At 73.6% G+C, this 46,911-nt stretch carries 37 protein-coding genes (1 of these 37 only partly in view); 16 read left to right on the top strand and 21 right to left on the bottom strand.

Features of this window, described 5'->3' with window-relative positions; genetic code table 11:
- Nucleotides 1-348 precede the first annotated feature (348 nt).
- From O2W53_RS19565 to O2W53_RS19530, 8 genes are all read right to left on the bottom strand, one after another.
- The gene (locus tag O2W53_RS19565; protein ID WP_269164734.1) at nt 349-1,395 is read right to left on the bottom strand and encodes a methionine synthase; all 1,047 of its coding nucleotides are present in this window, start codon (nt 1,393-1,395) and stop codon (nt 349-351) included.
- 41 nt (nt 1,396-1,436) lie between these two features.
- Nucleotides 1,437-2,534 carry a tRNA 2-thiouridine(34) synthase MnmA gene (mnmA, locus tag O2W53_RS19560; protein ID WP_269164733.1) on the bottom strand — a complete coding sequence of 366 codons (1,098 nt, stop codon included), beginning with the start codon at nt 2,532-2,534 and terminating at the stop codon, nt 1,437-1,439.
- Nucleotide 2,535: 1 nt separating this feature from the next.
- Complete coding sequence (locus O2W53_RS19555; RefSeq protein WP_269164732.1) at nt 2,536-3,726, bottom strand: cysteine desulfurase family protein; 1,191 nt, start codon at nt 3,724-3,726, stop codon at nt 2,536-2,538.
- Between the two features lie 198 nt (nt 3,727-3,924).
- The gene (locus tag O2W53_RS19550; protein ID WP_269164731.1) at nt 3,925-4,887 is read right to left on the bottom strand and encodes an electron transfer flavoprotein subunit alpha/FixB family protein; all 963 of its coding nucleotides are present in this window, start codon (nt 4,885-4,887) and stop codon (nt 3,925-3,927) included.
- Nucleotides 4,888-4,920: 33 nt separating this feature from the next.
- Nucleotides 4,921-5,700: an electron transfer flavoprotein subunit beta/FixA family protein gene (locus O2W53_RS19545; protein WP_269158845.1), complete on the bottom strand. Its 780-nt coding sequence runs from the start codon at nt 5,698-5,700 to the stop codon at nt 4,921-4,923.
- Between the two features lie 68 nt (nt 5,701-5,768).
- A complete protein-coding gene (locus tag O2W53_RS19540) occupies nt 5,769-6,926 on the bottom strand; it encodes a PLP-dependent cysteine synthase family protein (protein WP_269164730.1) in 1,158 nt (385 codons plus the stop codon).
- A 43-nt stretch (nt 6,927-6,969) separates the two neighbouring features.
- Nucleotides 6,970-7,755 carry an enoyl-CoA hydratase/isomerase family protein gene (locus O2W53_RS19535; RefSeq protein ID WP_269164729.1) on the bottom strand — a complete coding sequence of 262 codons (786 nt, stop codon included), beginning with the start codon at nt 7,753-7,755 and terminating at the stop codon, nt 6,970-6,972.
- A 56-nt stretch (nt 7,756-7,811) separates the two neighbouring features.
- On the bottom strand, nt 7,812-8,612 hold the full coding sequence (locus tag O2W53_RS19530) for an ABC transporter ATP-binding protein (RefSeq protein WP_269164728.1): 801 nt from the start codon (nt 8,610-8,612) through the stop codon (nt 7,812-7,814).
- 63 nt (nt 8,613-8,675) lie between these two features.
- Between O2W53_RS19530 and glgX the strand changes: the two genes are divergently transcribed.
- On the top strand, nt 8,676-10,823 hold the full coding sequence (glgX, locus tag O2W53_RS19525; RefSeq protein ID WP_269164727.1) for a glycogen debranching protein GlgX: 2,148 nt from the start codon (nt 8,676-8,678) through the stop codon (nt 10,821-10,823).
- Nucleotides 10,824-11,047: 224 nt separating this feature from the next.
- On the opposite strand, the gene O2W53_RS19520 is transcribed toward glgX, so the two are convergent.
- Complete coding sequence (locus O2W53_RS19520) at nt 11,048-12,016, bottom strand: FHA domain-containing protein (RefSeq protein WP_269164726.1); 969 nt, start codon at nt 12,014-12,016, stop codon at nt 11,048-11,050.
- A gap of 155 nt (nt 12,017-12,171) precedes the next feature.
- The gene (gene glgP, locus O2W53_RS19515; protein ID WP_269164725.1) at nt 12,172-14,721 is read right to left on the bottom strand and encodes an alpha-glucan family phosphorylase; all 2,550 of its coding nucleotides are present in this window, start codon (nt 14,719-14,721) and stop codon (nt 12,172-12,174) included.
- Between the two features lie 160 nt (nt 14,722-14,881).
- On the opposite strand from glgP, the gene O2W53_RS19510 reads away from it, so the two are divergent.
- From O2W53_RS19510 to O2W53_RS19490, 5 genes are all read left to right on the top strand, one after another.
- Complete coding sequence (locus O2W53_RS19510) at nt 14,882-16,888, top strand: alpha-1,4-glucan--maltose-1-phosphate maltosyltransferase (protein WP_269164724.1); 2,007 nt, start codon at nt 14,882-14,884, stop codon at nt 16,886-16,888.
- Between the two features lie 97 nt (nt 16,889-16,985).
- The gene (gene treS, locus O2W53_RS19505) at nt 16,986-18,857 is read left to right on the top strand and encodes a maltose alpha-D-glucosyltransferase (RefSeq protein WP_269164723.1); all 1,872 of its coding nucleotides are present in this window, start codon (nt 16,986-16,988) and stop codon (nt 18,855-18,857) included.
- Nucleotides 18,854-20,221, top strand: a complete 1,368-nt coding sequence (locus O2W53_RS19500; protein ID WP_269164722.1) for a maltokinase N-terminal cap-like domain-containing protein — start codon at nt 18,854-18,856, stop codon at nt 20,219-20,221. The genes treS and O2W53_RS19500 overlap by 4 nt, the downstream gene beginning before the upstream one ends.
- A 107-nt stretch (nt 20,222-20,328) precedes the next feature.
- The gene (gene glgB, locus O2W53_RS19495; RefSeq protein ID WP_269164721.1) at nt 20,329-23,463 is read left to right on the top strand and encodes a 1,4-alpha-glucan branching protein GlgB; all 3,135 of its coding nucleotides are present in this window, start codon (nt 20,329-20,331) and stop codon (nt 23,461-23,463) included.
- 164 nt (nt 23,464-23,627) lie between these two features.
- Nucleotides 23,628-25,064 carry a neutral zinc metallopeptidase gene (locus O2W53_RS19490; RefSeq protein WP_269164720.1) on the top strand — a complete coding sequence of 479 codons (1,437 nt, stop codon included), beginning with the start codon at nt 23,628-23,630 and terminating at the stop codon, nt 25,062-25,064.
- Nucleotides 25,065-25,110: 46 nt separating this feature from the next.
- On the opposite strand, the gene O2W53_RS19485 is transcribed toward O2W53_RS19490, so the two are convergent.
- Genes O2W53_RS19485 through O2W53_RS19470 form a run of 4 tightly spaced genes read right to left on the bottom strand, consistent with a single transcriptional unit; the run spans nt 25,111 to nt 28,790 of the window.
- Nucleotides 25,111-26,091, bottom strand: coding sequence for a tetratricopeptide repeat protein (locus tag O2W53_RS19485; protein ID WP_269164719.1), 981 nt, complete (start codon nt 26,089-26,091; stop codon nt 25,111-25,113).
- Nucleotides 26,092-26,138: 47 nt separating this feature from the next.
- Nucleotides 26,139-26,513 (bottom strand): VOC family protein, encoded by a 375-nt coding sequence (locus tag O2W53_RS19480; RefSeq protein WP_269164718.1) that lies wholly within the window; start codon nt 26,511-26,513, stop codon nt 26,139-26,141.
- A 26-nt stretch (nt 26,514-26,539) separates the two neighbouring features.
- Nucleotides 26,540-28,231 carry an acyl-CoA mutase large subunit family protein gene (locus tag O2W53_RS19475; RefSeq protein ID WP_269164717.1) on the bottom strand — a complete coding sequence of 564 codons (1,692 nt, stop codon included), beginning with the start codon at nt 28,229-28,231 and terminating at the stop codon, nt 26,540-26,542.
- 49 nt (nt 28,232-28,280) lie between these two features.
- Nucleotides 28,281-28,790 carry a MarR family winged helix-turn-helix transcriptional regulator gene (locus O2W53_RS19470; RefSeq protein WP_269164716.1) on the bottom strand — a complete coding sequence of 170 codons (510 nt, stop codon included), beginning with the start codon at nt 28,788-28,790 and terminating at the stop codon, nt 28,281-28,283.
- 181 nt (nt 28,791-28,971) lie between these two features.
- On the opposite strand from O2W53_RS19470, the gene O2W53_RS19465 reads away from it, so the two are divergent.
- Entirely contained in the window at nt 28,972-29,847 is an 876-nt protein-coding gene (locus O2W53_RS19465) for a hypothetical protein (protein WP_269164715.1), read from the top strand.
- A gap of 76 nt (nt 29,848-29,923) precedes the next feature.
- On the opposite strand, the gene O2W53_RS19460 is transcribed toward O2W53_RS19465, so the two are convergent.
- The 3 genes from O2W53_RS19460 to O2W53_RS19450 are packed head-to-tail and all read right to left on the bottom strand — an operon-like array spanning nt 29,924 to nt 33,656.
- Nucleotides 29,924-31,399 carry a phytoene desaturase family protein gene (locus O2W53_RS19460; protein WP_269164714.1) on the bottom strand — a complete coding sequence of 492 codons (1,476 nt, stop codon included), beginning with the start codon at nt 31,397-31,399 and terminating at the stop codon, nt 29,924-29,926.
- A gap of 23 nt (nt 31,400-31,422) precedes the next feature.
- The gene (gene meaB, locus O2W53_RS19455; protein WP_269164713.1) at nt 31,423-32,454 is read right to left on the bottom strand and encodes a methylmalonyl Co-A mutase-associated GTPase MeaB; all 1,032 of its coding nucleotides are present in this window, start codon (nt 32,452-32,454) and stop codon (nt 31,423-31,425) included.
- Nucleotides 32,451-33,656 (bottom strand): acetyl-CoA C-acetyltransferase, encoded by a 1,206-nt coding sequence (locus O2W53_RS19450; RefSeq protein ID WP_269164712.1) that lies wholly within the window; start codon nt 33,654-33,656, stop codon nt 32,451-32,453. Before O2W53_RS19450 ends, meaB begins: the two co-directional genes overlap by 4 nt.
- Nucleotides 33,657-33,872: 216 nt before the next feature.
- On the opposite strand from O2W53_RS19450, the gene mce reads away from it, so the two are divergent.
- From mce to O2W53_RS19425, 5 genes are all read left to right on the top strand, one after another.
- Nucleotides 33,873-34,325, top strand: coding sequence for a methylmalonyl-CoA epimerase (gene mce, locus O2W53_RS19445; protein WP_269164711.1), 453 nt, complete (start codon nt 33,873-33,875; stop codon nt 34,323-34,325).
- A gap of 101 nt (nt 34,326-34,426) precedes the next feature.
- Nucleotides 34,427-35,758: a crotonyl-CoA carboxylase/reductase gene (gene ccrA / locus O2W53_RS19440; RefSeq protein ID WP_269164710.1), complete on the top strand. Its 1,332-nt coding sequence runs from the start codon at nt 34,427-34,429 to the stop codon at nt 35,756-35,758.
- Nucleotides 35,759-35,837: 79 nt separating this feature from the next.
- A complete protein-coding gene (locus O2W53_RS19435) occupies nt 35,838-37,226 on the top strand; it encodes a hypothetical protein (RefSeq protein WP_269164709.1) in 1,389 nt (462 codons plus the stop codon).
- 53 nt (nt 37,227-37,279) lie between these two features.
- Nucleotides 37,280-38,134, top strand: coding sequence for a DUF4397 domain-containing protein (locus tag O2W53_RS19430; RefSeq protein WP_269164708.1), 855 nt, complete (start codon nt 37,280-37,282; stop codon nt 38,132-38,134).
- 10 nt (nt 38,135-38,144) lie between these two features.
- Entirely contained in the window at nt 38,145-38,774 is a 630-nt protein-coding gene (locus O2W53_RS19425; protein ID WP_269164707.1) for a class F sortase, read from the top strand.
- A gap of 61 nt (nt 38,775-38,835) precedes the next feature.
- Here O2W53_RS19425 and O2W53_RS19420 read toward each other — a convergent pair whose 3' ends face one another.
- From O2W53_RS19420 to nucS, 3 genes are all read right to left on the bottom strand, one after another.
- Entirely contained in the window at nt 38,836-39,090 is a 255-nt protein-coding gene (locus O2W53_RS19420; RefSeq protein WP_269164706.1) for a hypothetical protein, read from the bottom strand.
- 72 nt (nt 39,091-39,162) lie between these two features.
- Nucleotides 39,163-40,944, bottom strand: coding sequence for a 3-hydroxyacyl-CoA dehydrogenase family protein (locus O2W53_RS19415; RefSeq protein ID WP_269164705.1), 1,782 nt, complete (start codon nt 40,942-40,944; stop codon nt 39,163-39,165).
- A 138-nt stretch (nt 40,945-41,082) separates the two neighbouring features.
- A complete protein-coding gene (nucS, locus tag O2W53_RS19410; protein WP_269164704.1) occupies nt 41,083-41,754 on the bottom strand; it encodes an endonuclease NucS in 672 nt (223 codons plus the stop codon).
- 103 nt (nt 41,755-41,857) lie between these two features.
- On the opposite strand from nucS, the gene O2W53_RS19405 reads away from it, so the two are divergent.
- Entirely contained in the window at nt 41,858-42,757 is a 900-nt protein-coding gene (locus O2W53_RS19405; protein ID WP_269164703.1) for a hypothetical protein, read from the top strand.
- Between the two features lie 45 nt (nt 42,758-42,802).
- Here O2W53_RS19405 and O2W53_RS19400 read toward each other — a convergent pair whose 3' ends face one another.
- A complete protein-coding gene (locus O2W53_RS19400) occupies nt 42,803-44,179 on the bottom strand; it encodes a dicarboxylate/amino acid:cation symporter (RefSeq protein WP_269164702.1) in 1,377 nt (458 codons plus the stop codon).
- A gap of 337 nt (nt 44,180-44,516) precedes the next feature.
- Here O2W53_RS19400 and O2W53_RS19395 point away from each other — a divergent pair, with 337 nt between their 5' ends.
- The 3 genes from O2W53_RS19395 to O2W53_RS19385 form a co-directional block, all read left to right on the top strand.
- A complete protein-coding gene (locus tag O2W53_RS19395; RefSeq protein WP_269164701.1) occupies nt 44,517-45,203 on the top strand; it encodes a DedA family protein in 687 nt (228 codons plus the stop codon).
- A gap of 4 nt (nt 45,204-45,207) precedes the next feature.
- Nucleotides 45,208-45,939, top strand: a complete 732-nt coding sequence (locus O2W53_RS19390) for a YqjF family protein (protein ID WP_269164700.1) — start codon at nt 45,208-45,210, stop codon at nt 45,937-45,939.
- Between the two features lie 61 nt (nt 45,940-46,000).
- A protein-coding gene (locus O2W53_RS19385) for a Gfo/Idh/MocA family protein (RefSeq protein ID WP_269164699.1) crosses the window boundary here: on the top strand, nt 46,001-46,911 show its 5' portion. It continues 118 nt past the right edge of the window; only the first 911 of its 1,029 coding nucleotides appear in the window; it begins with the start codon at nt 46,001-46,003; its stop codon lies beyond the right edge, outside the window.

The following is a 46,911-nucleotide window of genomic DNA, read 5'->3' as shown; positions in this document are numbered from 1 at the left end:
CCGCCAAGGCGTCCAGAGCTGACATCAACTCGCTCACGGACACCTCCCGACGTATTCGAACGTGTGTACGAATACTATCGCCGTCGAGGACCTCCAGCAACACGAAGATGCAGGTCAGACGCCTGTCCACAGATTGCCGCCGCCCCTTGACAGGGTCGGTCCAGCACACCCGCCACCGACCCGGACGACACCATCGCCTGGCGCACCCGACATGGAGCGTGTTCTCCAGCCGGTCCTCGACGACCGCCTCGCCACGTCGGCGCAGGCCCGGGATGCCGCCGCCTGGCGGTGTGCTCGCGGGACGACGTCCCGGTCAAGAAGGTCGGCAGTCAGAACTCGACCGGGGCGTCACTCCGGCAGCAGGTACTTCGCGGCCTCGCGGACGTGCGCCATCGCCGTCCGTGCGTAGGCCTGGCTCGCCCCGGCCAGGCCGCAGGACGGCGTGAGCGTCACCGCGCCGGCCAGCTCCTCGGCCGGGAAGCCCAGCTCCCGCCACCAGGCCTGCACGCGGGTGGCGGTCGCCTTCGGCCGGCCCAGGTCGGTGTCGGTGCCGGGGACGACGCCCACGAGCAGGTGGGTGCCGGCTTCGATGGCGGTGCCGACGGCGTCGAGGTCCTGGACCAGGCCCAGGTCGAAGGAGAGCCCCTGCGCCCCGGCGGCCCGGAAGAGGTCGAGCGGGGCGCGCTGGGCACAGCAGTGCACCACGACCGGCGCCGACGCCTGGCGGATGAGCCCGGTGAGCTGCTCCTCCACGACGTTCGACTCGATCGCCGACAGCTTGCCGAACCCGCTGACGGTGGGCAGGCCGCCCTGCAGCACGGCGGGCACCGACGGCTCGTCCAGCTGCACGACGACCGAGGCCCCCGGCACCCGGGCGGAGACGGCGGCGACGTGGGCAGCGATCCCCTCGGCGAGGGACTGCGCCAGGTCACGGCGCGCCCCGGCGTCCACCACGGCCCGGTCGCCCCGGCTGCGCTCCAGGCCGGCGGCCAGGGTCCACGGACCCGCCACCTGGATCTTCAACGGCCCCACGTAGCGCTCGGCCACCTCATAGAGGGCGTCCAGGTCGCGGGCCAGGGCCTCCCTGGCCCGGCGCAGGTCGGCGCCCGGACGGGCGACCAGCCGCCAGCCGGCCGGGGTGAGGTCGACGTAGAGGTCGACCAGCAGGGCGGCCGCGCGACCGATCAGGTCCGACCCGGCGCCGCGGCCGGGCAGCTCGGGCAGGTGTGGGAGGTCCGGCAGCTCGCCGACGACCAGCCGCATCGCCTCGACCGGGTCGGTGCCGGGCAGGGACCCGACGCCGGTGGCCGGTCCCCACACCGGGAGCGCCGACCGCACCTCGCCATCGGCGCCCGGCTCACTGCTGTCGTCCGGGAGGTGCGTCGCCGAGGTCACGTGCCGACCGTAGCCCGCCGTCCCGCCGGCACCGGGGACGGTCAGCTCAGCACGGGCTCCGGTCGTTCCCGCGCGCCCAGCACCGTGCCCTGACCCAGCACCAGGTCACCCCGCTCGGCGTCGGGGGCGTAGAGCACGGCCGACTGTCCCGGCGCGACCCCCCGCTGTCGTTCGCCGAGCACCAGGCACAGCCCGCCGTCCTCGGCGAGGGAGACCTCGCAGGCGACCGGCACGGCGTGGGCGCGCAGCTGGACCTGCGCCCGGAACGGCAGGTCGGGCACCGGACCGGTCCACGTGGGGGCGCCGGTGCGCACCTCGTCGACCTCGGCCTGCTCCGCGGTGCCGATGGTCACGGTGCGGCTGACCGGCTCGATCCCCAGCACGTACCGCGGGCGCTGGTCACCGACGGCCACGCCGAGCCCCCGACGCTGGCCGATGGTGAAGCCGTGCGCGCCGGCGTGCGTCCCGACGGTCTGTCCGGTGGCGGCGTCGACGACCGGGCCGGGCTGCTCACCGAGCCGGCGGGCGAGGAAGCCGCGGGTGTCGCCGTCGGAGATGAAGCAGATGTCGTGCGAGTCCGGCTTGGTGGCGACCGCGTAGCCGCGCTCGGCCGCCAGCTCCCGCACCCGCTCCTTCGTCATCGAGCCGAGCGGGAAGACGGCGCCGGCCAGCTGCTCGGCGGTGAGCACGCCGAGCACGTAGGACTGGTCCTTCGCGGCGTCGACCGAGCGGCGCAGCTCGCCGTCGGCCAGCCGGGCGTGGTGCCCGGTGACGACGGCGTCGAAGCCCAGCGCCCGGGCCCGGTCGAGCACGGCGGAGAACTTGATCTTCTCGTTGCAGCGCAGGCAGGGGTTCGGGGTCCGGCCGGCGGCGTACTCGGCGACGAAGTCGTCGATGACGTCCTCACGGAACCGGTCGGCCAGGTCCCAGACGTAGAACGGGATGCCCAGCTCGTCGGCGACCCGCCGGGCGTCGTGGGAGTCCTCGACGCTGCAGCACCCTCGGGCACCGCTGCGCAGCGTCTTCCGGTCGGGCGAGAGCGCCAGGTGCACACCGGTGACCTCGTGTCCCGCCTCGACGGCCAGCGCGGCGGCGACCGCGGAGTCCACTCCCCCGCTCATGGCGGCGATCAGTCGCATCTCAGTGCTGCCCGGTCCCGGCCCGGCGGGCCCGCTCGACGACCGGGCCGATCACCTCGAGCAGTGCGTCGACGTCGGCGTCGGTCGAGGTGTGGCCCAGGCTGAACCGAAGCGAGCTGCGGGCCCGGGCGGGGTCGGCGCCGGCGGCCAGCAGCACGTGGCTGGGCCGGGCGACGCCGGCGCTGCAGGCCGACCCGGTCGAGCACTCGATGCCCCGGGCGTCCAGCAGCATGAGCAGCGCGTCGCCCTCCGCACCGGGGAAGGACAGGTGCGCATTGCCCGGCAGCCGCCCCGGACCACCGGCCACCACGTCGTCCAGCGGCGGCCCGTTGAGCTGGGCGTCGGGCACCTCGGCGACCACCCCGGCGACCAGCCGGTCACGCAGCGCGGCCACCCGCGCAGTGCGCTCGGCCCGGTCCGCGACCGTGGCGTGCGTCGCCGCGGCCAGCCCGACGATCGCGGCGACGTCCAGGGTGCCGGACCGGACGTCGCGCTCCTGCCCCCCACCGTGCAGCAGCGGGGTGCACTCGGCGTCCCGGCGCAGCAGCAACGCCCCGGCGCCCATCGGGCCGCCCACCTTGTGCCCGGTCATGGTCAGGGCGTCGACGCCGCTGGCGGCGAAGTCCAGCGGCGACTGTCCGATCGCCTGCACCGCGTCGGTGTGCAGCGGCACCCCGACCTCGTGGGCGACGGCGGCCAGCGCGGTCACGTCGCTGACGGCGCCGATCTCGTTGTTGGCCCACATGACGGTGGCCAGCGCGACGTCCCGCCCGTCGCCGAGGGCGTCGGCCAGCGCGTCGGTGGTGACCCGGCCGGTCGGCTCGACCCGCAGCCAGGTGACCTCGGCGCCCTCGTGCTTCTCCAGCCACTCGACGCTGTCGAGGACGGCGTGGTGCTCGGCCGGGCTGGCCACGATCCGGCGACGCCCCTGATCGGCGGTGCGGCGGGCCCAGTACAGCCCCTTGACCGCGAGGTTGTCGCCCTCGGTGCCACCACCGGTGAACAGCACCTCCGACGGCCGCGCCCCCAGGGCGGCAGCCAGGCGCTCTCGCGACTGCTCGGCCACCCGCCGGGCCTCGCGGCCGCTGGCGTGCAGGGAGGAGGCGTTGCCCACCCGGGCCAACTGCTCGGTCATGGCCGCGAGCGCGGCCGGCAGCATCGGGGTCGTGGCCGCGTGGTCGAGGTAGGTCATGGCACAGCAAGCGTAGGCGCCGGGCGCCGGGGGCAACCCGGTCGTGTCCGACTGGTGGGAGTGCGCACGGCTCCTCCGCCTCCTCGTGCCTGTGGCTGCGACGTGCGTCGAGCGCCGACCCGGAGGCCGGCGCCCGACGCGACGTGCTCGATCACCCCTCCTGCAGCCCACCGAGGGAGCGCAGGAGGGCCCTCGGTGCTACTTGCGGGCGCTGATCTGCTCGGTGGCCGCCGGGACGACGGTGAACAGGTCGCCCACCACGCCGAAGTCGGCCAGCTCGAAGATCGGCGCCTCGGGGTCCTTGTTGACCGCGACGATGGTCTTCGAGGTCTGCATGCCGGCCCGGTGCTGGATCGCCCCGGAGATGCCCACCGCGATGTACAGCTGCGGCGACACCGTCTTGCCGGTCTGCCCGACCTGGAAGGAGTGCGGGTAGAAGCCGGAGTCGACGGCGGCGCGAGAGGCACCGACGGCGCCCCCGAGGGAGTCGGCCAGCCCCTCGATCACCGAGAAGTTCTCCGCACTCGCCACCCCGCGACCGCCGGAGACGACGATCGCGGCCTCGGTCAGCTCCGGCCGGTTGGACTTCTGCTCCACGACCCGGTCGAGCACCCGGGTCTGCTTGGCGGCCTCGGAGACGGCGACCTGCACCGTTTCCTCGGTGCCTGCGGCCGGGGCCGGCTCGGGGGTGACCGAGTTGCCGCGCAGGGTGTAGATCGGGGTGCCGACCGTGACCTGCGAGTGCACGATCGTCGCCCCGGCGAACGCAACCTGGGTGGCGGTCCCGTCGGCGGCGATCTCGGTGACGTCGGTCAGGAAGCCGCTGCCGGTCTTGATGGCCAGCCGGCCGGCGATCTCCTTGCCCTCCGGGGTGGACGGGATGACGACCGCGGCCGGGGACTTCTCCGCGACCAGCTGTGCCAGCACCTCGGCCTTGGGGGCCACCAGGTAGGCGTCGACGTCGTCGGACTCGGCGACGTAGACCTTCGCCGCGCCGTACTCGGCCAGCACGTCCTTGATGCCCGCAGCGGTGCCGGGGGCACCGATGACGACGGCGGCGGGCTCACCGAGCGCACGAGCAGCGGTCAGCGCCTCCAGCGTCGACTTGCGGGGCCCACCGGCGGCGGGGTTGAGCTCGGCAAGGACCAGGACCTCTGCCATGTCTGTTCTCTCCTCAGCTCTGAGTCGCGCCGGTCAGACGATCTTCTGGGCGGCCAGGTAGCCGACCAGCTTGTCGGCACCGTCGCCCTCGTCGGCGACCTTCACGCCCTCGCCCTTGGGCGGGCGGCCGGCGAAGTCGACGACCTTGCTGGTGGCGGTGGCCAGGCCCACGGTCGACGCGTCGATGCCCAGGTCGGCGAGGGTCTTGGTCTCCACCGGCTTCTTTTTGGCGGCCATGATCCCCTTGAAGGAGGGGTAGCGCGGCTCGTTGATCGTGTCCCAGGTGGAGACGATCGCCGGCAGCGGCGCCTCGACCTCCCAGTAACCGCCGTCGGTCTGCCGCTCGATCTTGGCCATCGAGCCCTCGATCGTGAGCTTGCGGGCGCCGGACAGCTGCGGAATGCCCAGCCGCTCCGACAGCAGCGCCGGCATCACCGACACCTGACCGTCGGTGGACTCGGCGCCGCACAGCACCAGGTCGTACTCCAGCTGCGACAGCGCGGCGGCGATGACGGCGCTGGTCTGCACGGCGCAGGAGCCGTGGATCGCCGGGTCGCTGACGTGCACGGCCTTGTCCGCGCCCATCGACAGGGCCTTGCGGATGGCGTCGGTGGCGGTGTCGGGGCCGACGGTGAGCACCGTGACCTCACCGCCCTGCGCCTCCTTGACGGTGAGCGCCTCCTCGATGGCGTACTCGTCCATCTCGTTGATCACGTTGTCGGCGGTGGCCCGCGCGACGGTGTTGTCCGACGGGTCCAGCTTCCGCTCGCTGCCGGAGTCGGGGACCTGCTTGACCAGAACGACGATGTTCATCGTCAGACCAACCTCCGCGGTGGTTCGGGTGGGCGCGGGCGAAGCCCGCCTCGTGCCGATCATCGAGGCTACTTGCGGGTAACACCCGACGGGGAGGGCGGGGTTGAGTGACCCGGCTCACCGGCGGCTCTCCACTCCCCTGTGCGGGCGAAGTGCTCGAGGACGGCGGTGTGCGGTGCGAGGTCCAGACCCTGCGCCGTCACCCAGGCGTCGTCGTAGTAGGTGCAGGCGTAGCGCTCCCCGCCGTCGCACAACAGCGTGACCACGCTGCCCGTGCGGCCGGCGGCGAGCATCTCGGCGATGAGCCCGAAAGCGCCCCACAGGTTGGTGCCGGTCGACCCGCCGGCCCGGCGCCCGGTCACCTGCTGCAGGTGGCGCATGGCGGCCAGCGAGGCGGCGTCGGGCACGCACACCATCCGGTCGACGATGGTCGGGACGAACGAGGGCTCCACCCGGGGCCGGCCGATGCCCTCGATCCGCGAGCCACGTCCGGTGGTGGCCGGATCGGCGTCCCGCCAGCCGGGGAAGAACGCCGAGCCCTCCGGGTCGACGACGGCCAGCCGGGTGGGCAGCCGGCGGTACCGGACGTACCGGCCGATCGTGGCGCTGGTGCCGCCGGTGCCGGCGCCGACGACGACCCACTCCGGCACCGGGTGCCGCTCCCGGCTCAGCTGCTCGAAGACCGACTCGGCGATGTTGTTGTTCCCGCGCCAGTCGGTGGCCCGCTCGGCGTTGGTGAACTGGTCGAGGTAGTGCCCGCCGGTCTCCGCGGCGATCCGCCGGGCCTCGTCATAGACCGTGCCGGCGTCGGCCACCAGGTGGCAGCGGCCCCCGTGGAACTCGATCAGGGCGATCTTCTCGGCGCTGGTCGTCGCCGGCATCACCGCGACGAACGGCAGGCCGAGCATCCGGGCGAAGTAGGCCTCGCTGACCGCCGTCGACCCGCTGGAGGACTCCACCACGGTGCTGCCCTCGTGCAGCTGCCCCGAGCACAGCGCGTAGAGGAACAGCGAGCGCGCCAGCCGGTGCTTGAGGCTGCCGGTGGGGTGCGTCGACTCGTCCTTCAGGTACAGGTCGATGCCCCACTCGGGCGGCAGCGGGTAGACCAGCAGGTGGGTGTCGGCGGACCGGTGCGCGTCGGCCTCGACCAGCGCGACGGCCCGCTCGACCCAGGCCCGTCCGCTGGGGTCGGAGCGGTCGACGTCGGTGGGGCGCACGGCGGTCACCCGGGCATGGTCCCGCATGCCCGTCCCCGGCGGCGCCGGGTGCTCAGCGGCCGGTGAACGTCGCCTTGCCCGGGCCGCTCTCCAGGAACGAGCGCATCCCGGTCGCCTGGTCCTCAGTGTCGAACAGCTCGGCGAACAGCCGGCTCTCCAGCTCCAGCCCGGCCGCCAGGGTGCCGTCCACGCCCTCGTCGATGGCCCGCTTCGCCGCGGCCAGCGCCAGCGGCGGACCGGCGGCGAACTTCCGGGCCATCGCCACGGCGGTCGCGTAGACCTCGTCGTCGGGCACGACGGCGTCGGCCAGCCCCATCTCCAGCGCCTCCTCGGCGCCCACGTGCCGGCCGGTGAACACCAGGTCCTTGGCCTTGGCGGGGCCGACCAGCCGGGCCAGCCGCTGGGTGCCGCCGGCGCCCGGGATCACCCCGAGCTGGATCTCCGGCTGCCCCACCTTCGCGTCGCGGCCCATGATCCGGAAGTCGGCGCACAGCGCCAGCTCGTAGCCGCCGCCGAGGGCGTAGCCGGTGATCGCGGCGATCACCGGCTTCGGGATGTGGGCGACCGTGGTGAACGAGGCGGTCAGCTCCCGGCCCCAGGCGACCATGCTCGCCCCGGTCAGCTGGGACATCGCCTTGATGTCGGCCCCGGCGGCGAACACCCGCTCCCCGCCGTAGAGGACGACGGCCCGCACCTCGGCGTCCTTGCCGGCCTCCAGCGCCGCGGCCCGCACCTCCCAGTGCAGCTGCTCGTCGATCGCGTTCATCTTCGGCCGGTCGAGCCGGATGGTGCCGACGCCGTCCTCGACCTGGAGGGTGACGAACTCGGGCGCTGCCATGCGGGCCTCCGTGTGCTGCGGGACGTCGGTGTCCGGGATCGGTGGTGGGTCAGACCCTAGGTGGCGCGGCGCGCGCTGAACCGCCCGTTCTCGCGCTGGACCTCCAGCGGCAGCCCGAACGCGTCCGACAACAGCGGCGCCGTGAGCACGTCGTCCACCGGGCCGGAGCCGACCACCTCACCACCGCGCAGCAGCAGCGCGTGGGTGTACCCCGGCGGGATCTCCTCGACGTGGTGGGTGACCAGCACCTGGGCAGGCGCGTTCGGGTCGCGGGCCAGGTCCGACAGCCGGGTGACCAGATCCTCACGGCCGCCCAGGTCCAGCCCGGCGCCGGGCTCGTCGAGCAGCAGCAGCTCCGGGTCGGTCATCAGTGCGCGGGCGATCTGGGTGCGCTTGCGCTCCCCCTCCGACAGCGTGCCGAAGGGGCGGTGCGCCATCCGGGCCACGCCCCACTGCTGCATCAGCAGCGCCGCGCGGGTCAGGTCGTGCACGTCGTAGCGCTCCCGCCAGCGGCCGACGACGGCGTACCCGGCGCTCACCACGACGTCGCCGACCCGCTCGCCCGGGTCGATCCGCTGCGCCAGCGCCGCGCTGGTCAGCCCGATCCGCGGGCGCAGCTCGAAGACGTCGACCGCGCCGAGGGTCTCGCCGAGGATCCCCACCTCCCCGCGGGTGGGGTGCAGCTGCGCGCCGACCAGCTGCAGCAGCGTCGTCTTCCCCGCCCCGTTGGGGCCCAGCAGCACCCAGCGCTCGTCGGGCCGGACGGTCCAGTCGACCGCGCGCAACAGGTGCGCCTGGCCCCGGACGACGTCCACTCCGCGGATCTCGACGACCGGCTCAGTCCACACACCTGCCATCCAACCAACCCGCCGCGCGTCGTGGTCACCGGGTGCGGGCCCGTCGTCGGGCACGATGCCGGGGTGACCGCATGGACGAGTGACCGACCGGTCGAGGTGTGGCCCGGTTCGGCGGCGCCGCTGGGCGCCCACTGGGACGGCACGAGCACCAACTTCGCCCTGTGGTCGGCCGGCGCGTCCGCGGTCGACCTGTGCCTGTTCGACCCCGACGGCACCGAGCACCGGCAGCGGCTGCAGGAGACCACCCACCAGGTGTGGCACGGCCGGCTGCCGGGCGTGGGCCCCGGCCAGCGCTACGGCTACCGGGTGCACGGCCCGCACGACCCCGCCTCCGGCGCCCGGTACAACCCGGCGAAGCTGCTGCTGGACCCCTACGCCCGGGCCGTGGACGGCGAGCTCGTCCTGGACGACGCCCTCTTCGGCTGGTCCCCGGCCGACCCGTTCGCCGCCGACCCCACCGACTCGGCGCCGTTCGTGCCCCGCGGGGTGGTCATCCACGACTCGTTCCCCTGGGACGGCGACCACGTGCTGCGCACCTCGTGGAGCGACACGGTCATCTACGAGGTGCACGTCAAGGGCGCCACGATGAGCCACCCCGACGTCCCCCCGGCGCTGCGCGGCACCTACGCGGGCCTGGCCCACCCGGCGTTCATCGAGCACCTGCTGTCCCTCGGGGTGACCGCGGTCGAACTGCTGCCGGTGCACCACTTCGTCAGCGAGCCGCACCTGCTCCGCCGCGGGCTGACCAACCACTGGGGCTACAACACGCTCGGCTACTTCGCCCCGCACGCGGCCTACAGCTCGGCGGGCACGGGCGGTGAGCAGGTCACCGAGTTCAAGGCGATGGTCAAGGCGATGCACGCCGCGGGCATCGAGGTGATCCTGGACGTGGTCTACAACCACACCGCCGAGGGCGACCACACCGGACCGACCCTGTCCTTCCGCGGCATCGACAACGGCGGCTACTACCGGCTGGGCGGCCCCGACAGCGACGACCCGTCGCGCTACACCGACTACACCGGCTGCGGGAACACGCTCGACGTCCGCCGTCCCCCAGTGCTGGCGCTGCTGATGGACTCGCTGCGCTACTGGGTCACCGAGATGCACGTCGACGGCTTCCGGTTCGACCTCGCCTCCGCCCTGGCCCGGTCGATGCACGACGTCGACCGGCTGTCGGCCTTCTTCGACGTCGTGCACCAGGACCCGGTGGTCAGCACGGTGAAGCTGATCGCCGAGCCGTGGGACGTCGGCGAGGGCGGCTACCAGGTCGGCAACTTCCCGCCGCCCTGGACGGAGTGGAACGGCAAGTACCGGGACACCGTGCGCGACGTCTGGTCCGGCGCACGAGTGGGGGTGCGCGACCTGGCCTACCGGCTCACCGGCTCCTCCGACCTGTACCGCTCCGACGGCCGGCGCCCCTTCGCCTCGGTCAACTTCGTGACCGCCCACGACGGGTTCACCCTGGCCGACCTCGTCACCTACGAGCGGAAGCGGAACGAGGCCAACGGCGAGGAGAACCGGGACGGCGAGGGCCACAACCGCAACTGGAACTGCGGCGTCGAGGGCCCGACCGACGACCCCGCGGTGCGCGAGCTGCGGGCCCGGCAGGTGCGCAACCACCTGGCCACGCTGCTGCTGTCGACCGGGGTGCCGATGCTGACCGCCGGTGACGAGCTGGGGCGCACCCAGGGCGGCAACAACAACGCCTACTGCCAGGACAACGAGGTCTCCTGGCTCGACTGGGGCGCCATCGACCCCGACCTGTGGAGCTTCGTGTCCACCCTGGTCGGGCTGCGGCGCCGCTCCCCCGTGCTGCGGCAGGAGGCCTTCTTCGAGGGCACCGAGATCGCCGGCACCGGCGGCACCCGGGACCTGGCCTGGTTCGCCCCCGGCGGGCACCAGCTCACCAGCAGCGACTGGTTCGACACCGGCCTGCAGACCCTCGGGATGTACCTCGACGGCCGGGGCATGCGGCACCGCGACGAGCGGGGGCGGCCGGTGCTCGACGACTCGTGGCTGGTCTGGCTGCACGCCGGCGCCGACCCGATCGACGTCGTCCTCCCGGGAGCGCCCTGGGGTGACGGCTACGAGCTGGTGCTGGCCACCGAGTACCCGACCGGCACTCCGCCGCAGCCGACCGCGCTGCCGCCGGGCCCCGCCCAGCTGCCCGGCCATTCCGTCTGGGCGATGCGGGTGGTCCGCCATGCCTGACGCGATGACCTGGCGACCCTGACGGGCCGCACCGCAGCCAGGGGACGTCCCCCGCTGGGCGGAGCCGCTTCGTCGCTCGGTCGCGGGACCCTCCGGGCCCCACTCCTCACGATCCCCAGGCGTAGCCGGCTACGGGCTCGACCGCCGACCTCGTCCCCGGCCGCTCGAGAACGCGACACGGCCCCGTCCCTCATGGGAACGGGGCCGTGTCGTCGTAGTCGGAGCTACTCCGCGGCCTGCTCGAAGGTGATGACGGTCCAGCCGAGCAGCAGCCGGTCACCGTCAGCCAGCGGGTGCGGCACGCCGGGCTCCAGCTGGGTCCACTCGGTGGCCTCCGGGCCGGCGACGTGGGTGCCGTTGAGCGAGCCCAGGTCGGTCAGGGAGACCTCCCGACCGGCGCGCTGGATGGCCGCGTGAGCCGAGGAGAGCACGTTCTGGGTGTCGGCGATCGGCACCGGCCGGGCGTTGCCGGTGGTCACCAGGTCGTGGCCGTCGGGACGACGACCGAGGACCAGGTCCTCGTCGACGTTGACGACCAGGCCGTCGTCGAAGCGCAGCACCGGCGCGGCCGGGGGCTCGGGCCGCCAGAAGGCGGTCTGCTCCCCGCCCTGACCGACCGGCTGACTGGCGATCCGACCCGAGTTGCCGAAGCCGGCGTCGGAGCCGGCGGTGAAGGACTCGCCGGTGGGCAGCGAGGTGGCCGGCGGGACGGCGACGGACGGCGAGGCGGGCGCCGCCAGCTGCAGCAGGGCACCGGAACCGGGCACGGTCCCCTCGACGAGGTCGAGCGCGACACCCGGGGGCATGGCCGCGGCGGGCTGGCCCGGGCCGACGTAGAGGGTCTGCCCGAGCGCGAACCCGGAGGCCAGCGTGCAGCCGTCGACCGCCGAACCGGAGACCGGGACGCCGTCCACGGCCGGCTGGCCCTTGCCCGACCAGAGCGCGACGCCGGCGCCGCTGCCGCCGGAGGTGTCGGCGAGCACGAGGGCGAAGGACGCCGGCCCGTCGGCGAGCCGGGACACCTGACCGGCGACGGCGCCGAGCACGCGCTCGGCCCCGGGGCCGGAGACCCCCAGGCAGGCGTGCAGGGCTGCCACCAGCGCCGGTGACCCGGGGGCATCGACCCACAGCAGACCACCGCCATGGCGGGCGACGACAGAGTCTCCGGGGAGGACCTCACAGCGGTCGGGCATGACGGCCAGCCTAATGACCGCACGAGGATCCCGTGCCGCTCGGGCGCGTGGCTCGCCGGGACGTCGGTCCATTGCGCACGACCTGCACCAGCCGCCACACCCGTCGCATCCGTGTGGACACCGACCGGGGGCAGGTGACCACCGGGTGCCCCTCCTCAGGCGTTGACGACGACGCCGAGCTCTGCGGGGACCACCAGGTGTGCCGAGTGCGGGAGCACGCGGACGGTGTAGCCGAACGCGCCGGTGCGGGTCAGCGGCACGGTGCCGGTGAACCAGTGCCGCGAGCCCTCCGCGCCGTCGTGCCGCAGCTCCAACGTGGTGATCTGGTGCAGGCCGTCGGCGTCGTCGACCCGGCCGTAGGCCGCCTCGACCAGCACGTCGGACGGGACGAGCCCGGGCAGCTCCACCTCGGCCCGCAGGTCGATGCCGCCACCGATCTCCGGGGTCTCCCCCACCCCGGTCGCCTCCACGTGGGCCACCCGGACACCGTGCCAGTGCTCCAGCAGCTTCGCCCGCCAGGCCGCCTCGGCGCGGGCCGGCTCGTAGCCGCCGGCGGCCATCGAGCGGGCGGCCCCCGCAGCCGGCACGTAGAGCCGCTGCACGTAGTCCCGCACCATCCGGGTGGCCAGCACCTTCGGGCCGGTCTCCCGCAGCGTGTCGCGGACCATCTCCACCCAGCGGGTGGGGAGGCCCTCGGCGTCGACCTCGTAGAAGCGCGGGACCACCTGCCGGTCGAGGAGCTCGTAGATCGCCTGCGCCTCGACGTCGTCCCGTCGCTCCGGGTCCTCGACGCCGTCGGCGGTCGGGATCGCCCAGCCGTTCTGGCCGTCGAACCACTCGTCCCACCACCCGTCGCGGATGGAGAGGTTGAGCCCGCCGTTGAGCGCGGACTTCATCCCCGACGTGCCACAGGCCTCCAGCGGCCGCAGCGGGTTGTTCAGCCAGACGTCGCAGCCCCAGTACAGGTAGCGGGCCATGCCGATGTCGTAGTTGGGCAGGAAGGCGATCCGGTGCCGGATCTCCGGGTCGTCGGCGAACTTCACCATCTGCTGGATCAGCTGCTTGCCGCCGTCGTCGGCCGGGTGGCTCTTGCCGGCGATGACCAGCTGGACCGGCCGCTCGTCGTCCAGCAGCAGCGCCTTGAGCCGGGCGGGGTCGCGCAGCATCAGCGTGAGCCGCTTGTAGGAGGGCACCCGGCGGGCGAAGCCGATGGTCAGCACGTCGGGGTCGAACGCGGTCTCGGTCCAGCCGAGCTCGGCCTCCGCCGCCCCGCGGGACAACGCCGTGGCGCGCACCCGGCGGCGCACCTCCTCGACCAGCCGGCCGCGCAGCAGCCGGCGGGTGCGCCACAGCTCCGCGGCGGGGATCCGGTCGACGCCGTCGAAGTGCACGTCGCCGTCCACCTCGAGCGGGTCGCCCTGGCTGGTGGTCTGGGTGCCCAGCTCCACCAGCTCGCGGGCGGTCCAGGTCGGGGCGTGCACCCCGTTGGTGATCGACCCGATCGGGACGTCGTCGGGGTCGAAGCCCGGCCACAGCGGGCCGAACATGTCCCGGCTGACGTGGCCGTGCAGCTCGCTCACCCCGTTGGCCCGCTGCCCCAGCCGCAGCCCCATGTGGGCCATGTTGAACTTGCTCGGGTCCTCCTCGGCGCCCAGCGGGAGCAGCTGGTCGAGCGGGACGCCGAAGCCGGCGAAGTAGCGCTCGATCAGCGCCTTCGGGAAGCGGTCGATGCCCGCCGGCACCGGGGTGTGGGTGGTGAACACCGTGCCGCCCCGCACCGCCTGCAGCGCCTCGGGGAAGGACAGGCCGTGGGACTCGGTGAGCTCCCGGATCCGCTCGACGCCCTGGAAGCCGGCGTGGCCCTCGTTGGCGTGGAAGACCTCCGGCGGCGGGGTGCCGGTCAGCGAGCAGAAGGCGCGCAGCGCCCGCACCCCGCCGATGCCCAGCAGCATCTCCTGGCGGAGCCGGTGGTCCTCGCCGCCGCCGTAGAGCCGGTCGGTGACCCCGCGCTCGGCCGGGCTGTTCTCCTCGATGTCGCTGTCCAGCAGCAGCAGCGACACCCGACCGACCTGGGCCCGGTACACGTGGGCGTACAGCGTGCGCCCCTCCGGCAGCGGCACGGCGATCACCACGGCGTTGCGGTCGGCGTCCCGGACCAACTTCAGCGGCAGGCCGTGCGGGTCGAGCGCCGGGTAGTGCTCCAGCTGCCAGCCGTCGGCGGACAGGCCCTGGGAGAAGTAGCCCGACCGGTAGAGCAGGCCCACCCCGATCAGCGGGACGCCGAGGTCCGAGGCGGCCTTGAGGTGGTCACCGGCCAGGATCCCCAGCCCGCCGGAGTACTGCGGCAGCACCTCGGTGATGCCGAACTCGGCGGAGAAGTAGGCAATGGTGGCCGGCGCCTCGTCGCCCAGGGACTGGTACCAGTGCGGAGCGTCGAGGTACTCGCGGAGGTCGTCCGCGACCGCCGTCAGCCGCTGCAGGAAGGCCGGGTCGTCGGCCAGCGCGGCCAGCCGCTCGGCGCTGACCTCGCCGAGGACCCTGACCGGGTCACCACCGCAGCTCGCCCACAGCTCCGGGTCCAGCGCCTCGAAGAGGTCGCGGGTCTCGGGGTGCCAGGACCAGCGCAGGTTGGTGACCAGCTGCGACAGCGGCATCAGTGCCTCGGGGAGGGAGGCGCGGACGGTGAGTCTGCGGAGGGCTCGCACGTCCGGGACCCTAGCGTGACGGCGCTCACGTCCGAGGTGGGGCGACCATCGATCCGCACCCCTCCGGGACCACTCCTGCCCCTCCCGCCTCTCCCCCTCCCGGTTGAGCCGGTCCCCCGCCGACGTGTGCGGGACAGGGCTTCTGGATAGCGTTGCCCCGATGACTGGCCGCGCTGACCTCCGCCTCGGCATCTCCGATGTCGCCCCCGTCGTGTCCTGCGGGTCGTTCTCGACCCGCGCCGTGGTCGGTGAACACCTGCCGATCACCGCCACCGTCTTCCGCGAGGGCCACGACGCCGTGGCCGCCAACGTGGTCTTCACGCCTCCGGGCGAGGAACCCTCGGCGGCCCCGCTGCTCCGGATGACGAAGTTCGGGCCCGAGCCCGACCGCTGGACCGCCACGGTCGTGCCCGACCGCGAGGGTCTCTGGACCTACCAGGTCGAGGCCTGGGACGACCCGCTGAGCACCTGGCACCACGACGTCGAGGTGAAGGTCGAGGCCGGCCAGGGTCCCGAGGAGCTGGCCAACGACCTGGAGTCCGGCGCCCGGCTGTTCGAGGAGGTGGCCGCTGCGGCCCCCGAGGAGCACCGCGAGGCGCTCACCGGTGCGGCCACCGCGCTGCGGGACGGGTCGCTGGAGCTGACCGCGCGGATCGCCCCCGCCCTCTCCCCCGCCCTGCAGCAGGTGCTGCACGACCACCCGGTGCGCCGGCTGGTCACCGGGTCGCAGCGGCACGAGCTGTGGGTCGACCGGTCGCGTGCGCTGTACGGCTCCTGGTACGAGTTCTTCCCCCGCTCGGAGGGCCCCGTCGTCGGTGGCACCCCGACGCACGGGACGTTCGCCCAGGCCGCCGAGCGCCTGCCGGCGATCGCCGAGATGGGCTTCGACGTGGTGTACCTGCCGCCGATCCACCCGGTCGGCAAGGTCAACCGCAAGGGGAAGAACAACACCCTGGTGGCGCAGGCCGACGACGTCGGCTCACCGTGGGCGATCGGCAGCGACGAGGGCGGACACGACGCCGTCCACCCCCAGCTCGGCACCCTCGACGACTTCAAGGCCTTCGTCGGCCGCACGCGCGAGTTGGGCATGGAGGTCGCGCTCGACCTCGCCCTGCAGGCGGCGCCGGACCACCCCTGGGTGACCTCGCACCCGGAGTGGTTCACCACCAAGCCCGACGGCACGATCGCCTACGCGGAGAACCCGCCGAAGAAGTACCAGGACATCTACCCGATCAACTTCGACAACGACCCCGAGGGCATCTACGCCGAGGTGCTGCGGGTCGTGCGGCACTGGGTGGACGCCGGGGTCCGGGTGTTCCGGGTGGACAACCCGCACACCAAGCCGCTGAACTTCTGGCACTGGCTGATCTGGGAGGTCAAGAAGACCGATCCCGATGTCCTCTTCCTCGCCGAGGCGTTCACCCGGCCGGCGATGATGCACCAGCTGGCGCGGATCGGCTTCACCCAGAGCTACACCTACTTCACCTGGCGCACCGAGCGCTGGGAGCTGGAGGAGTACGGTCGGGAGCTGGCCGAGAACGCGCACTACATGCGGCCGAACTTCTTCGTGAACACCCCGGACATCCTGCACGAGACGCTGCAGGTGGGCGGCCCGCCGATGTTCAAGATCCGCGCGGTGCTGGCCTCGATGATGAGCCCGACCTGGGGCGTCTACTCCGGGTACGAGCTGTTCGAGCACGTCGGCCTCCGTCCGGGCAGCGAGGAGTACCTGGACACCGAGAAGTTCCAGCTGCGCCCCCGTGACTGGGCTGCCGCCGATGCCTCCGGTCGCTCCCTGGCGCCCTACCTGCGCCGGCTGAACGAGATCCGGCGCGCGCACCCGGCCCTGCAGCAGCTGCGCACGCTGCGCTTCCACCCGATCGACAACCCGAACCTGCTCTGCTTCTCCAAGACCGACCCGGGTTCCGACGACTGCGTGCTCGTGGTGGTGTCGCTCAACAGCACCTACACCCAGATCGGGATGACCGCCCTGGACATGCCCGCACTGGGCCTGGACTGGTCGGACGGCTTCTCGGTCACCGACGACATCACCGGGGCCCACTACGACTGGGGCCAGGCCAACTACGTCGAGCTGGACCCCTACCGGGAGCCGGCGCACGTGTTCACCGTCCACCGCAGCCTGTCCGCCTCGCGCCCGCCGCACTGACCCGTCCTCGACAGCTGCGGGTGTGCCGGCCGAGCCCCCGGCCGGCGCACCCGCCGCACCGATCCACCGCCCCCAGCAACGAACGAGGACCGAGTTCATGACCCTCCCCGTCCCCGCACAGACGACCCCCGGCGCGGGCGAGCAGTCGGGCCTGCCCGCCCCTGGCAGCGACCCCGAGTGGTTCAAGCGCGCCGTCTTCTACGAGGTGCTCGTCCGCGGCTTCGCCGACAGCAACGCCGACGGCATCGGTGACCTGCGCGGCATGCTGGGCAAGCTCGACTACCTGCAGTGGCTCGGTGTCGACTGCCTCTGGCTGCCGCCCTTCTTCGCCTCCCCGCTGCGCGACGGCGGCTACGACGTCAGCGACTACACCGCGGTGCTGCCGGAGTTCGGCGACATCGAGGACTTCAAGGAGCTCATCGGCGAAGCCCACTCCCGTGGGATGCGGATGATCATCGACTTCGTCATGAACCACACCTCGGACCAGCACCCCTGGTTCCAGGCCAGCCGCAGCGACCCCGACGGCCCCTACGGCGACTTCTACGTCTGGGCCGACGACGACACCGGCTACGCCGACGCCCGGATCATCTTCGTCGACACCGAGAGCTCGAACTGGACCTTCGACCCGGTGCGCAAGCAGTACTTCTGGCACCGGTTCTTCAGCCACCAGCCCGACCTGAACTTCGAGAACCCGAAGGTGCAGGAGGCGATCATCGACGCCCTGCGCTTCTGGCTGGACCTGGGCATCGACGGCTTCCGGCTCGACGCCGTCCCCTACCTCTTCGAGGAGGAGGGGACGAACTGCGAGAACCTCCCCCGCACCCACGAGTTCCTCAAGAAGGTGCGCAAGGTCGTCGACGCCGAGTACCCCGACCGGGTGCTGCTGTGCGAGGCGAACCAGTGGCCGGCCGACGTCGTCGAGTACTTCGGCGAGGACGGCGACGAATGCCAGATGGCCTTCCACTTCCCGGTGATGCCGCGCCTGTTCATGGCCGTGCGCCGGGAGCAGCGCTTCCCGATCTCGGAGATCATGGCGCAGACGCCGGACATCCCCGACAACTGCCAGTGGGGTGTCTTCCTGCGCAACCACGACGAGCTGACCCTGGAGATGGTCACCGACGAGGAGCGCGACTACATGTGGGGGGAGTACGCCAAGGACCCCCGGATGAAGGCCAACATCGGCATCCGCCGGCGGCTGGCGCCCCTGCTCGACAACGACATCGACACCCTCGAGCTCTTCACCGCCCTGCTGCTGTCGCTGCCGGGCTCGCCGGTCATGTACTACGGCGACGAGATCGGCATGGGCGACAACATCTGGCTCGGTGACCGGGACGGCGTCCGCACCCCGATGCAGTGGACCCCGGACCGCAACGGCGGGTTCTCCACCGCCGACCCGCAGCGGATGCACCTGCCGCTGGTGGCCGACCCGGAGTACGGCTTCCAGGTCACCAACGTCGAGGCCCAGCTGCGGAACTCGAACTCGATGCTGAACTGGATCCGCACGATGATCGCGGTGCGCAAGCAGCACCCGACCTTCGGTGTCGGCAGCTACGCCGAGATCGGCTCGCGGAACCCGACGGTGCTCTCCTTCGTGCGCGAGTTCGGGGACGACGTCGTGCTCTGCGTCAACAACCTGTCCCGGTTCCCGCAGCCGGTGGAGCTCGACCTCCGCCGCTTCGAGGGCTACACCCCGGTCGAGCTGACCGGGCGGGTGCAGTTCCCGCAGATCGGCGTCCTGCCGTACATGCTCACGCTCGGCGGCCACGGCTTCTACTGGTTCGAGCTCTCAAAGCCCACCGCCGCGGCGGGCGAGGAGGACGAGGACTGGGAGACCACCGCGAGCGGCAGCGTGGCGCAGTCGCTGCTCGAGGCCGGGGTGGTCGGCCCCGCCGACGCCACCGCCGGCACCGGCGACCTCGGTGCCGAGGCCCCGACGACCACGACCCCGACCGACGGAGAGTCCCGATGAGCGCTCTGACCGACATGCTGGCCGACTGGATGCCCGGTCAGCGCTGGTTCGGCGGCAAGGGCCGCGAGTGGGCAGGGGTGACCGAGGAGGGCTTCTTCCTCGACCAGTCCGACCCGGCACTGTCGGTGCACCGCGTGCGGGTCGAGTACACCGACGGGGCCAGTGACACGTACCTGGTGCCCCTGTCCTGGCGCAGCGCACCGGCCGAGGAGCTCTCCACGGCCTTCGTCGGCGCGGTCTCCGGGTCCCACGGCGAGAACTACGCCTACGACGCCATGCGGGACCGGGACGCGACCGTGCCGTGGCTGACCCACCTCGTGGCGGCCTCCACCGTCGGGCCGATGCGGTTCCACCCGGCCGGCGTGGCCTACATCCCCGAGGGCCTGCCCGGGGACGTGATCTCCACCGAGCAGAGCAACACCTCACTGGTCTACGGCGAGACCGCGATCCTCAAGCTGTTCCGTCGGCTCGAGCCCGGGCTGAACCCCGACGTGGAGATCCACGACGCCCTGCGGCAGGCGGAGAACCAGCACATCGCGGGGCTGCTCGGGTACATCGAGGTCGACGACCCGAACGGGCTCGAGCCGGCCACCGTGGCCATGCTCCAGACCTTCGTCCCCAACGCCAGCGACGGGTGGCGGCTGGCCACCTCCAGCGTCCGGGACCTGTACGCCGAGGCCGACCTGCACGCCGACGAGGTCGGGGGCGACTTCGCCGGGGAGAGCGAGCGGCTGGGCGAGGCGGCCGCCTCGGTCCACGCCGACCTCGCCCGGGTGCTCCCCTCCGAGCCGGCCGACCGTGAGTGGTACGTCACCGTCGCCGGGCAGATGACCGCTCGGCTGGAGGCGGCCCTGGCGGTCGTCCCCGACCTCGCCGAGCACGCCGACGCGCTGCGCAACCTGTACGCCGCGGTCGCCGACACGACCGAGCCGGTCGTCCGTCAGCGGGTGCACGGCGACCTCCACCTGGGCCAGGTGCTGCGGACGACGACCGGCTGGATCGTCCTGGACTTCGAGGGCGAGCCGGCCCGTCCGCTGGCCGAACGGCGCGAGCTGGACACCCCGCTGCGGGACGTGGCGGGGATGCTCCGCTCCTTCGACTACGCCGCCCGGCACATGCTGGTCGAGCAGCCCGACGACCCGCAGCGGGCCTACCGGGCGCAGGAGTGGGCCGAGCGCAACCGGCGCGCCTTCTGCGAGGGCTACTCAGCCGCCGGCGGCGTCACCCTGTCCAGCGACTCCGCGCTGCTGCGGGCCTTCGAGGCGGACAAGGCGGTGTACGAGTGTGTGTACGAGGCGCGCAACCGACCGCACTGGCTGATGATCCCGCTCAGTTCGCTGTCCCGGCTGGCCGCCGGCAACTGAAGGAGGGCCCCGCTGCCCCCACCGCTCGCACGCTCGCGGCGGGACCCTGCAGAAGGGCCTGACCGGACGACCAGCACGACGACGAGACAGACCTGGAAGGACCACCGATGAGCACCGACGACGCCAGCACCCCGCCGGGCACGGACACCAGCAGCGAGCCCGCCGACAGGGCAGAGCTCATGCGCCGGGTCGAGGAGAAGACCGAGGAGGTCCGCCAGGCGAGCGAGACCGACAGCCCGCCCGCGCCGGCCAAGAAGGCCACCCGCAAGGCCGCCGCCAAGAAGGCGCCGGCGAAGAAGGCGGCGGCCGAGGCCCCCGCCACGAAGCCCACCGCCCGCAAGGCACCGGCGAAGGGCACCGCTGCCGCCGACGCGTCCGACGGTGACCAGGTGAGCGCCGCCGCCGACGGGGCTGCCCCGGCGGCCAAGCGCGCGGCGAAGAAGGCCGCGCCCGGCGAGGCCCCGGCCAAGCGGGCACCGCGGAAGGCGACCAAGAAGGTCACCGCCGCGCCCGTGATCGCGCCGGCGCCGATCGCCGAGCCGGGCGACCCGACGGCCCCGTCGGCTCCCCAGCCGGAGCCGCCGAGCCCCGACCCGGCCGAGCCGAACACGCCGCAGGCCCCCGAGGACGGCGAGCAGGGCGGCACCGGCGGCCACTCCCCGGCGGAGACGGCCTCCGAGCCCGCCCCGGACACGGTCTCCCCCGCCTCCACCGACACCGCCTCCACCGACACCGACTCGGCCGACGGCCCCGCCACCGGCGCCCCGGCCGCTGACGACCAGGCCGGCGCGGCCGTCACCACCGCCGACCTGGCCACCGACCAGGTCACCGACCTGCCTCCCGCGCCGGACGAGGCGCCCGAGCCGGCTGCCGCCGGGCTCCTCGACGCCCTCCCCGAGGGGGAGCCGCCGGTCAGCACCTCGGTGCCCGCCCAGGCGAGCCCGTCCGCGCACGAGGTGAGCCAGGAACAGCTGGCCGCGATCGTCGACGGCTGGTCCTTCGACCCGCACGGCGTGCTCGGCGCCCACCGCGTGTCCGAGGGCTGGGCCGTGCGCACGCTGCGGCCGGACGCCGAGGCCGTCGCCGTCGTCGACCAGGACGGCAGCCGGTACGAGGCCCGCCAGATCTTCCGCGGCGGCGTGTACGAGGCCCGACTCCCGCAGCAGCCGGGCGACTACCGGATCGAGGTCGTCTACCCCGACGGGCAGGGCGGCACCGACACCTTCACGGTCGACGACCCGTACCGCTGGCTGCCCACCCTGGGCCAGCTCGACCAGCACCTCTTCCGCGAGGGTCGGCACGAGAAGTTGTGGACCGTCCTCGGTGCGCACGTGATCGGCTACGACACCCCCGGCGGCCGGGTGGACGGTGTCTCCTTCGCCGTCTGGGCGCCCAACGCCCGCGGCGTGAAGGTCACCGGCGACTTCGACTACTGGCAGGCCCGCGCCTACCCCATGCGGTCGCTGGGCTCCTCCGGCGTCTGGGAGATCTTCGTGCCCGGCGCCCAGGTCGGCACCCGGTACCGGTTCCACGTCCTCGGCGCCGACGGGCAGTGGCAGGTCAAGAGCGACCCGATGGCCTTCGCCACCGAGGTGCCCCCGGCCAACGCCTCGGTCGTGACCGCCTCCACCCACGAGTGGGGCGACGCCGAGTGGCTGGCCGAGCGCGCCAAGGCGAAGTGGCACGAGCAGCCGATGAGCGTCTACGAGGTGCACGCGGCCTCCTGGCGGCAGGGTCTCTCCTACCGCGAGATGGCCGACGAGCTGGTCGCCTATGTGAAGGACGCCGGGTTCACCCACCTGGAGTTCATGCCGCTGGCCGAGCACCCCTTCGGCGGCTCGTGGGGCTACCAGGTGACCTCGTACTACGCGCCCACGTCGCGCTTCGGCTCCCCCGACGACCTGCGGTACCTCATCGACGCCGCGCACCAGGCCGGCATCGGCGTCATCGTCGACTGGGTGCCCGCGCACTTCCCGAAGGACGAGTGGGCACTGGCCCGGTTCGACGGCACGCCGCTGTACGAGCACGCGGACCCGAAGCGCGGTGAGCAGCCCGACTGGGGCACGTACGTCTTCGACTTCGGCCGGCCCGAGGTGCGCAACTTCCTGGTCGCCAACGCGCTGTTCTGGGCCCAGGAGTTCCACGTCGACGGCATCCGGGTCGACGCCGTCGCCTCGATGCTCTACCTGGACTACTCGCGCAACGACGGCGAGTGGACGCCCAACCAGTACGGCGGCCGGGAGAACCTCGACGCCGTGGCCTTCCTGCAGGAGATGAACGCCACCCTCTACCGCGAGGTGCCCGGCGTCATCTCGATCGCCGAGGAGTCGACCGCGTGGCCGGGCGTCACCCGGCCCACGTACCTGGGCGGCCTGGGCTTCGGCTTCAAGTGGAACATGGGCTGGATGCACGACTCGCTCGGCTACATGGCCAACGAGCCGGTCTACCGCAGCTACCACCACGGCCAGCTGACGTTCTCCATGGTCTACGCCTACTCGGAGAACTACACGCTGCCGATCAGCCACGACGAGGTCGTGTACGGCAAGGGCTCCCTGCTGCGGAAGATGCCGGGCGACCGCTGGCAGCAGCTGGCCAACCTCCGCGCCTACCTGGGCTACATGTGGGCCCACCCCGGCAAGCAGCTGCTGTTCATGGGCTCGGAGTTCGGGCAGCTGTCGGAGTGGGCGGAGAGCCGGTCGCTGGACTGGTGGCACCTCGACGACCCGGCACACCGCGGCGTGCTGGAGCTGGTGACCGACCTCAACACGGTCTACCGGGACAGCGAGGCACTCTGGAGCCAGGACGTCGACCCGGCCGGCTTCCAGTGGATCGACGCCAACGACGCCGGCGGCAACACGCTCACCTTCCTGCGCCTGGGCAAGGGCGGGCAGCTGCTGGCCTGCGTGGTCAACTTCTCCGGCCAGCCGCACGAGCAGTACCGGATCGGGCTGCCCCGCGGCGGACGCTGGCGCGAGGTGATCAACACCGACTTCGAGGGCTACGGCGGCTCCGGGGTGGGCAACCTCGGCGGCATCGACGCGGTCCCGCAGTCGTGGCACGGGCAGCCGTGGTCGGCGACGCTGACCGCACCTCCGCTGGCCACCGTGTGGTTCGTGCACGAGGGCCCGGAGCCGGAGCTCCCCGACGCGGGTGCACCGGCCGACCAGGCGCAGATCGCGGCGGCGGAGGCGTCCGGCGCGGCCGAGGGGCCGGGCAGCGGGCTGGAGCCGACCGAGCGCTGACCGGATCGAGTCGATCGGTAACGGGGCGGGGACCTGCGAGGGTCCCCGCCCCGTCGCCGTCCGGCGGCCCGACCGGTCCTCCCCTCCCTGCCGAGGCCGGCACGGTCCGGCAGGATGGACGGCGGTGCTGCCGCCGCAGGCGGCCTGAACGGATTCGAGAACCCATGTCCTCCTCGCCCCGCCGGCTGCTCGCCGGCGCCGTCGCGGGTGCGCTGTTCGGGTCGGCCGTGCTGTCCGGCTGCGCGGTGACCCTGATCGAGGGGCGCGCGAGCCCCGCGGCCGGGCCCCAGGGCGACGTCACGCCCGCGGAGTTCCCGATCATCGGTGCGGCCGACGACGAGGTCGACCGGATCTCCCGCAACGCGCTCGCCGACCTCAACACCTACTGGACCGCGCAGTTCACCCCGACCTTCGGGCAGGCCTTCACCCCGCTGACCGGTGGTTACTACTCCGTCGACCCGGGCGACCTGGACCCAGCGCAGTACCCGAACGGGGAGATCGGCTGCGGGGAACCACCGGAGGCCGTCGTCGACAACGCCTTCTACTGCGGCCCGGGCACCCAGTACCCCAACGGTGACGCGATCCAGTACGACCGGGCGTTCCTCGGTGCGCTGGCCTTCGGCACCGTCGGCAGCGAGGGGTACGGCCGGTTCATCCCGGCCCTGGTGATGGCGCACGAGTTCGGGCACGCCGTGCAGGGTCGGGTCGGCTACCCGGTGGAGCGGTCGATCAACATCGAGACGCAGGCCGACTGCTTTGCCGGCGCCTGGACGGCGTGGGTCGCCGACGGCAACGCCCGGTACAACTCGATCCGCCCGGGCGAGCTGGACGACGTGCTGCGCGGCTACCTGCTGCTGCGCGACCCGGTCGGGACGGGCGCCTACGAGGGCGAGGCGCACGGCTCCTACTTCGACCGGGTGTCGGCGTTCCAGCAGGGGTTCGACGACGGCCCCTCGGCCTGCCGCGACGACTTCGACGCCACCCGGCTGTACACGCAGAGCGGCTTCCAGAGCGACCTCGACTTCGCCACCGGCGGCGACGCGCCCTACGAACAGACGGTCGAGGACTTCGTCCCCGACGGGCTCGGGGAGTTCTGGCAGCTGGCCTTCGACCAGCTGGGCGAGGAGTTCACCCCGCCCGACGTCGAACCGTTCTCCGGCGAGGCCCCGGACTGCGCCGGCGAGGACACCGACGTCGATCTCCTCTACTGCCCCGCCGATGCGACCGTGCGCTTCGACGAGGCCGACCTCACCCTGCCGCTGTACGCCGCCGAGGAGGGCGGGGACTACGCCGTGCTGACCGCGGTGGCGATCCCCTACGCGCTCGCCGCCCGCGACCAGCTGGGGCTGTCGGTCGACGACCGGGCCGCGCTGCGGTCCGCCGTCTGCCTGTCCGGCGCCTTCACCTCCGCCGTGCTCGGCAGCGAGACCACCGTGCTGAGCATCTCCCCCGGCGACGCCGACGAGAGCGTCTCGTTCCTGCTCGAGCACGCCACCGACCCCGCGGTGCTGCCCGACGTGCAGCTGACCGGGTTCCAGCTGGTCGACGTCTTCCGCAGCGGGGTCGTCGACGGCCTGGCCGCCTGCGACATCGGCGTTTGAGGCGCTCCGGCCGGGCCCTCGACGAGGAGCCCGGCCGGAGTAGGGCTCAGAAGAGGGCGGTCATGAGGGCGCGGCGGGCCGGGCCGACGCGCGGGTCCTCGTCGCCCACGATGCCGAACAGCTCCACCAGGTGCTGCCGGGCGGCGTCGCGCTCCTCGCCCGCGGTGCGGCGGACGACGTCGAGCAGCCAGCCGAACGCGGCGTCGACGTCGCCGGTGCCGAGCAGGAAGTCCGCGGCGCGGGTCTGCGCGGCGATGTCGTCGGGCGCGGCCTCGGCGGCGGCCAGCGCATCCGGCCCCGCCTCCTCGGCCCGGCGGAAGAGCTGGACCTGACGCAGCGCCAGCCCGGCCACCGGGTGCTCCGGCTCGGTCTCCAGGATCGCCTGGTAGGCCGCCTCGGCGGCGGCCAGGTCACCCCGGTCGAGCGCGGCCTCGGCGGCGTCCAGGCGCGGGTCCTCCGGCTCCTGGGCCTCGCCGTCGTCCTCGCCCTCCGCGGCACCGGGCACCGCGCCCCCGGAGGTGGCCGCGACCAGCTCGGTCACGAACTGCCGGGCCTGCTCCTCCGGGATGGCGCCGGTGAACTCGGCGACCAGCTGGCCCTGCCAGACGGCCTTGACCGCCGGGATGCCCTGGACCCGCAGGCCCTGGGCGAGCGCCGGGTTCGCGTCGACGTCGACCTTGGCCAGCACCCAGGAGCCGGCACCCTCGGTGGCCAGCCGCTCGAGCACCGGGGAGAGCTGCTTGCACGGCCCGCACCACTCGGCCCACAGGTCCAGGACGACGGGGACCTGGAAGGAACGGTCGAGGACCTCGCTCTGGAAGGTCTCCTCGGTGACGTCGATGACGGCGCTGCCGGGCGCACCGGCCGGGGCGGTGGCGCTCGGCGGCGGGGCGGCTGCGGCGCGGGCTGCCGCCTCGTTGCGCGCCTGGACGGCGGCGAGGTCGACCGCACCGGCCAGCGACGCCGCCATCTGGGCCTGCTGGGCAGCGGCCCGGGGATCGGTTCGAACGGGACGGTTGGGCTGCATGACCTCGATCATCCCACTCGCTGGCGATGGGCCGCCCCGGGTCCGGGTCAGGCCGGTGACCAGACCCCCAACTCGTTGCCGCTCGGGTCGGCGAAGTGGAACCGCCGGCCACCCGGGAAGTCGTAGGGCCCCTGGACGACGCGGCCCCCTGCGGCCTCCACCGCGGCGAGGGTGCGGTCGAGATCGGCCGACCAGAGCAGCACCAGCGGGCCACCCGGGCGGACCTCGGTGCCGACGGCCAGACCACCCACCTCCGCTGCCGGGTCGCCGGAGGGACCGCGGATGCCGGCGTAGGTGTCGCCGTAGGCGGTGAACTCCCAGCCGAAGGCGTCGGCGTAGAACCGCTGCGCCTCCGCGAGGTCGAGGACGGTGAGCTCGACGTAGTCGATGGCGTGGTGACGGTGCCCGGTGTGGTCTGCCATGCCGGGCATGCTGCCCGGCGGGTACGTCAGAACCGGGCGGCCTCGGTGTAGGTGCCCCACTCGGCGCGCAGCGCGTCGCAGATCTCGCCCAGCGTCGCCTCCGCCCGGGCGGCCGCCAGCATCGCCGGCACCATGTTCTCCTCGGTCCGGGCCACCTCGACCATCCGGGCGACGGCGGCGCGCGCCGCGGCGTCGTCCCGGCTCTGCCGTCGGCCGGCCAGCTCGGCCCGCTGGTCGGTCTCCACCTGGTGACTGACCCGGAGGATCTCCAGGTCGTCGGCGGCGGCGCCGGCGCCGGTCAGCGTGTTCACGCCGACGACCTTCTTCTCGCCCTTCTCCAGCGCCCGCTGGTACACGAACGCCGCCTCGGCGATCTCGCCGGTGAACCAGCCGTCCTCGATGCCGCGCAGGATGCCGGCGGTCATCGTGCCGTCGCTGCCCATCTCCCGGATGCGGGTGAACACCTCCTCCGCCTGCCGTTCCAGCTCGTCGGTCAGCGCCTCGACGTACCAGGAGCCACCGAGCGGGTCGGCCACGTTGAGCACCCCGGTCTCCTCGGCGATCACCTGCTGGGTGCGCAGCGCGATCTGGGCGGCCCGCGCACTGGGCAGGGCGAGCACCTCGTCCAGGGCGTTGGTGTGCAGCGAGTTCGTGCCGCCGAGCACCGCGGCCAGCGCCTCGACCGCCGTCCGCACGATGTTGTTGTCCGGCTGCTGGGCGGTGAGCGAGACCCCGGCGGTCTGGGTGTGGAACCGCAACTGCTGGGCCTTGTCGGTGCGGGCGCCGTAGACGTCGCGCAGCCAGCGGGCCCAGATCCGCCGGGCGGCGCGGAACTTGGCGATCTCCTCGAAGAAGTCGACGTGCGCGTCGAAGAAGAACGACAGGCCCGGGGCGAAGACGTCGACGTCCAGCCCGCGGGACAGCCCCAGCTCGACGTAGGCGAAGCCGTCGGCCAGCGTGTACGCCAGCTCCTGCGCAGCGGTCGAACCGGCCTCCCGGATGTGGTAGCCGGACACCGAGATTGGCTTGTAGGCCGGGATCTCCGCGGCGCAGTACTCCATCAGGTCGCCGATCAGCCGCAGGTGCGGCTCGGGGGCGAACAGCCACTCCTTCTGCGCGATGTACTCCTTGAAGATGTCGGTCTGCAGCGTGCCGTCGAGCTCCGCGAGGTCCGCGCCCTGACGCTCGGCCGCGACCAGGTACATGCAGAACACCGGGACGGCGGGGCCGCTGATCGTCATCGACGTCGTCGTCTTCTCCAGCGGGATGCCCTCGAAGAGCACGTCCATGTCCGCCGCGGAGTCGATCGCCACCCCGCAGTGCCCGACCTCGCCCAGCGCCAGCGGGTCGTCGGAGTCCCGGCCCATGAGGGTCGGCATGTCGAAGGCGACCGACAGCCCTCCCCCACCCTCGGCCAGCAGCGACCGGAACCGCTCGTTGGTCTGCCGGGCGTTGCCGAAGCCGGCGAACTGGCGGATCGTCCAGGCCCGCCCGCGGTAGCCGGTGGCGTGCAGCCCCCGGGTGAACGGGAACTCGCCGGGCCAGCCGATCCGGTCGAAGCCGGGGACGGCGGACTCGTCGGCCGGTCCGTAGGCGGGCTCCACCTCCAGCCCGGAGAGCGTGGTGAAGTCCGCGTCCCGCACCCGCCCGGCGGCCAGGGCCGCGTCGTAGCGCTGCTGCCACCGGCTGCGGGCCTCGTTGCCCGGCTGCTCCGTCATGCCCAGATGCTAGGACGTCCAACTACTTTGTGGCCACCCTCCGGGCGGGTCAGTCGTCGGCGACGTCCCCCGCGCCGAGCCGGACCTTCTTCAGCACGTCGAACAGCACGTCCAGCTCGGCGTCGGGCAGGTCGGCCAGCCCGAAGTCCTGACTGCTCAGCGCCTCGGTCGCCCGCGGAACGACGTCCCGTCCGGCGTCCGTGATCGCGGCGAGCACCCCGCGGCCGTCGGCGGGGTTGGGCCGCCGCTCGACGTACCCGGCCGCCACCAGCCGCTCGATCGCGTTGGTGACGCTGGTCGGGTGCACCATCAACCGGCTGCCGATCACCTTCAGCGGCAGCTGCCCGGTGCGGGAGAAGGTCAGCAGCACCAGCACTTCGTAGCGGGCGAAGGTCAGCCCGTGCGGCTTGAGCGCCTCGTCGAAGCGGGCCAGCAGGATCTGCTGCACCCGGAACACGCTCGTCGCCGCCCGCATCGAGGCGGCCGGGCCGAAGTGCTGCTCCCAGCTCTGCGCCGCGCGCTCGATCGGGTCGAAGGGCAGGCCCAGCGGTCGCACCATGACCGGGAGGCTAGTTCTCCGCCGACGCGCGCCCGGTGGTCGCCGGGGGCGCCGCCGAGTGTCGAGTTGTCGACCCCTGTCGATGCAGGGACACGTCGACGAGTCGACACTCGGCGCACGACTGCGGCAGGCCTGTGGACGACGGGCACGGTCACCACCCCGCGTCGGCCAGGCTCGCCCGGTGGTCGTACCCGCGCACCGTCCACCGGCGCTGCGTGGACGCGTCTTCCGCGGCACCGCCGCGGTCGGGGCGGGGCTGCTCACCCCGCGGCAACTGGACAGCAGCGCCTGGCACCGGCTCTTCCGCGACGTCTACGCGTGTGCCGACCTGACCGTCACGCACGAACTGCGGGCCGCCGCCGCCGCATCGGTACTGCTCCCCGGCTCGGTCGTCACCGGGGCCAGTGCCGCCGTCCTGTGGGGCCTGGCCGCAGCCGGCCCGGAGGACGACGTGGAGCTGACCGTGCCGCCCGCGACGCGGACCAGCGTGGTCAGCGGCGTACGGGTCCGCCGCGCAGAGCTCCTCCCTGAGGACGTCACCCGCCGGCGCGGTGCCCCGGTCACCACGCCCGAACGGACCGCCGTGTCGCTGGGCGCCGACCGGCCGCTCGACGAGGCCGTGGTGCTCATCGACCAGTTCGCCGCCGCCGGCCTGCTCGACCTCGGCGTCGTCCGGGCCATGGCCGCGGCGACCACCGGCCGAGGGTGCCGCCGGGCCCGGGCTGCCGCCGGGCTGGCCGACGGGCTGGCCGGCTCGCCCCAGGAGACCCGGCTGCGGTTGCTGCTGCACCGCGCCGAGCTGCCGACGCCGGTCGCCCAGCACTCCGTGCACGACGGGCGGGTGTTCGTGGCCCGGGTCGACTTCGCCTGGCCCGAGCAGCGGCTGGCGCTGGAGTACGACGGGCTCTGGCACGCCGATCCCGGCCAGTTCGCTGCTGATCGCCGCCGGCTCAACCGACTGCTCGCCGCCGGCTGGCGGGTCCTCTTCGTGACCGCGGCCGACCTGCACCGGCCCGATCAGCTGATCACCCGGATCGCGGCCGAACTGGCTCGCTGAGAGTCGACTCGTCCACCCCTCACGCGGGGGCGACAGGTCGACAACTCGACACTCGGCGAGGGCAGCCGAGCAGGGGTCAGGTGGGCGGGGCGGGGCGGAGGGGCGGGGCGTCCCGGATGCCGAAGACCTCGCGCAGGGCGACCCGGGCGGCGTTGTCCCCGCAGTGGCCGTGCACCGCGGGCCCGGGCGGGGTCGCCGAGGACGCCAGGTAGGTGCCGCGGACCGGGGTCTTGTAGGTGTTCCACCGCGGGACCGGCCGGGCCAGCATCTGCCGCAGCGACGCCTCGCCGTTGGAGATGTCCCCGCCGACGTCGTTGGGGTTCCAGCGCTCCATCTCCCCGGCGTGCATGGTGTGCCGGGCCAGGATCGTGTCCCGGAACCCGGGGGCGAAGCGCTCCACCTGTGCCTCGATCGCCTCCGTCATGTCGACGGTCGAGCCGTGCGGCACGTGCACGTACGCCCAGAAGACGTGCCCGCCCTCCGGGGCGCGTGAAGGGTCGACGACCGTGGGCTGGACGGCGAGCACGTACGGCTGGTCGGTGATCCGCCCGGCCGCCGGCGCCGCCTCCCCGGCGATCGTCTCCTCCATCGTCCCGGCGACGTGCACCGTGCCCGCCCGGCGGACGTCGGCGTTGGCCCACGGCACCGGCTCCGACAGCGCCCAGTCGACCTTGAAGACCCCGGGCCCGTGCTTGTACCGCTTCACCCAGCGCCGGTAGCCCGCGGACACCTGGTTGCCGGCCATCGCCACGAACGCGCTGGGCGAGGTGTCCAGCAGCACGGCCGGGACGCCGTCGAACTCGCGCAGGTCGGTGACCTCGTGGCCGGTGACGACCTCGCCGCCCTGCTGCTCCAGCGCGGTGACCATCGCGTCGGCCAGCTGCTGGGAGCCACCCTCGATCAGCGGCCAGCCGTTGTGGTGGCTCATCATCCCCAGGAACATGCCCAGGGCCGCGGTCAGCGGGCGGCTCAGGTCGAGCATCCCGTGCGCGGCGGCACCGGCGATCAGCGCCCGGGCCGCGTCGTCGTCGAAGTGCCGGCGGGCCAGCCAGCCCACGCTGGGCAGCCCCTGCAGCCCGAAGCCGGCGATCCCGGCGAACCCCTTCACCGGCGGCAGCCGCCGGAACGCCGAGGTCAGGAAGAAGTCGGTGATCTCGTCGGCCTGGCGCAGCAGTGGCCCGAAGAGCCTGCGGTAGCCACGCTCGTCCCGACCGAGCCCCGCGGCGGTCTGCTCCAGCGAGTGGTGCGAGACCGCAGCGCGGCCGCCGTCCAGCGGGTGGGCGAAGTTGATCTCCGGCTGCAGCAGCCGGACCCCGCGGGAGGCAAGGTCGAACTCCTGGAAGAACGGCGCGGTCGCGGCCATCGGGTGCACCGAGGCGCAGATGTCGTGCTGGTAGCCCGGCAGCGTCACCTCCTCGGTGCGCAGCCCACCGCCGGCCCGCTCGCCGCGTTCGACCACCCGCACCGACAGCCCGGCCGCGGCCAGCCGCAGCGCGCCCGCCAGCCCGTTCGGTCCGGCTCCGACGACGACGGCATCCGGGGTCCCGTTCACGCCGCCATCCTGCCCGCCGGCCCCTAGAGCTGCGCGATGAGCTGGTCGGCCGCGCGGTAGGGGTCGGTCTCCCCCGCCACCACCTGCTCGGCCAGCGCACCGAGCGCCGCGGAGCCGGAGACGTCGCCCATCCGCTCCCGCAGCCCGGCGACCGCGATCGCCTCGACCTCGCGGGCGGCGCGCTCGACCCGCCGCCGGCGCCCCTCCCCGGAGGAGTCCAGCCACTCGCCGTGCTCGGCGAGCCGGGCCAGGACGTCGTCGACCCCGTTGTCGGTGTCGCGGGAGGCGACCGTCTTCACGATCGGCGGACGCCAGGCCCCGGCCTCGGTGTGCCGGCCGCCGAGGGAGAGCATCGCCCGCAGGTCGCGCACGGTGGTGTCCGCGCCGTCCCGGTCGGCCTTGTTGACGACGAAGACGTCGGCGACCTCGAGGATGCCGGCCTTGGCCGCCTGGATCCCGTCGCCCATCCCCGGCGCCAGCAGCACCAGCGTGGTGTCGGCGAGCGAGGCGACCTCCAGCTCGGACTGCCCCACCCCGACCGTCTCCACCAGGACGACGTCGCAGCCGGCAGCGTCGAGCACCCGCATCGCCTGCGGGGTGGCCCAGGCCAGCCCGCCGAGGTGGCCGCGGGAGGCCATCGAGCGGATGTAGACGCCGCGGTCGCCGGCGTGGTCCTGCATCCGCACCCGGTCGCCCAGCAGCGCGCCGCCGGAGAAGGGGGACGACGGGTCGACCGCCAGCACCCCGACCCGCTGGCCGGCCTGGCGGAAGGCGCGCACGAGGGCGGTCGTGGTCGTCGACTTCCCCACCCCGGGCGGGCCGGTGAGGCCCAGGACCCGGGCCCGGCCGGTGTGCGGCGCCAGCGCGGCCGCGACCTCGCGCAGCAGCGGGCTGGCGTCCTCGACGAGGGAGATCAGCCGGGCCACCGAGCGGGCGTCGCCCTCGCGGGCGCGGGAGACCAGGGTGCCGATGTCGGCCGACCGCCGGCCCCGCCGCCCCGACGGGGCGACGGCGGCCGGCGCCTGGACGGCAGTGCCCTCCGGCTGCGAGGTCACGCCCGGGCAGGTACGTGCAGGACCAGCGCGTCGCCCTGGCCACCGCCGCCGCACAGCGCCGCGGCACCCACCCCGCCACCGCGGCGGCCGAGCTCCAGCACCAGGTGCAGCACGATCCGCGCGCCGCTCATCCCGATCGGGTGGCCCAGCGCGATGGCACCGCCGTTGGGGTTGACCTTCTCCGGGTCGACCGCCAGCTCGCGGGTGGAGACGATGCCGACGGCGGCGAAGGCCTCGTTGAGTTCGACCAGGTCCAGGTCCGCGGGGTCGATGCCCTCCCGCGCACAGGCCTTGGCGATCGCCCGCGACGGCTGGCTCTGCAGCGTCGCGTCCGGCCCGGCGACGACGCCGTGCGCGCCGATCTCGGCGAGCACCGTCAACCCCAGCTCCTCGGCCTTGGCCGCGGACATGACCACGACCGCGCAGGCGCCGTCGGAGATCTGCGAGGCGGTGGCGGCGGTGATCGTGCCGTCCTTCGAGAACGCCGGCTTCAGCCGGCCCAGGCTCTCCGCGGTGGTGTCCGGGCGGATGCCCTCGTCCTCGCGGAACTCGATCGGGTCGCCCTTGCGCTGCGGGATGAGGACCGGGGTGATCTCGTCGTCGAAGAGGCCGTTCTTCTGCGCTGCGGCGGCCTTCTGGTGGCTGGCGGCGGCGAAGGCGTCCTGCTCCTCCCGGGTCAGCCCGTACCGGCTGTTGGCCTGCTCGGTCAGCGCGCCCATGGCGACCTGGTCGAAGGTGTCGGTGAGCCCGTCGTGGGCCATCGCGTCGACGAGCGTGGCGTCGCCGTACTTGACGCCGGTGCGCGAGGTGGGCAGCAGGTGCGGCGCCTGGGTCATCGACTCCATGCCGCCGGCGACCACGACGTCGAACTCGCCGGCCCGGATCAGCTGGTCGGCCAGGGCGATCGCGTCCATGCCGGACAGACACACCTTGTTCAGCGTGAACGAGGGCACCGACATCGGGATGCCGCCGGCGACGGCCGCGGGGCGGGCCGGGTTCTGGCCCGCGCCGGCCTGGATGACGTGGCCCATGATCACGTAGTCGACCTGGTCGCCGGTGATGCCGGCGCGCTCGAGCGCCGCCTTGATCGCGATGCCACCGAGGTCGGCGGCGGAGAAGTCCTTCAGCGAGCCGAGCAGGCGGCCCATCGGGGTACGTGCACCCCCGACGATGACGGAACGGGTGGATGCGGGCTGGCTCATCGAGGCTCCAGTGGCTTCCGGTCACCGCCGTTGGCGACCGTCTCGGCAGGACACCACGCAGTTCCTCGGGCAGTCCCTCGGGGCACCACGGGCTGCCGCCAGGATAGGGCTCGCGCCGTCCGGCGGACCCAGGCCGGTGACCGCGGCCACCGAACGAGCGTGAACCCCGTCACAACCGGCTGCCGGTGGCCGAGCGACGGCGGCAGGATGCGCGGCATGACCTCCGCCGTGCCCGACGACGCGCACACCGGCCTGTTCACCACGATCGACCACGTCGGCATCGCCGTCCCCGACCTGGACGAGGCGATCGCCTTCTACGCGACGACCTTCGGCATCCACTCGGTCCACGAGGAGACCAACGAGGAGCAGGGCGTCCGCGAGGCGATGCTCGCGCTCGGCGACGGCGAGACCCGGGTCCAGCTGCTCGCGCCCCTGACCCCGGAGTCCACCATCGCGAAGTTCATCGGCCGCTCGGGCCCGGGCCTGCAGCAGCTGGCCTTCCGGGTCACCGACGTCGAGGCGGCGAGTGCTGCACTGCGCGAGCGCGGCCTCCGGCTGCTCTACGACGAGCCCCGCCGCGGCACCTCCGACAGCCGGGTCAACTTCGTGCACCCCAAGGACGCCGGCGGGGTGCTGATCGAGCTGGTCGAACCCGCCACCCACGGATGAGTTGCCTGGGTCACATGACCTGGTCAACCGGAGCTACTGGTCAGTAACCTCCGCGCCACCACCTGCACCCTCCGAGCCAACGACGACCCGGGAGCGCACGCATGGACCAGATCAGGGACGCCATCCTCGCCGACGACCTCGACGCGATCGGAGGGCTCCCGACACCGGGGTCCTACCGCGCCGTGCTGGTCCGCAAGGACGAACAGGACATGTTCGAGGGCCTGGCCACCAAGGAGAAGGACCCCCGCAAGGCCCTGCACGTCGAGGAGGTGCCCACCCCGGAGATCGGGCCGGGCGAGGCGCTGATCGCGGTGATGGCCTCCTCGGTGAACTACAACACCGTCTGGACGTCGATCTTCGAGCCGGTCTCGACCTTCGGGTTCCTCGCCCGCTACGGCCGGCTCAACGACCTGACCAAGAAGCACGACCTGCCCTACCACGTGGTCGGCTCGGACCTCTCCGGCGTCGTGGTCGCGGTCGGCCCCGGGGTCAACAAGTGGAAGCCCGGCGACGAGGTCGTCGCCCACTGCCTGTCCGTCGAGCTCGAGGACCCGGCCGGCCACGACGACACGATGATGGACCCGCAGCAGCGGATCTGGGGCTTCGAGACCAACTTCGGCGGCCTGGCCGAGCTGTCCCTGGTCAAGAGCAACCAGCTGATGCCCAAGCCGGCGCACCTCACCTGGGAGGAGGCGGCCTGCCCGGGGCTGGTCAACTCCACCGCCTACCGGCAGCTGGTCAGCCACAACGGCGCGAACATGAAGCAGGGCGACGTCGTCCTGATCTGGGGCGCCTCCGGCGGGCTCGGCTCCTACGCCACCCAGATGGCGCTCAACGGCGGGGCCATCCCGGTGTGTGTCGTGAGCAGCCCGGAGAAGGCCGACATCGTCCGGTCGATGGGCGCCGAGCTGGTCATCGACCGCTCCGCGGAGCAGTACCGGTTCTGGAGGGACGAGGAGAACCAGGACCCCAGGGAGTGGCAGCGGCTCGGGGCGAAGATCCGCGAGCTGACCGGTGGGGACGACGCCGACATCGTCTTCGAGCACCCCGGCCGGGAGACCTTCGGCGCCAGCGTCTACGTCGCCAAGAAGGGCGGCACGATCGTCACCTGCGCCTCGACCAGCGGCTTCCTGCACTCCTACGACAACCGCTACCTCTGGATGAACCTCAAGCGGATCGTCGGCTCGCACTTCGCCAACTACCGCGAGGCCTGGGAGGCCAACCGGCTGATCGACCGCGGCCTGATCCACCCGACGCTGTCGAAGACCTACGCCATGGACGACGTCGGCCAGGCCGCCTACGACGTCCACCGCAACCGGCACCAGGGCAAGGTCGGCGTGCTGACCCTCGCCCCGGAAGAGGGTCTGGGCGTGAAGGACCCGGCCAAGCGGGAGCGGCACCTCACGGCGATCAACCGCTTCCGCGACGTGTGATGACTGGGCACCTGGGAGTTCCCTGGGTGCGGCCCTCGACACGCTGACTGCGGCCCTGGATCAATGCGAGGATGAGGGCATGAGCGACCCCCGCGACGACGAGTTCGGCTTCCGCGACGGCGGCCCCACCTTCGACGTGGTGCGCAAGGGGTACGACCGCGACCAGGTCGCCGAGACCCTGGCCAGCCTGGACGCCGACCTGCGGGTGGCGCTGGCCGACCGGGACGCCGCCGTGTCCCGGTCGGCCGACCTCGCCCGCCAGCTGCAGGCGCTGCACGGCGAGGTCGAGTCGCTGCGGCGCCGGGCCGCCAGTGCCAGCGCGCCCACGTTCGAGAACATGGGCGAGCGCATCTCCAACATGCTGCAGCTCGCGCAGGACGAGGCGTCGGAGATCCGCCGCCAGGCCGAGGAGCAGGCCGCCCAGCTGCAGGCCGCCGTCGCCGCCGAGGCGGAGGCGATCCGGGAGCGGATCGCCGGTGAGGAGCGCGCCCTCGGGGAGCGCTCGGCCGCCAGCCGGGCCGAGGCCGAGCGCCTGGTCGCCGAGGCGCGCCAGCACGCCGAGCAGATCGCCGCGGTCGCCCAGTCCCGCGCCGACGACCTGGTCACCAAGGCGCGGGAGCGGGTGGCGCAGTTGGACGCCGACTCCGTGGGCCGCCGGACCAAGGCCGAGCAGGACTTCGAGATCGCCCAGCGGGCCCGCCGCACCGAGGCCGCCCGGCTGGAGGAGGAGCGCGAGCAGTCCTCGATCGGCGCCGCCCAGCAGCGGATCGCCGAGGCCGACGAGCGGGCGCACCACACGCTCACCGAGGCCGAGGCGTCGGCGGCGGCGATCCGGAAGGTCCGGGACGACCTGACCCGCCGGCTGGCCGACGTGCGCACCCTGCTCGGCCGGCTGCCGGACCTCTCCGACCAGGCGCCGCAGGACGAGGAGCCACGACCGGCGGCTCCGGCCGCGTCGGCCCAGCAGGCCGAGTCCGCCCCGTCGCAGCCCACCGCGGCCGAGTCCGAGCAGGACGGGCCCTCCCGGCCCACCGAGGAGCAGCCCAGCGCGGAGCAGCCCAGCGCGGAGCAGCCCAGCGCGGAGCAGCCCAGCGCGGAGCAGCCCAGCGCGGAGGACCGCCCGGCCGCACCAGAGCCGGAGACCGCCCAGGCCCCGCCCACCGAGACCCAGGCCGTGCCGGTCCAGTCCGTCCAGACGCAGTCGGTCCCGGCCCAGTCGGTGCCCACGGCCGGCGCGCAGCAGCCGGTCCGGACGCCGGCACCGGCCCACCCGAGCCAGCAGCAGGCGCCCGCGGCAGACCGGACGACGGCGGAGCAGCCGGCGGCCGAGCGGGCACCGCAGCAGCGGCCCCAGCCCGGCGTGCGGCAGACGCCGCCGGTACCGGCCCGCGGTCCGGTGACGCGGGTCCAGCCCACCCCGGCCGTGCCGGCCGGCCAGGGCGGGCCGCCCCCGGCGAACCGGAGCTGACCGCGGCCACTGCTCCGCGCCGGCCCCGGTCGTCGCGGACCACGCTCGTCGCCGTGCTCAGCGCGGGCCTGTGCGCTCTCGGGCTGCCCCTCGCCTCCGGGGCGGCGGCCGCGCCCCCGGCGGACAGCGGCCCGGCGGACAGCGGACTGGTGCGGATGGTCCACCTCTCCCCGGACACCCCCTCGGTCGACGCCACCATCGACGCGGTGTCCGAGCCGGACGTGGAGGTCGCGCTGCCCGCGGTCGGCTACGGCGACGTCTCGCAGTACCAGCGCGTGCCGGCGGGCACGTACACCGTCAGCGCCCGCGCGGCCGGGGCCGACCCGGGCAGCCCGCCGGTGCTGGCCACCACGGTCACCGTGGCCCCTGGGAGCGCGACGACGGTCGCCGGCGTGGGGCTCTTCGCCGACCTGGGCCTCGCCGTGCTCACCGACGACCTCACGCTGCCGCCGGCCGGTTCCGCACGCGCCCGGGTCCTCAACGGCGCGTCGACCGGCTCCCCGCTGGACGTCGCCCTGGGCGGGGGCACCGTGCTCGCCACCGACCTGGCGTTCGCCGACTCGACCGACCCCGTCGACCTGCCCGGTGGCGCCGGCACGCTCGTCGTCACCGGCGCCGACGGGACCTCTGCCGAGCTGCCCGTCGACCTCGCCGCCGGGGCCGTCCACACCGTGCTCGTCCTGGACCGCGAGGGGGGCGGGCGCACCGTGACGACCACGCTGGACGCCGCCGGCCCGGGCGTCGTGCCGGTCGGCGGGGTGGAGGCCGGCGGTGGCGGCACCGCGACGGACGACGGGCCGCACGTCGGCCGCACCGCTCTCGCCGCCCTCTCGCTCACCGCCCTGCTGCTGGCCGCCGGGGTGCGCCGGCCCCGCCGTGAGCACGCACCGCCGTCCCCGACGTCCTGACCGACCGACGATGACGACATCGACCGGCCGGCGCGGGCGGGCGGCACTGCGGGCGGGACTGCTCGTGGTGGCCCTCGTCGCCGGCGGTGCGGCGCTCGCCGACCACCTGGACGACGCCGCGCCCGCCGCCGCGGTCGCCTCCCCGCCCGGGCCGGTGGTCCTCGGCTCCGCCACGGCGGTGCCGGCGGAGCAGACCGTCGCGGCCCCGGTCGGGCTGCGCATCGCCGCGATCGGCGTGGACACCGACCTCGTCCCGATCGGGGTGGACGACGCCGGTGCCCTGGTGCCCCCGGCGGACTTCGAGCAGGCCGGCTGGTTCTCCGCCGGCCCGGCGCCCGGCGAGGTGGGCCCGGCGGTGCTGGCCGGCCACGTCGACGACCACGCCGGCCCCGGGGTGTTCGCCCGGCTGGATGAGCTCAGCGCGGGAGACCAGGTGGTCGTCACCGGCAGCGACGGCCGGCCGGTGACGTTCACCGTGACCCGGGTGGCCGCTCATCCCAAGGACGACTTCGCCACCGACGAGGTCTACGGGCCGACGACCGGCGCCGAGCTCCGGCTGATCACCTGCGGCGGCAGCTTCGACCACGGCCGCCGCAGCTACACCGACAACGTCGTCGTCCACGCCGAAGTGACCGGATAGAACGGCCCCGCTGCAGGGGCCCGCCGCGAGCTTGCGAGTGGTGGGGGCAGTGGGGTCCTTCTCAGCGTCGGCGGCCGCGGGCCCGCCAGCAGACGGTGTGCCAGTGCCGTCGCCAGTCGGCGGCGGAGTCGGTGTCCCACGGGTCCAGGTCGGAGTCCCGGGCGTAGGCCGGCCAGGTGACCAGGTGCGGGGTCCGTGGCGGGATCAGCTGGTCACACCCCGGGCAGCGGTAGCTCTTGTCGCTGCCCGACCCGCTGAGCGGCCGCACCACCCAGTCGCCGTCGGAGGCCTCCTCGACCGGCTGCCGGGCCGCCATCGGCGCACGCCCCGGCTGCGCGGTCCGGGCGCGCCCCGGACCACGCCGCGAGCCACCTCGGCGGGGCACCGGCTACCGGTTCGCGTGGTCGCGGAAGCCGCGGCCGGCCTTGCGGCCCAGGTAGCCGGCGGTCACCAGGTGCTCGAGCAGCGGAGCGGGGGCGAACCCGGGCTCCCGGAACTCGGTGTACAGCTCGCGCTCGATCGCCAGGGCGACGTCCAGCCCGACGACGTCCAGCAGCTCGAAGGGGCCCATCGGGTAGCCGCAGCCGACCTTCATCGCCGCGTCGATGTCGTCGGCGGTCGCGTAGTGCGCCTCCAGCATCTTCACCGCGTCGTTGAGGTAGGGGAACAGCAGCGCGTTGACGACGAACCCGGCGCGGTCGGTGCAGGAGACCGCGTGCTTGCCCACCTGCGCGCAGAGCGCGTGCGCGGTGGCGGCCACGTCGGGCTCGGTGGCGATCGTGGAGACGACCTCGACCAGCTTCATCACCGGCGCGGGGTTGAAGAAGTGCAGCCCCACGACGTCCCCGGGGCGCTCACTGGCCTTCGCGCACTCGATGACCGGCAGGCTGGACGTCGTGGTGGCCAGCACCGCTCCGTGCTTGGCGATCTCCCCCAGCGCGGCGAACAGCGCCTGCTTGACGCCCAGGTGCTCGACCACGGCCTCGATGACCAGGTCGGCGCCGGCGAGGTCGTCGAGCTGGGCAGAGCCGGTGACCCGGGCGAGGGCGGCGTCCCGCTCCGCCTCGTCCAGCCGGCCGCGGGCGACCTGCTTGTCCAGCGACCGGGTCAGCGCGTGCTGCACGGCCTCGACCTTGTCCAGCGTGCGGGCCACGAAGGTGACGTCGTAGCCGCCCTTGGCGACCACCTCGACGATCCCGACGGCCATCGTCCCGGAGCCCACGACGCCGACGCTGCGGATCGGGCGGGCCCCCTCGGCGGCGCCGCCGGTGGCCGGCGTCGCGGCGTCCGGGACGACCTCGGCGGAGTCGCGGCCGGCGTAGGTGTAGAAGCCGCGGCCGCTCTTCCGGCCCAGCAGCCCGGCGGTCATCATCTGCTTGATGATCGGCGCGGGAGCGTGCAGCCGGTTGCGCGACTGCTGGTACATCGTCACGAGGATCTCGTAGGCGGTGTCGATCCCGATCAGGTCCATCAGCGCCAGCGGGCCCATCGGCAGGCCGCAGCCCAGCCGCATCGCCGCGTCGATGTCCTCCCGGCTGGCGTAGCGGTTCTCGAACATCGAGACGGCGTGGTTGAGGTAGCCGAACAGCAGGGCGTTGGCGATGAACCCCGCCTTGTCGCCGATCGTCACGTCGATCTTGCCCAGCCGCCTGGCCAGCGCCTCGACGTCCTCGACCACCGAGGGCTCGGTGACCACGGTGCGCACGATCTCGACCAGCTTCATCACCGGCGCCGGGTTGAAGAAATGCATCCCGATGACCTTGCCGGGGCGGCCGGTGGTGACCGACAGCTCGGTGACCGACAGGCTGGAGGTGTTGGTCGCCAGGATCGTGTCCGGCGGGCAGATCGCGTCCAGCTTGGAGAACAGCTGGGCCTTGAGCTCCATCCGCTCCGGGATGGCCTCGACGACCAGCTCGGCGACGGCGAGGTCCTCCATCGCGGTGGTGAACCGGATCCGGGACAGGATGGCGTCGCGTTCGCCGGGCTCGAGCTTCCCGCGGGCGACGGCCTTGCCGGTGGACTGCTCGACGTGCGCCCGCCCGCGGTCCAGCGCGTCGTCGGTCACCTCGACCGCCGTCACCGACAACCCGGCCCGGGCGAGCACCTCGGCGATGCCGGCACCCATCGTGCCCAGCCCCACCACGCCGACCTCGGTCAGTTCTCTGGCCACGCTGCCGTCCCTCCGCCGTCCGGTGATCACGAGCAGTTTCGCACCAGCGGCCGACCCCGGCGCTACCGGCCGGTAGTTCGGCCCTGTCGCAGGGACCCGCCGCGCGCGGAGCGGGTGGTGGGGGGCGACGGGGTCCTTCTAGAAGAGGCGCTGCGAGGGGTCGTCGGTGCCCTTGAGGACGGCGTAGTCGACGGTCAGGCAGTCGATGCCACGGTCGGCGGCCAGCACCCGGGCCTGCGGCTTGATCTCCTGCGCGGCGAACACGCCCTTGACCGGGGCCAGTCGCGGGTCGCGGTTGAGCAGCTCCAGGTAGCGGGTCAGCTGCTCGACCCCGTCGATCTCGCCGCGGCGCTTGATCTCCACGGCCACCGTCGCGCCGCCGGCGTCCCGGCAGAGCAGGTCGACCGGGCCGATCGCGGTCGGGTACTCGCGGCGCACCAGCGACCAGCCCTCGCCGAAGGTCTCCACGTGCAGCGCGAGCAGCCGCTGCAGGTCGGCCTCCACGCCGTCCTTCTGCAGGCCGGGGTCGACGCCGAGGTCGTGCTTGGAGTCGTGCTCGACCGACTCGATCGTGATGATCAGCTGCTCGCCGGCCTTGTTGGTGACCGTCCAGGTGCCCGTGCCGTCCGTCAGCTCCTCCTTGACCGAGCACGGCGGGCTCATCCAGTTCAGCGGCTTGTAGGCCCGGTCGTCGGCGTGGATCGACACCGAGCCGTCGGCCTTGACCAGCAGCAGCCGGGTGGCCGGCGGGAGGTGGGCGGTGAGCCGCCCGATGTAGTCCACGGAGCAGCGGGCAATGACCAGGCGCACGGACGACGACGCTACCGGCTGTCGACACCGATCTCCGCACCGGCGGGGACCGGGCCCGGACCTGCCCGTGGAACCCCTCGGGCAGCCGAGCCGTGTACTCCCTGTGCGGAACCCACCTGCCCTCCGTCCCGCCGTCGGCCTGGTGCTGGCGGTCCTGCTGCTGACCGCCTGCGCCGAGCAGGGCGGGACCGGGGCCGCGCCGCCCGGACCGTCCGGCGAGACGCCGACGGAGTCGGAGACCGTCTCGTTGCCGGAGGGCGAGGACGCGCTGGTGCTCCAGGTCGCCGACGTCGGCGGCTTCACGACGCCGGAGATGCTGGCCGCTCGGCTGCCGGTCGTGAGCGTCTACGCCGACGGCCGGGTGATCACCCAGGGGCCGGTGCCGGCCATCTACCCGGGGCCGGCCTGGCCCAACGTGCAGGTCCAGCAGGTCGACCAGGCCACCGTGCAGCAGCTCGCCGCCCGGGCCATGGACGCGGGCATCGCGGAGACCGCCGACCTCGGCTCCCCGCCGCTGGCCGACGCGACCTCCACCCGCTTCACCCTGGTCACCGACGAGGGCCCGGTCACCCGGGAGGTCTACGCGCTGCGGGAGTCCGTGGGCGCCGGCGGGCTCACCGAGGAGCAGGAGGAGGCGCGGACGGAGCTCCAGGACCTGCTCGACGACCTGACCGACCTCACCCAGGCCGCCGGCGCCGAGAGCGAGGCGCCGGACCCCTACACCCCGGACGCGGTCGCAGCGCTCGTCCGGCCGTGGACCGAGCCGGCCGACGAGCTGGCCCACCCGGAGCTGCCCTGGCCGGGGCCGGCACTGCCGGGTGAGCCGATCGCACCGGGGGTGACCTGTGTGACGGCGACCGGCGAGGAGGCGCAGGCCCTCGTCGACGCCGCCCGGGACGCCACCACCCTGACCCCCTGGGTGGGTGCGGACGGTGCGCGCTGGTCGATCACCTTCCGCCCGCTGCTGCCGCACGAGTCCGGCTGCGCCGACCTGACCGACTGAGGGCGGGGGTGCTCCCCGGGCGCGTGACCCGGGGAGCACCCGGGCTCAGGCCGGCTGCGGCGAGCGCAGGTCGCCGTCCACCCCGTCGTGCTGCTCGATCGGGGCCAGCGGGTCGGCGGTCCGGGTCGAGTTGAACCGCACCAGGTCCAGCAGCCCCTCGCGCTTGGCCACGATCGTGGGCACCAGCGCCTGGCCGGTCACGTTGGTGGCGGTGCGGCCCATGTCCAGGATCGGGTCGACCGCCAGCAGCAGGCCGACGCCGGCCAGCGGCAGGCCCAGCGTGGACAGCGTGAGGGTCAGCATCACCACCGCCCCGGTCACGCCTGCGGTCGCCGCCGAGCCGACCACCGACACCAGTGCGATGAGCAGGTAGTCGGTGATCGAGAGGTCGACGTCGAAGAACTCCGCCACGAAGATCGCGGCCAGTGCCGGGTAGATCGCCGCGCAGCCGTCCATCTTCGTCGTCGCGCCCAGCGGCACCGCGAAGGAGGCGTAGCTGCGGGGCACCCCGAGGTCGGCCTCGGTCACCCGCTGGGTCACCGGCAGCGTGCCGATGGAGCTGCGGGACACGAAGGCCAGCTGGATCGCCGGCCAGGCACCGGCGTAGAAGCGCACCGGCGACAGCCCGTGGAGCTTGAGCAGCACCGGGTAGACGACCAGCAGCACGATCGCCAGGCCGGCGTACACCGCGCCGACGAAGACCCCGAGCGAACCGAGGGACTCCCAGCCGTAGCTGGCCACGGCCTTGCCGATCAGCCCGACGGTGCCCAGCGGCGCGAGCAGGATGACCCACCAGAGGACCTTCTGCACGATCGCCAGCACCGAGCGGGTGACCGACAGGAACGGGTCCGCGGCGTCGCCGACCTTCAGCGCGGCCACGCCGATGGCGACCGAGACGACGATCAGCTGCAGGATGTTGAAGCTGACCCCGCCGTCTCCGTTCCCCTCCAGGCCGAGGAAGTTGGCCGGGACCAGCCCGGTGAGGAAGTCCCACCAGGAGCCGGTGGTCTGCGGGGCCTCGGCGAGGTCGGCATCGACGGAGCTGCGGTTGCCGGGCTGGGTGAGCAGTCCGAGGCCGATGCCGATGGAGACGGCGATGAGCGAGGTGATCGCGAACCACAGCAGGGTCTGACCGGCCAGCCGGGCGGCGTTGGAGACCTGCTTGAGGTTGGCGATGCTGACGATGATGGCGGTGACGATCAGCGGGACGACGATCGCGCGCAGCAGCCCGACGAAGGTGTTGCCGATGGTGGTGAGGGTGCTGGTCAGCCAGTTGGCGTCGGTGCCGGGAACCAGGATGCCGTCGACGAAGGAGCCGGAGACCGGGCCCATCGCGCGGGCCACCAGGCCGAGGGCGATGCCGACGACGAGGCCGAGCAGGACCTGGACCGCGAACGGGACGCGGCGGAGACGTGCGAGCACGGGAGGGTGCCTCTCTGGGCAGGGCGAGGAGGGGACGACGGGAGGAACGGCGCACCTAGCGCGAGGTGGTCATCCGCCCGTGGTCGATGACGCGCCGCCGCGTCAGCCCCCAGCGATCGGTCACGTGCAGGCGAAGGTCCGCGCTGCCCGCCGCCATTCCGCGGCGTGAGCGGGATCATGATCGAGCAACCGGCCCCGGGAGCCGGGGCGGGCCTGCATCCGTCCATGGGCGGAGTGCTGGTCCCCCTCTCGGGGGAGGTCGTCGGGGACCTGAGGGGGATGTGCGCCGCTCACCCGCCGAGCAGGCTCAGGGCATGCCGTCCCCGGGGAGCCGACCGTGACCGACGCCGTGCTCAGCTGGGTGCAGGAGCTGATGGCCTCGCCGTGGGTGTACCTGGTCCTGTTCTCGCTGGCCGCCCTTGACGGCTTCCTGCCCGTGGTGCCGGGCGAGAGCGTGGTGATCACCGCCGGGGTCTTCGCCGCCACCGGGCAGCCCGACCTGGCGCTGGTGGTCGCGGTGGCCGCGCTGGGCGCCTTCGTCGGTGACCACACCTCCTACCTGATCGGGCACCTGGCCGGCCCCCGGCTGTACGCGTGGGCCCGGCCCGGGAGCCGGCGCCGGGCAGCACTGGACCGGGCGTCGCGGTTGCTGGCCGCGCGCGGCGGCGTCCTGCTGGTCACCGCCCGGTACGTGCCGGGCCTGCGGACGGCGGTGACGCTGACCTCCGGGGCGGTGGGCTGGCCGCTGCGCCGGTTCACGCCCTTCGCCGCGCTGGCCGCCCTCACCTGGGCCGGCTGGTCGGCCGGCATCGGGTACGTCGGCGGACTGGCCTTCGAACGCGACCCGCTCCATGGCCTGCTGCTGGGCATCGGTCTGGCCCTGGCCCTGGCTGCGCTGGGCGAGGGGCTCCGGTTCCTGCTGCACCGGCGACGGGGCTCCGGCGACACCGCGGCCTCCGGTGACACCGCGGCCTCCGGCGACACCGGGGCCGAGCGCGCCCCGGCCGAGGTGGGGGCAGGCTGACCGGGTGAGCACCGCCGAGAGCATCACCCCCACCACCCCGCGGCCGGTGAGCCGCACCGTCTTCACCCAGGGCTGGCGGGACGTCACGTTCCTGCACTGGGCCGTCGACCCGGCCCTGGTCGCCCCGCTGCTGCCGGCCGGCACCCGGCCCGACGAGCTGGACGGCGCGACCTACGTCGGCCTCATCCCCTTCCGGATGCGCCGGATCGGCCTGCTCGGGGCGCCGGGGCTGCCCTACCTCGGCTCGTTCGCCGAGACGAACGTGCGGCTGTACTCGGTCGACGCTCAGGGACGGCGGGGCGTGGTCTTCCGGTCGCTGGAGGCCGACCGGCTGCTGCCGGTGCTCGCCGCCCGCTGGGTCGCCCACCTGCCCTACCTGTGGTCCCGGATGCGGATCGCCCGCGACGGCGACCAGATCAGCTACCGGGCGGCCCGTCGGTGGCCCGGGCCTCGGGGGGCCGGGGGCAGCATCGCCGTCCGGGTGGGCGCCCCGCTGCCCGACCCCGGTCCGCTGCCACGGTTCCTCACCAGCCGTTGGGGGCTGCACCAGCAGACCCTGGGCCGGCTGGCCTACTGGCCGAACGAGCACCCGGAGTGGCCACTGCACGCCGCCGAACTGCTGGACCTCGAGGACGACCTGGTCGCCGCGGCCGGCCTGCCCACGGTGGGCGGCGCCCCGGACAGCGTGCTCTTCTCCCCCGGCGTCGACGTCCGGTTCGGCCCGCGGCTGCCCTGACCGGCACGATGACCCGGCACGCCCCCGACGCGGCACACACGACCCGAGGAGCACGACACTGATGGATCCCGTTCGGTTCGGCCTGGTGGGGTACGGCTTCGGTGGCCGGTACTTCCACGCCCCGCTGCTCGCCGCCGCCGTGGAGTGCGACCTCGTCGCCGTGGCGACCTCCTCGACCGAGCGCCGCGAGCTGCTCAGCCGGGACCACCCGGGTGTGACCGCCGTCGGGTCCCTGGCGGAGCTGGCCGCGGCCGGCGTCGAGGCGGTGGCCATCTCCACACCCGCCGACACCCACACCGCGCTCACCGACGAGGCGCTCGACCTCGGCCTGGCCGTCGTCTGCGACAAGCCCTTCGCGCTGGACGCCCCCTCCGCCCGGTCCAGTGCCGAGCGGGCCCACCGGCTCGGCCTGCCGCTGGCGCCGTACCAGAACCGCCGCTGGGACTCCGACTTCCGCACCGTCCAGGCCCTCGCCGAGGCCGGGACGCTGGGCCGGATCACCCGGTTCGAGTCCCGGTTCGAGCGGTTCACGCCCGACCCCGGCCCGGCACCGTCCGGAGGCGGCACGCTGCTGGACTTCGGCAGCCACCTGGTCGACCAGGCGCTGGTGCTGCTCGGCCCGGTGACGTCGGTCTACGCCGAATGGCGGGTGCGCCCGAACGGGCTGGACGACGACGTCTTCATCGCCCTGACGCACGTCGACGGGGCCCGCTCGCACCTGGCCGGCAGCTGGAGCGAGGGCGCACCGGGCAACCGGTTCCGGGTCACCGGCACGGCCGGCAGCTACGTCGTCGGCGGGCCGATGGACGGCCAGGAGGACGCACTGATCGCCGGGGAGACCCCGGCCACGCTCGGGCCGGACTGGGGCGCCGAGCCGGAGGAGCGCTGGGGCCGGGTCCGGCGGGGCGACCACGAGGACCGGGTGCCCACCCTGCCCGGCGCCTGGGACACGTTCTACCCGGCGTTCGCCGC

This window comes from Modestobacter sp. VKM Ac-2978 (genome assembly GCF_026968025.1).
In the GTDB taxonomy this organism is placed as follows: Bacteria; Actinomycetota; Actinomycetes; order Mycobacteriales; family Geodermatophilaceae; genus Modestobacter.
This window is presented reverse-complemented; position numbering and strand designations above follow the sequence as displayed.

Bases quoted from the DNA above. Each gene is read 5' to 3' on its own strand.
- ccrA (WP_269164710.1), top strand. From the start codon at position 34,427: ATGGACCAGATCAGGGACGCCATCCTCGCCGACGACCTCGACGCGATC.
- O2W53_RS19510 (WP_269164724.1), top strand. From the start codon at position 14,882: ATGACTGGCCGCGCTGACCTCCGCCTCGGCATCTCCGATGTCGCCCCC.
- O2W53_RS19500 (WP_269164722.1), top strand. From the start codon at position 18,854: ATGAGCGCTCTGACCGACATGCTGGCCGACTGGATGCCCGGTCAGCGC.
- O2W53_RS19550 (WP_269164731.1), bottom strand. From the start codon at position 4,887: ATGGCAGAGGTCCTGGTCCTTGCCGAGCTCAACCCCGCCGCCGGTGGG.
- glgB (WP_269164721.1), top strand. From the start codon at position 20,329: ATGAGCACCGACGACGCCAGCACCCCGCCGGGCACGGACACCAGCAGC.
- O2W53_RS19425 (WP_269164707.1), top strand. From the start codon at position 38,145: ATGACGACATCGACCGGCCGGCGCGGGCGGGCGGCACTGCGGGCGGGA.
- O2W53_RS19555 (WP_269164732.1), bottom strand. From the start codon at position 3,726: ATGACCTACCTCGACCACGCGGCCACGACCCCGATGCTGCCGGCCGCG.
- O2W53_RS19480 (WP_269164718.1), bottom strand. From the start codon at position 26,513: ATGGCAGACCACACCGGGCACCGTCACCACGCCATCGACTACGTCGAG.
- mce (WP_269164711.1), top strand. From the start codon at position 33,873: ATGACCTCCGCCGTGCCCGACGACGCGCACACCGGCCTGTTCACCACG.
- O2W53_RS19475 (WP_269164717.1), bottom strand. From the start codon at position 28,231: ATGACGGAGCAGCCGGGCAACGAGGCCCGCAGCCGGTGGCAGCAGCGC.
- O2W53_RS19485 (WP_269164719.1), bottom strand. From the start codon at position 26,091: ATGCAGCCCAACCGTCCCGTTCGAACCGATCCCCGGGCCGCTGCCCAG.
- O2W53_RS19530 (WP_269164728.1), bottom strand. From the start codon at position 8,612: ATGGCAGGTGTGTGGACTGAGCCGGTCGTCGAGATCCGCGGAGTGGAC.
- O2W53_RS19420 (WP_269164706.1), bottom strand. From the start codon at position 39,090: ATGGCGGCCCGGCAGCCGGTCGAGGAGGCCTCCGACGGCGACTGGGTG.
- treS (WP_269164723.1), top strand. From the start codon at position 16,986: ATGACCCTCCCCGTCCCCGCACAGACGACCCCCGGCGCGGGCGAGCAG.
- O2W53_RS19490 (WP_269164720.1), top strand. From the start codon at position 23,628: ATGTCCTCCTCGCCCCGCCGGCTGCTCGCCGGCGCCGTCGCGGGTGCG.
- O2W53_RS19450 (WP_269164712.1), bottom strand. From the start codon at position 33,656: ATGAGCCAGCCCGCATCCACCCGTTCCGTCATCGTCGGGGGTGCACGT.
- O2W53_RS19470 (WP_269164716.1), bottom strand. From the start codon at position 28,790: ATGGTGCGACCGCTGGGCCTGCCCTTCGACCCGATCGAGCGCGCGGCG.
- O2W53_RS19520 (WP_269164726.1), bottom strand. From the start codon at position 12,016: ATGCCCGACCGCTGTGAGGTCCTCCCCGGAGACTCTGTCGTCGCCCGC.
- O2W53_RS19435 (WP_269164709.1), top strand. From the start codon at position 35,838: ATGAGCGACCCCCGCGACGACGAGTTCGGCTTCCGCGACGGCGGCCCC.
- mnmA (WP_269164733.1), bottom strand. From the start codon at position 2,534: ATGCGACTGATCGCCGCCATGAGCGGGGGAGTGGACTCCGCGGTCGCC.
- O2W53_RS19535 (WP_269164729.1), bottom strand. From the start codon at position 7,755: ATGGCAGCGCCCGAGTTCGTCACCCTCCAGGTCGAGGACGGCGTCGGC.
- O2W53_RS19545 (WP_269158845.1), bottom strand. From the start codon at position 5,700: ATGAACATCGTCGTTCTGGTCAAGCAGGTCCCCGACTCCGGCAGCGAG.